53 protein-coding genes and 4 pseudogenes (1 of these 57 cut by a window edge) are annotated in these 56911 nt (G+C 70.2%); 25 read left to right on the top strand and 32 right to left on the bottom strand.

Annotation, left to right across the window (positions count from 1 at the left end; translation table 11 throughout):
- On the bottom strand, positions 1-2444 hold the 5' portion of the coding sequence (locus KUTG_RS13775) for a GcvT family protein (RefSeq protein ID WP_043717203.1). The gene continues 7 nt to the left of window position 1, outside the view; the window shows 2444 of its 2451 coding nt (coding positions 1-2444); it begins with the start codon at positions 2442-2444; its stop codon lies off the left edge, out of view.
- A 91-nt stretch (positions 2445-2535) separates the two neighbouring features.
- Between KUTG_RS13775 and KUTG_RS13770 the strand changes: the two genes are divergently transcribed.
- The 5 genes from KUTG_RS13770 to KUTG_RS13750 all read left to right on the top strand — a co-directional run bounded on the left by KUTG_RS13770 (position 2536) and on the right by KUTG_RS13750 (position 8293).
- Positions 2536-3459, top strand: a complete 924-nt coding sequence (locus KUTG_RS13770; protein ID WP_052394454.1) for a phosphotransferase — start codon at positions 2536-2538, stop codon at positions 3457-3459.
- A 2-nt stretch (positions 3460-3461) separates the two neighbouring features.
- The gene (locus tag KUTG_RS13765) at positions 3462-4976 is read left to right on the top strand and encodes an amino acid permease (RefSeq protein ID WP_043717201.1); all 1515 of its coding nucleotides are present in this window, start codon (positions 3462-3464) and stop codon (positions 4974-4976) included.
- 68 nt (positions 4977-5044) lie between these two features.
- Positions 5045-5491 (top strand): RDD family protein, encoded by a 447-nt coding sequence (locus KUTG_RS13760; RefSeq protein WP_198047152.1) that lies wholly within the window; start codon positions 5045-5047, stop codon positions 5489-5491.
- 336 nt (positions 5492-5827) lie between these two features.
- Positions 5828-6775 (top strand): hypothetical protein, encoded by a 948-nt coding sequence (locus tag KUTG_RS13755; RefSeq protein ID WP_052394452.1) that lies wholly within the window; start codon positions 5828-5830, stop codon positions 6773-6775.
- Positions 6776-6967: 192 nt separating this feature from the next.
- The gene (locus KUTG_RS13750) at positions 6968-8293 is read left to right on the top strand and encodes a glycoside hydrolase family 27 protein (protein WP_232240791.1); all 1326 of its coding nucleotides are present in this window, start codon (positions 6968-6970) and stop codon (positions 8291-8293) included.
- A gap of 62 nt (positions 8294-8355) precedes the next feature.
- On the opposite strand, the gene KUTG_RS13745 is transcribed toward KUTG_RS13750, so the two are convergent.
- Positions 8356-9702, bottom strand: a complete 1347-nt coding sequence (locus KUTG_RS13745) for a ricin-type beta-trefoil lectin domain protein (protein WP_063753519.1) — start codon at positions 9700-9702, stop codon at positions 8356-8358.
- Between the two features lie 269 nt (positions 9703-9971).
- Entirely contained in the window at positions 9972-11807 is a 1836-nt protein-coding gene (locus KUTG_RS13740; RefSeq protein ID WP_232240790.1) for a ricin-type beta-trefoil lectin domain protein, read from the bottom strand.
- Between the two features lie 356 nt (positions 11808-12163).
- Between KUTG_RS13740 and KUTG_RS13735 the strand changes: the two genes are divergently transcribed.
- On the top strand, positions 12164-12367 hold the full coding sequence (locus tag KUTG_RS13735; RefSeq protein WP_043717197.1) for a cold-shock protein: 204 nt from the start codon (positions 12164-12166) through the stop codon (positions 12365-12367).
- Positions 12368-12546: 179 nt separating this feature from the next.
- On the opposite strand, the gene KUTG_RS13730 is transcribed toward KUTG_RS13735, so the two are convergent.
- The 8 genes and pseudogenes from KUTG_RS13730 to KUTG_RS13695 all read right to left on the bottom strand — a co-directional run bounded on the left by KUTG_RS13730 (position 12547) and on the right by KUTG_RS13695 (position 18515).
- Positions 12547-13350: an IclR family transcriptional regulator domain-containing protein gene (locus KUTG_RS13730; RefSeq protein ID WP_043717195.1), complete on the bottom strand. Its 804-nt coding sequence runs from the start codon at positions 13348-13350 to the stop codon at positions 12547-12549.
- A pseudogene (gene pcaC / locus KUTG_RS63505) lies at positions 13347-13729 on the bottom strand (4-carboxymuconolactone decarboxylase). Before pcaC ends, KUTG_RS13730 begins: the two are co-directional and overlap by 4 nt.
- A 9-nt stretch (positions 13730-13738) precedes the next feature.
- Positions 13739-14383 (bottom strand): annotated as a pseudogene (locus KUTG_RS63500) (alpha/beta fold hydrolase); the annotation flags it as partial.
- A 55-nt stretch (positions 14384-14438) separates the two neighbouring features.
- Positions 14439-14993, bottom strand: coding sequence for a protocatechuate 3,4-dioxygenase subunit alpha (gene pcaG / locus KUTG_RS13715; protein ID WP_043717194.1), 555 nt, complete (start codon positions 14991-14993; stop codon positions 14439-14441).
- The gene (gene pcaH, locus KUTG_RS13710; protein ID WP_084581107.1) at positions 14990-15703 is read right to left on the bottom strand and encodes a protocatechuate 3,4-dioxygenase subunit beta; all 714 of its coding nucleotides are present in this window, start codon (positions 15701-15703) and stop codon (positions 14990-14992) included. The genes pcaG and pcaH overlap by 4 nt, the downstream gene beginning before the upstream one ends.
- A 24-nt stretch (positions 15704-15727) precedes the next feature.
- Positions 15728-16909, bottom strand: coding sequence for an acetyl-CoA C-acyltransferase (locus KUTG_RS13705; RefSeq protein WP_043717192.1), 1182 nt, complete (start codon positions 16907-16909; stop codon positions 15728-15730).
- Complete coding sequence (locus tag KUTG_RS13700; RefSeq protein WP_052396583.1) at positions 16906-17634, bottom strand: CoA-transferase subunit beta; 729 nt, start codon at positions 17632-17634, stop codon at positions 16906-16908. Before KUTG_RS13700 ends, KUTG_RS13705 begins: the two co-directional genes overlap by 4 nt.
- Positions 17635-17717: 83 nt before the next feature.
- Entirely contained in the window at positions 17718-18515 is a 798-nt protein-coding gene (locus tag KUTG_RS13695) for a CoA transferase subunit A (protein ID WP_043717189.1), read from the bottom strand.
- Positions 18516-18669: 154 nt separating this feature from the next.
- On the opposite strand from KUTG_RS13695, the gene KUTG_RS13690 reads away from it, so the two are divergent.
- The 3 genes from KUTG_RS13690 (at position 18670) to KUTG_RS13680 (ending at position 22596) form a co-directional block, all read left to right on the top strand.
- Entirely contained in the window at positions 18670-19455 is a 786-nt protein-coding gene (locus tag KUTG_RS13690; protein WP_084579291.1) for an ESX secretion-associated protein EspG, read from the top strand.
- Positions 19456-19547: 92 nt separating this feature from the next.
- Positions 19548-20171: a TMEM175 family protein gene (locus tag KUTG_RS13685; RefSeq protein ID WP_052394447.1), complete on the top strand. Its 624-nt coding sequence runs from the start codon at positions 19548-19550 to the stop codon at positions 20169-20171.
- Between the two features lie 169 nt (positions 20172-20340).
- Complete coding sequence (locus KUTG_RS13680; RefSeq protein ID WP_043717185.1) at positions 20341-22596, top strand: alpha-galactosidase; 2256 nt, start codon at positions 20341-20343, stop codon at positions 22594-22596.
- A gap of 134 nt (positions 22597-22730) precedes the next feature.
- Here KUTG_RS13680 and KUTG_RS13675 read toward each other — a convergent pair whose 3' ends face one another.
- The 15 genes and pseudogenes from KUTG_RS13675 to KUTG_RS13615 all read right to left on the bottom strand — a co-directional run bounded on the left by KUTG_RS13675 (position 22731) and on the right by KUTG_RS13615 (position 34522).
- Positions 22731-23261 (bottom strand): PadR family transcriptional regulator, encoded by a 531-nt coding sequence (locus tag KUTG_RS13675; protein ID WP_043717184.1) that lies wholly within the window; start codon positions 23259-23261, stop codon positions 22731-22733.
- A 21-nt stretch (positions 23262-23282) separates the two neighbouring features.
- Entirely contained in the window at positions 23283-24215 is a 933-nt protein-coding gene (locus KUTG_RS13670) for an acetoacetate decarboxylase family protein (RefSeq protein ID WP_198047151.1), read from the bottom strand.
- Between the two features lie 388 nt (positions 24216-24603).
- On the bottom strand, positions 24604-25425 hold the full coding sequence (locus KUTG_RS13665; RefSeq protein WP_043717183.1) for a MerR family transcriptional regulator: 822 nt from the start codon (positions 25423-25425) through the stop codon (positions 24604-24606).
- Positions 25426-25446: 21 nt separating this feature from the next.
- A complete protein-coding gene (locus KUTG_RS13660; RefSeq protein WP_043717182.1) occupies positions 25447-26244 on the bottom strand; it encodes an enoyl-CoA hydratase in 798 nt (265 codons plus the stop codon).
- Positions 26245-26285: 41 nt separating this feature from the next.
- Complete coding sequence (locus tag KUTG_RS13655; RefSeq protein WP_198047150.1) at positions 26286-26681, bottom strand: DUF5684 domain-containing protein; 396 nt, start codon at positions 26679-26681, stop codon at positions 26286-26288.
- 115 nt (positions 26682-26796) lie between these two features.
- Positions 26797-27258: a MaoC family dehydratase gene (locus KUTG_RS13650; RefSeq protein ID WP_043717181.1), complete on the bottom strand. Its 462-nt coding sequence runs from the start codon at positions 27256-27258 to the stop codon at positions 26797-26799.
- Between the two features lie 14 nt (positions 27259-27272).
- Positions 27273-28364: an acyl-CoA dehydrogenase family protein gene (locus tag KUTG_RS13645; RefSeq protein WP_043717180.1), complete on the bottom strand. Its 1092-nt coding sequence runs from the start codon at positions 28362-28364 to the stop codon at positions 27273-27275.
- 73 nt (positions 28365-28437) lie between these two features.
- Positions 28438-29229: an acyl-CoA dehydrogenase family protein gene (locus KUTG_RS13640; RefSeq protein ID WP_369794461.1), complete on the bottom strand. Its 792-nt coding sequence runs from the start codon at positions 29227-29229 to the stop codon at positions 28438-28440.
- Entirely contained in the window at positions 29222-29611 is a 390-nt protein-coding gene (locus tag KUTG_RS66145; RefSeq protein WP_369794460.1) for an acyl-CoA dehydrogenase family protein, read from the bottom strand. Before KUTG_RS66145 ends, KUTG_RS13640 begins: the two co-directional genes overlap by 8 nt.
- Positions 29604-30407 carry a 3-oxoacyl-ACP reductase FabG gene (fabG, locus tag KUTG_RS13635; RefSeq protein WP_369794639.1) on the bottom strand — a complete coding sequence of 268 codons (804 nt, stop codon included), beginning with the start codon at positions 30405-30407 and terminating at the stop codon, positions 29604-29606. The genes KUTG_RS66145 and fabG overlap by 8 nt, the downstream gene beginning before the upstream one ends.
- Before the next feature lie 128 nt (positions 30408-30535).
- Entirely contained in the window at positions 30536-32218 is a 1683-nt protein-coding gene (locus KUTG_RS13630) for an FAD/NAD(P)-binding protein (protein ID WP_369794459.1), read from the bottom strand.
- Between the two features lie 70 nt (positions 32219-32288).
- Positions 32289-32399, bottom strand: a pseudogene (locus KUTG_RS66140) (hypothetical protein); the annotation flags it as partial.
- A gap of 26 nt (positions 32400-32425) precedes the next feature.
- A complete protein-coding gene (locus tag KUTG_RS13625) occupies positions 32426-32773 on the bottom strand; it encodes a hypothetical protein (protein WP_157494526.1) in 348 nt (115 codons plus the stop codon).
- 24 nt (positions 32774-32797) lie between these two features.
- The gene (locus KUTG_RS13620; protein WP_369794458.1) at positions 32798-33580 is read right to left on the bottom strand and encodes a slipin family protein; all 783 of its coding nucleotides are present in this window, start codon (positions 33578-33580) and stop codon (positions 32798-32800) included.
- 30 nt (positions 33581-33610) lie between these two features.
- Complete coding sequence (locus KUTG_RS13615; protein WP_232240789.1) at positions 33611-34522, bottom strand: alpha/beta fold hydrolase; 912 nt, start codon at positions 34520-34522, stop codon at positions 33611-33613.
- A 165-nt stretch (positions 34523-34687) separates the two neighbouring features.
- Here KUTG_RS13615 and KUTG_RS13610 point away from each other — a divergent pair, with 165 nt between their 5' ends.
- Positions 34688-35461, top strand: a complete 774-nt coding sequence (locus tag KUTG_RS13610; RefSeq protein WP_043729247.1) for a crotonase/enoyl-CoA hydratase family protein — start codon at positions 34688-34690, stop codon at positions 35459-35461.
- Here the strand turns inward: KUTG_RS13610 and KUTG_RS13605 are convergent.
- Positions 35448-36092, bottom strand: a complete 645-nt coding sequence (locus KUTG_RS13605; RefSeq protein WP_363896782.1) for a rhomboid family intramembrane serine protease — start codon at positions 36090-36092, stop codon at positions 35448-35450. The two genes, KUTG_RS13610 and KUTG_RS13605, sit on opposite strands and share 14 nt — an antisense overlap.
- Positions 36093-36233: 141 nt before the next feature.
- Positions 36234-37712, bottom strand: coding sequence for a glycoside hydrolase family 3 protein (locus KUTG_RS13600; RefSeq protein ID WP_043717176.1), 1479 nt, complete (start codon positions 37710-37712; stop codon positions 36234-36236).
- Between the two features lie 107 nt (positions 37713-37819).
- Between KUTG_RS13600 and KUTG_RS13595 the strand changes: the two genes are divergently transcribed.
- Entirely contained in the window at positions 37820-38761 is a 942-nt protein-coding gene (locus tag KUTG_RS13595; RefSeq protein WP_232240788.1) for a class A beta-lactamase-related serine hydrolase, read from the top strand.
- Here the strand turns inward: KUTG_RS13595 and KUTG_RS13590 are convergent.
- Genes KUTG_RS13590 through KUTG_RS13580 form a run of 3 tightly spaced genes read right to left on the bottom strand, consistent with a single transcriptional unit; the run spans position 38751 to position 41709 of the window.
- Positions 38751-39704, bottom strand: a complete 954-nt coding sequence (locus tag KUTG_RS13590; RefSeq protein ID WP_043717174.1) for a LysR family transcriptional regulator — start codon at positions 39702-39704, stop codon at positions 38751-38753. The two genes, KUTG_RS13595 and KUTG_RS13590, sit on opposite strands and share 11 nt — an antisense overlap.
- An 11-nt stretch (positions 39705-39715) precedes the next feature.
- On the bottom strand, positions 39716-41233 hold the full coding sequence (locus tag KUTG_RS13585; protein ID WP_052394445.1) for an MFS transporter: 1518 nt from the start codon (positions 41231-41233) through the stop codon (positions 39716-39718).
- A complete protein-coding gene (locus KUTG_RS13580; RefSeq protein WP_232240787.1) occupies positions 41230-41709 on the bottom strand; it encodes a flavodoxin family protein in 480 nt (159 codons plus the stop codon). The genes KUTG_RS13585 and KUTG_RS13580 overlap by 4 nt, the downstream gene beginning before the upstream one ends.
- 444 nt (positions 41710-42153) lie before the next feature.
- Here KUTG_RS13580 and KUTG_RS13575 point away from each other — a divergent pair, with 444 nt between their 5' ends.
- Complete coding sequence (locus tag KUTG_RS13575) at positions 42154-42960, top strand: 2-amino-3,7-dideoxy-D-threo-hept-6-ulosonate synthase (protein WP_052396580.1); 807 nt, start codon at positions 42154-42156, stop codon at positions 42958-42960.
- Between the two features lie 143 nt (positions 42961-43103).
- Here the strand turns inward: KUTG_RS13575 and KUTG_RS63495 are convergent.
- A pseudogene (locus KUTG_RS63495) lies at positions 43104-44213 on the bottom strand (RNA-guided endonuclease InsQ/TnpB family protein); the annotation flags it as partial.
- A gap of 74 nt (positions 44214-44287) precedes the next feature.
- Here KUTG_RS63495 and KUTG_RS13565 point away from each other — a divergent pair.
- From KUTG_RS13565 to KUTG_RS13510, 13 genes are all read left to right on the top strand, one after another.
- Positions 44288-45367, top strand: coding sequence for a 3-dehydroquinate synthase II family protein (locus KUTG_RS13565; protein WP_043717171.1), 1080 nt, complete (start codon positions 44288-44290; stop codon positions 45365-45367).
- A gap of 3 nt (positions 45368-45370) precedes the next feature.
- The gene (locus KUTG_RS61185; RefSeq protein WP_198047149.1) at positions 45371-45700 is read left to right on the top strand and encodes an AMP-binding protein; all 330 of its coding nucleotides are present in this window, start codon (positions 45371-45373) and stop codon (positions 45698-45700) included.
- Between the two features lie 169 nt (positions 45701-45869).
- Entirely contained in the window at positions 45870-46748 is an 879-nt protein-coding gene (locus KUTG_RS61180; protein WP_198047148.1) for a class I adenylate-forming enzyme family protein, read from the top strand.
- 14 nt (positions 46749-46762) lie between these two features.
- Entirely contained in the window at positions 46763-47056 is a 294-nt protein-coding gene (locus KUTG_RS13555; RefSeq protein ID WP_043717169.1) for an acyl carrier protein, read from the top strand.
- A gap of 73 nt (positions 47057-47129) precedes the next feature.
- On the top strand, positions 47130-47360 hold the full coding sequence (locus KUTG_RS13550; protein ID WP_052394443.1) for a phosphopantetheine-binding protein: 231 nt from the start codon (positions 47130-47132) through the stop codon (positions 47358-47360).
- Positions 47357-48475, top strand: a complete 1119-nt coding sequence (locus KUTG_RS13545) for a beta-ketoacyl-[acyl-carrier-protein] synthase family protein (protein ID WP_043717166.1) — start codon at positions 47357-47359, stop codon at positions 48473-48475. Before KUTG_RS13550 ends, KUTG_RS13545 begins: the two co-directional genes overlap by 4 nt.
- Positions 48472-48972 carry a hypothetical protein gene (locus KUTG_RS13540; RefSeq protein ID WP_052394437.1) on the top strand — a complete coding sequence of 167 codons (501 nt, stop codon included), beginning with the start codon at positions 48472-48474 and terminating at the stop codon, positions 48970-48972. Before KUTG_RS13545 ends, KUTG_RS13540 begins: the two co-directional genes overlap by 4 nt.
- Positions 48969-50636, top strand: a complete 1668-nt coding sequence (locus KUTG_RS13535; protein ID WP_043717165.1) for a class I adenylate-forming enzyme family protein — start codon at positions 48969-48971, stop codon at positions 50634-50636. Before KUTG_RS13540 ends, KUTG_RS13535 begins: the two co-directional genes overlap by 4 nt.
- A 1-nt stretch (position 50637) precedes the next feature.
- Positions 50638-51126, top strand: coding sequence for a hypothetical protein (locus KUTG_RS13530; protein WP_043717164.1), 489 nt, complete (start codon positions 50638-50640; stop codon positions 51124-51126).
- Between the two features lie 2 nt (positions 51127-51128).
- A complete protein-coding gene (locus KUTG_RS13525) occupies positions 51129-52067 on the top strand; it encodes an NAD-dependent epimerase/dehydratase family protein (protein WP_043717162.1) in 939 nt (312 codons plus the stop codon).
- Positions 52064-53956 (top strand): FAD/NAD(P)-binding protein, encoded by a 1893-nt coding sequence (locus tag KUTG_RS13520; RefSeq protein ID WP_063753518.1) that lies wholly within the window; start codon positions 52064-52066, stop codon positions 53954-53956. Before KUTG_RS13525 ends, KUTG_RS13520 begins: the two co-directional genes overlap by 4 nt.
- Complete coding sequence (gene pcaB, locus KUTG_RS13515; protein ID WP_043717161.1) at positions 53953-55293, top strand: 3-carboxy-cis,cis-muconate cycloisomerase; 1341 nt, start codon at positions 53953-53955, stop codon at positions 55291-55293. Before KUTG_RS13520 ends, pcaB begins: the two co-directional genes overlap by 4 nt.
- 205 nt (positions 55294-55498) lie before the next feature.
- Positions 55499-56911 (top strand): carboxypeptidase regulatory-like domain-containing protein (locus tag KUTG_RS13510; protein ID WP_157495553.1); only part of this gene is annotated, 1413 nt, incomplete at its 3' end.

The raw sequence follows: 56911 nt of genomic DNA, 5'->3' as shown, positions 1-56911 counted from the left end.
TTGATACGCGCGCCCTTGGGGTCGAACAGCGGATCCCTTGCCACCACGCCATTGACCCATTCGCCGAACAACTCCACCGAAAGGTCCGCGCCGATCGGGGTGTCCGCCGGCAGATAGGCGAACGCGATGGGCTTGTCCACGGTGTAACCGAATCCGCCGGTCGTCACACGGCCGACCACCTCGCCGCCGATGCGCACCGGCTCGCCGCCCAACGGAACCATGTGCTGCTCGTCGAGCGTCAGGCAGCGCAGACGGCGGGTGATGCCCTGCTCCTTGGCCCGCAGCAGGGCGTCCCGGCCAAGGAACGGCCTGTCCTTCTTGACGCAGAAGCCCAGCCCGGCCTCGTAAGGATTGTGGTCGGGGGTGAGGTCGGAACCCCAGAGCCGGTAACCCTTCTCCAGCCGCATGCTGTCGATCGCCTTGTAACCGCCGGCGATCAGCCCGAAGTCCTGCCCGTACTCCCACAGCGCCGCCCACAGCGCGGCGCCGTACTCGGCCGAGGCGTAGAGCTCCCAGCCCAGCTCGCCCACGAAGGTCACGCGCTGCGCGGTCAGCGGCACGTCGCCGACGGTGATCTGCTGGGCCGTCATGTACGGGAACGACTCGTTGTCGAGGCCGGCCGGTGTCAGCTGGGCCAGGATCTTGCGCGCATTCGGCCCCCACAGGGCGAAACACGTGTACTGCCCGGTGACGTCGGTGATCCGCACCGAGCCGTCGTCCGGGGCGTGCTGGCGCAGCCAGGCCAGGTCCCGCGAGCCGTAGGCGGTGCCGGTGACGATCCGGAAGAGGTCTTCCTCCAGCCGGGCCACCGTGAAGTCGCACTCGATGCCGCCGCGCGTGTTCAGCGCCTGGGTGTAGGTGACGCTGCCGACCTCGCGGTCGACATCGTTGGCGCACAACCAACTCAGCAGCTTCGCCGCGCCCGGCCCGGACACCTCGATCTTGGCGAACGAGGACTCGTCGAACAGGCCCGCGGCGGCGCGGGTGCCCCGGTGCTCGGCGACGACGGCCGGCGACCAGCCCATGCCGGCCCAGCCCCGCGGCTGCATGAAGTCGTCGCCGCCGTACATGTTGTTCTGGTAGTAGTCGACCCGCTCCCAGCCGGACTTCTCGCTGAAATGGGCCTGCTGCTGGGAATGCCAGGCGTACACCGGCGACACCCGCAGCGGCCGGCCGGCGCTGCGCTGCCGGTGCGGGAAGGGGATGTCGTAGTACGTCTCGTAGTTCTCGGTGACCCGGGCCAGCGTGTACGAGGGCGACCGGTACTGCCGGCCGAACCGTCGAACGTCCATGTGGGACACGTCGAGCTGGGCCTCGCCGGCCACGATCCACTCGGCCATCACCTTGCCGATGCCGCCGGCGCCGGCGATGCCGTGCGCGCAGAACCCGGCGGCCACGAAGAAGCCGGCCACCTCGGTCTCGCCGAGGCAGAACTCGTTGTCCGGGGTGAAGGCCTCCGGCCCGTTGATCAGCTTGCGGATGCCCAGGTCGGCCATCACCGGCACGCGCATCGCGGCGTTCTCGCTGATCTCGGCGAACCGCTCCCAGTCGGCGGCGAGCAGCTTTCCGTTGAAGTCCTGGGGGATTCGGTCCAGGCCGGTGTCATCGAGCGACCACGCCCGTGAGTCACGCTCGTAGCCGCCCATCAGCAGGCCGTCGACCTCCTCGCGCCAGTACACGAGGTTGTCCGGGTCGCGCAGCGTCGGCAGGTGCGTACCGTCCCGCTCGCGCACCGGCTCCGTGACCACGTACTGGTGGGACATCGGGATGATCGGGATCCGCACGCCGACCAGCCGGCCGATTTCCGCCGCGTACATGCCGCCGCAGTTGACGACGATCTCCGCCTCGACGTCGCCCTTGTCGGTGCGGACCCTGGTCACCCGGCCGCGCTCGACGTCGATGCCGGTCACTCGGGTGTGCTGGTGGATGCGCACGCCGCCGGCGCGGGCCCCGGCGGCCAGCGAGTACGCCAGCTGTGAGGGGTCCACGTAGCCGTCGGTCGGCAGGTACGAGCCGCCCAGCACGCCCTTGGTGTCCATGAGCGGGAACAGCTCGCGGGCCTGCTCGGCGCTGATCTCCTCCAGCGGCACGCCGAACGCCCGGGCCCAGCCGATCTGCCGGCGCACCTCGGCCATCCGGTCCGGCGTGCAGGCCAGCCGGATGCCGCCGCACTGCACCCAGCCGGGCGGATGTTCACCCGTCTGCAACTGCGCGTACAGCTGCGCGGAGTGCTGGTTCATCCTGGTCAGCGTCGGATCGGACCGCAGCTGGCCGACCAGCCCGGCCGAGTGGAAGGTCGAGCCGCTGGTCAGCTCGTCGCGGTCGAGCACGATCACGTCGCGTTCGCCCAGCTGGGCGAGGTGGTACGCGACGCTGGCGCCGCCCACCCCGCCACCGATGATCACGATCCGGGCCCGGTCGGGGAGTGCCCTGTCAGCTGCCACGACGCCCTTGTTACCGCATCGGGTTGACGCTGGCCAGCCGCGGGCCGACACTTGCTGATCACGTTCGTCCGATGGCGGGAGGCGCGGTCAGGTGGTGCTGGACGAGCCCGTGGTGGAATCGATCGTCTCCCAGGTGCCCGAGTTCGCCGGGCCGGTCGAGCTGACCGTGATCAAGGGCGGGCTCAGCCACCGGGTCGTGCGGGTGGACGCCGGCGGGAGACGGTTCGTGCTGCGGGTGCTCGACCCGGCCGTCGCCGAGGCCGGCCTGGGCGTGCCCATGGCCCAGGAGATCGCCAACACCGTGCAGGCGGCCGAGACCGGGGCCGGGCCGAAGGTGCTGCGCGTCCTGCCCGACGAGCACGCCCTGGTGCTGGAGTACGTGGACGGCGTGACGCTGTCGACCGCCGACGTGCCGGCCCATCTGGAGGGGATCGCCGCCGCGTGCCGCCGGCTGCACTCGGGGCGGCCGTTCGGCAACGATTTCGACATCTTCGACAAGCTGGCCGAGTTCCTCGCGCTGTGCGACCGGAACGGGCTGGGGCTGCCCGAGGGCTACGCCGACCAGCTGCCGCTGGTGGCCCGCATCCGGGAGGCGCTGGCCGCCCGGCCGGTGCCGCGCGTGCCGTGCCACAACGACCTGTTGGCCGAGAACTTCATCGCCGACGGCGGCCGCGTGCGCATCGTCGACTACCAGCTGTCCGGCCAGAACGACCCCTGTTTCGAGCTGGGGGACATCGCCGCCGAGGCGCTGCTCGACGTGGACGGCGTGACGCGGCTGGCCGACGCCTACTTCGGTCGGGACCGTTCCCCGGAACTGCTGGCCAGGGTGCGGCTGTACCGGACGATGTCCAACGTGACCTGGACGCTCTGGTTCACGGTCCACAGTGGACTACTTGGCGGCCGGGCCGCCGCCGACTTCGACTACGCGGCCGAGGCGGCCGCGAAGTGGGGGCGGGCGCTGAGCGATCTCGGCGACCCCGGGCTGGGAGCGTTGCTGGACACAGTGCGGAGGTAGCCGTGAGCGAGCAGGTCGAGCACATCGACGACGACGCGACAACACTGGCCCGACTGGGCTACCGGCAGGAGTTGCGCCGGACGTGGAGCGGCTTCTCCAACTTCGCCATCTCCTTCTCCATCATCTCCATCCTGTCCGGCTGCTTCACCACCTTCGGCCAGGCCTGGAACAACGGCGGCCCGGTGGCGATCAGCTGGGGCTGGCCGGTGATCTCGGCCTTCATCCTGATCATCGGGCTGTGCATGTCCGAGCTGGTGTCGGCGTTCCCCACCGCCGGCGGCATCTACTGGTGGGCCTCGAAACTGGGCAAGCCGGTGCACGGCTGGTTCACCGGGTGGCTCAACCTGGTCGGGCTGGTCGCCGTGACCGCATCCGTCGACTACGGCTGCGCCACCTTCATCTCCTTCTTCCTGTCCCTTGTGGACTCCGGGTGGGAGGGCACGCTCAACGAGATCTTCGTCATCTTCGTGATCGTGCTGGTGCTGCACGCGCTGATCAACATCTTCGGCAGCCACCTGGTCGCCATGCTCAACAACGTCTCCGTGTACTGGCACGTGGTCGGCGTCGTGGCCGTGGTGGCGATCCTGGCCTTCGCACCCACCTCGCACCAGAGCTTCGCGTTCGTGTTCACCCAGCGGATCAACAACTCCGGCTTCGCCGACGGCACCTACTGGTTCTACGTGCTGCCGCTGGGTTTTCTGCTCACCCAGTACACGATCACCGGCTTCGACGCCTGCGCGCACATCTCCGAGGAGACCAAGGGCGCCGCGCGCACCGCCGCCCGCGGCATCTGGCAGTCCATTCTGTACTCGGCGATCGGCGGCTGGGTCCTGCTGCTGGCCTTCCTGTTCGCCGCCACCAACGTCGACGAGATCAACAAGCAGGCCGGCTTCGTCGGCTCGATCATCACCACGGCGCTCAACTCCAACCTGGCCATCGTGGTCATCGGCATCTCGGCCATCGGCCAGTTCTTCTGCGGCATGAGCTGCGTGACCAGCACGTCCCGGATGAGCTACGCCTTCAGCCGGGACGGCGCGGTCCCCGGCCACCGGCTGTGGTCCAAGCTGAACGCCAACCGGGTGCCGGTGAACGCCGTGATCGGCTCCTGCGTCGCCGGTCTCGTGCTCACGCTTCCCGCCCTGTACAAGAGCTCCGCCGGCGTGCCCACCGCGTTCTACGCCGTCGTGTCGGTGGCGGTGATCGGGCTGTACCTGGCGTTCCTGATCCCCATCGCCCTGCGGCTGCGGGCCGGCTCCTCGTTCGTGCCCGGGCCGTGGTCGTTGGGCCGCAACTACAAGTGGATGTGCTGGACGGCCATCATCGAGATCGTCATCATCTCGGTGTACTTCATCCTGCCCACTGTTCCGGCCGGCGTGCCCGGCGCCGCCGACTTCAGCTGGACCGCCGTGAACTACGCCCCGCTGGCCGTCGGCGGGCTGGTGCTGCTGATCGCCATCTGGTGGTTCGCCTCGGCCCGCAAGTGGTTCACCGGCCCCAAGCACACCATCGAGATCTGACACCCGTTCGGCCGAGAAGTCCCGGGCAACCGTTCGGGGCTTTTCGGCGTTATCGGTACATGCGACCCATGGCACCCGTGGACACCACCAAGGCCGAGACGGAGCCCGTCGAGGAGATCAGCGAACTGGTCTGCGTTCGCCGTCGGGACGTGCACGAGCAGCAGCGGCACCCGGTCCGGCGGACCGTGGCGTTCCTCGTGGACGCCGGGCTGCACCTGGCCGTCGCCCTGTCCGCCTGGCGCTTGTTCGCCACGGCCGTGCCCGACGCCCACTTCTGGTGGCAGGTCGAGGTGGCCGTCACCGCCTACGCGCTGGTGTCGTGCGCGCACCGGGTGTTCCTGCAGCGGCTGATCGGGGCCACCATCGGCAAGGCGCTGGTGGGGCTGTGCCTGGTCATGCGGGACACCCGGGATCGGCCGGAGTTGATGGACCTGGTCCGGGACTGGTTCATCGGCTGCGCGATGATCATTCTGCTCATGCCGACCTCGCTGGTGATGGGCCTGATGTCGCTCTAGCCGGCGATCGAGGTCAAGGCGTCGAGCGCCTCGACATCGTGCGCAGGGACGCCCGTCGGCGGGCATTGCTGTGGGACCTGGTGAAGGTCTGGCTGTGCTCCTTGGTCGTCACCTTCGGCGCCGTAGTGGACTAGCTGTGAGCCGCGGCTCGAAATTCCGTTGGTGTGCCTGAGGTTCGAGCCCTTCGTCTCCGAGGTCGTGCTGCTTGCCGGGGCGGAGCTGAGCATGTTCACGGTCGGACCTCGCGAGCTACGGCGTGGTGCGGGTCGTCGAGGGCGGGTGGGAACCCAAAGCCGCCTTCGCGGCGTCGGCGCGGCGATACCTATAGTTCGGGGCGTGGACGTTGCCGAGCTGTTGAGCCGGATCGCCGCCGACGGCGACTACAACCCGTTCTCCCTGAAGGACTTCGGGCCCGCGGAGATCGCCGAGGTGCGGGCGGCGTTGTCGTCGTCGGCGCTGCGGGAAGCGGCGTTGGCGGTGCTGGCCACCCTGCGTGAGCCGTTCGACCCCGCCCTGCTGCCGGCCGAGAAGCCGTTGCCGTTCAGCGAATGCGAGTTCTGGTACGCCTTGCCGACCGGCGACCGGGCCGCGGCGCTCGACGCGTTCGGCTTCTCGTCGCCCGTGCCGGTGACCATGCGCATGGGGCGGCTGGCTTGGCGGTTCGAGGGCACCCGGTGGTGGTCGGACCACGGCCGGTGCTCCGTCGTCTACGTGAGCCCCGTGTTGGACGGCTGGACCCTCGTGTTCGGTGAGCCGTCCGTCGACCGCCACGCCGTCGGCACGCTCCCGCCCGGCGAGGACGATCCCTATGGGGTCAAACAAATGGCTGCCGACGAGGCCGCGCGCCGCGCCGTGCGCCGTGAGCGGTGCGCGTCGTTGAGCCGCCGCCTCGGCGCCGCGCACCTGTACCTGAAGAGCTACGGGGACTCCACCACCTCGTGGTTCATCGCCGAGCACGGCGAACTGATCCGTTGGTACGACCTCATGGTGCCCGAGCAGCAGATCGGCCCGCCCCACCCCGGTGAGGCCGGCTTCCGCCTCCCGCACGAACCCGACCCGTGGCCCGAGGACTCCTTCAACGACATCCTGTCGAACCACGTCGGCCGGGAGGCCGCCGTCCGCTTCCATGACCGCTACCGCCGGCTCCAGGCCGAGTACAACGTCCCCGATTCGGGCAACGCCAACGACGTCGCCTCCGCCCTGTCCGTCCTACCGCGCGACCTCGGCCCCGGCACTGAGGTCCAGGGCCTCGGCGTGCTCGCGCGGACCGGTTGCCCGGGCTAGCGGCGCGTCGGCCACACCTGCCCGGAACCGTATTTCGGTGTGCCGCTGAGCGGGACTCGCCGGGGTTCGGAAGCTGCTTCATGGCTGTCCGCGAGCGGGACTCGCGCTGCAAGAGATAGTTGACGGCGGAAATTTAGCGGGGCTACGGTGAGTTTTCCCTGATCAGCGTGGACCGGGAGAAAAGAGACTGCCATGCCCAGTCGTCTCATGGCGGGTGCGGCGGCGTTGGCCGCCGTCGCTCTGCTGCTACCGGGCGCGAGCCCGGCGGATGCCCGGACCGGCTTCGCGATGCCGGGGATGGGGTGGAGCAGCTGGAGCGTGGAGGCCTCGGCCCGGGCCACGTACGGCACGAGCTGGCTGACCGAGTCGCACGTCGAGGGTGCGGCGGACGCGGTGGCGTCGAAGCTGAAGTCGGCGGGGTACCGGTACATCGACATCGACTCCGGCTGGAACGCTGACCTGGCCTTCCACGGCCACACCGACGGCAACGGAATTCCGGACCCCGACCCGACCAGATTCCCCAACGGCATCGCCGGTGTGGCCGGCCACGTCCACGGCGAGGGTCTGCTGCTCGGGCTGTACACCACCGTGGGACTGGACAAGGGCGTCTACGACAAGAACGCGCCCATCCTCGGCACCAGCTGCCACACCCAGGACATCGCCCAGCAGCCCCTGACCGCCACCAATGGCTGGGGCAGCTCGTGGAAGATCAACTACGCCAACTCCTGCGCCCAGGCCTACATCAACTCCATCGCCAGCCGCTTCGCCTCCTGGGGCGTCGACCTGATCAAGGTCGACGGCACGACGACTGACAACGTGGCCGACATCCAGGCCTGGTCCCGGGCCATCGACCAGGCGGGCCGCAGCATCTGGCTCAGCACCAGCGCCTGGCCCGTGCCCCAGTCCATCGAGTCGCAACTTTCCAGCTACACCAACGATGTTCGCATCGACACGGACGTCGAGTGCTACTGCGGAACCTTGTCGACCTGGTCCAGTTCCGTCAGCGTTCGGTGGAACGACCTGCCGAACTGGCTGTCCGGCCTGCAGGCGGGCTACTTCCCGAACCTGGACTCGATGCCCATCTCCAACAACTCGGGCCAGGCCATCCAGGACGGCATCACCAGCACCGAACGCCAGAGCGTGATGACCTTCTGGTCGATGGCCTCGGCGCCCCTGTGGGTCGGCGGCGACGTCTACTTCCTTGACAGCGGGGCGGTTTCCATCCTGACCAACCCGGAAGTGGTTGCGGTGGACCAGGCCTCGCGGTTCCCGACCCGCGTGACCGGAGGCACCCTGCAGAAGTGGCGTAAGCAGATGCCCGACGGGAGCTGGGCGGTGGCCGTGTACAACATGGGCTCCTCGACGGCGAACGTCACCGTGAACTGGAGCGATCTCGGGGTCAGCGGCAGCCATCCGGTGCGGGACCTGGTGTCACGCACGGATCTGGGCTCGTTCAACGGAAGTTGGACCGCGACGGCCGTCCCGTCCCACGGCTCCCGGCTGATCAAGGTGGGGTGACCCCGGCGCAAAGGGGCCTGCCCTGGCGTTGGCAGGCCCCTTCGCTGTGGCGGGGGGTTACCTCAGTTGAGGGTCCACTGCTGGTTGGCGCCGCCGGCGCAGGTCCAGATCTGGAGCGGGGTGCCGTCGGCGGAGCTCTGGTTGGTGGCGTCGAGGCACTTGCCGGAGCCGGTGTTCACGAGCTCCTTCTGCGCGTTGACGGTCCACTGCTGGGCGCCGGAGCCGTTGCAGTCGTACAGCTGGACCTTGGCGCCGTTGGCGGTGCTGGCGCCGGAGACGTCGAGGCACTTGCCGAGGGCCTGCAACGAGTTGCCGGAGTGCGACCACGTCTGTGCGGCGGTGCCGTTGCAGGTGTAGATCTGCACCTGGGTGCCGTTGGCGGAGTTGGCCCCGGCGACGTCGACGCACTTGCCGCCGATGCCGGTGATGGTGCCGCCGCCGGGCGGCGGCGGGGGCGGAGTGGTGCCGCCGGTGAGCTTCTGGAAGATCCGGGAGTAGGCGTAGCCGGTGGCCCGGTCGTAGTCCTGAAGCTCCCAGAAGGACAGCTCGGCCACGCCGTTCTGGGCCGCGAAGGTCTCCAGCGTCTGGGCGTCGGTCTGGCTGAACTGGGCGCCGTCGTCGTTGCGGCCGGCGATGGGGGTCAGGCCCATCATGCCGTAGGCGGCGGAGGTGGAGATCCCGTACAGGCCGGCGATCTGGTTGGCGGCGTTGCGAGCGGCCGACAGCGCGTCGTTGATGACGGGCTGTCCGTCGTAGAAGTCCATCACCATCAGGTTGATGACGCTGACCTTGACGCCCTTGGCCTTGGCGTCGTTGAGGACGGTCATCTGGTCGCCCTCGAGGCCGTCGGAGCCGACGCCGAGGGTGTAGTCGACCTGCACGTTCGGGTTCTGGGCCTGGAGCGCGGCCAGGGCCTGGTCGCGCCGGGCGATCGACGCGGTGTCCTTGATGACGCCACCCTCGATGTCGAAGTCCAGGCGGTTGGTGCCGTACTGGTTGACGACGTTGGCGTACGCGGCGGTCAGGCTGGACACGTTCGTGCAGGTCTGGGCCAGCTCGCCGCCCTCGGCGCCGCCGAAGGAGGGGATCACGTTGCCGCCGGCGTTCTGCAGCGCGGTGATCTGCGACTTGAACGAGCCGACGCCGGTGCCGTTGGCCTCCCAGACCGGCGTGCAGCCGGACTGCGGCGTCAGGAACGCCAGCGTGTAGAACTTGGTGCCGGTCGCGTTCATGTCCGAGGCCATCTGGCCCGCGTCGGCGTCGCTGACCTGGAGGTAGGGCGCGGAGTAGTGGGCCGGGAAGGCCCCGCCCGCGGCCGGGGCCGCCGTCGCGGCCGGTGCGGCCACCATGGCCGCGGTCGCCGCCAACGGTAGCGCGGCGGCCAACACCGCTCTTGTCGTGATGCGCATGGTCGATCTCCTACGGGTATCGCACGGCCGGAATCGTGCAGGCAGGGGTGAAGATCCGGCATTTCACGAAATGGGCGCGAGCCTGACGGCGGGGAGACCACGCGCTGATTCCGTGCGGTATTCATACCGCCCGATCGGGCAGCGATCAATAGTGCGTTCGGACGTAAAACCGCAGCTCAGGGCCGGTTTTAGGAATGCTGGAGCCGTCCCGACCCATCGCGGGCGGAACGCGCGACGGGCCGGGACGGAGAATTCGGACGATCAGGACGTCAGTTGAGCGTCCACTGTTGGTTCGCGCCGCCGGCGCAGGTCCAGATCTGGAGCGGAGTTCCATCGGCCGAACTCTGGTTCGTGGCGTCGAGGCATTTACCCGAACCGGTGTTGACGAGTTCGTGCTGTCCGTTCTGGGTCCATTGCTGGGCGCCGGAGCCGTTGCAGTCGTACAGCTGGACCTTGGCCCCGTTGGCGGTGCTGGCGCCGGAGACGTCGAGGCACTTGCCCAGCGACTGCAGCGCACTGCCGGACTGGGTCCAGGTCTGCGCGGCGGTGCCGTTGCAGGTGTAGATCTGCACCTGGGTGCCGTTGGCCGAGTTGGCGCCGGCCACGTCGACGCACTTGCCGCCGATGCCGGTGATGGTGCGGCCACCGGGCGGCGGGGTGGTGGTGCCGCCCTGCGTGCCGTTCCAGGTGAACGTGGCGCTGGTGGCGGCGGGCACCGAGTAGGTGAAGGACTCGTTGCCCCAGTTGACCCGCACGCTCTGCGCGCTGCCGCTGGGGTTGTAGGCCACGAGGGCCTTGGAGCCGTCCGGGTTGATCCACGCGACGTTGCGCACCGCGCTGTCGTTGGAGGCGATGCGGGTGGCGCCCGGCTTCACGAACTTGGTCAGCTGGCCCATGTCGTAGTACTCGATGTTGTAGTCGACCTGGCCGCGATTGTCGTTCTGGTGCACGGTGATCAGGCCGGTGCAGGTGCTGCAGCCGCCGTTGTTGGGGCCCTGGTGCTCATCGACGGCGAGGCTCCACTTCACCACGCTACGGTCCCAGTTGCGGGTGTAGTCGATGATGTTGTTCATGTCCTCGTTCTGCTGATTGCCGATCCAGTTGCCGCCCGAGTGCTCGGTCTCGTACATGTTCATCGACGGGTACTGGTTGTGGATCGTGGTCTGCTCCGAGACGTCGCCCTCGTAGCCGTGCCACGCCACGCCGCCGAAGTTCGGGTCGTTGCGGATCGACGCGTCGTTGACGGTCGGGGCGGCGAAGCTGTCGTAGCTGTCCCAGTTCCAGTCCAGGGCCAGCACCTTGGTCGACAGGCCCGCGTTGTGCAGCGCCGGCAGCAGGTTGTTCTTGGCGAACACGGCCAGGCCCGAGCCGTTCCAGTTCATGCCGGGGTAGTTGCCGCCGACCGTCGGCTCGTTCTGCTCGGACACGTAGTCGACCGGCACGCCCTGAGCCTGGAAGCCCTGGATGTACTTGACGAAGTAGTTGGCGTAGGCCTGGTAGTACTGCGACTGCAGCCAGCCCTGGATGTAGGAGTTGTTGTCCTTCATCCACGGCGGCGCGGTCCACGGCGAGGCCATGACCTTCAGCTGCGGGTTGAGCTGCTTGGCCTGCTTGGTCAGCGGGATGACGTCGACCAGGTCGTGCGACAGGCTGAAGCGGGTCAGGTTGGGGTCGGCCGCGCCGTCGTCGTAGGTGTAGCTGTAGCGGGCCAGGTCCGACGCGCCCATGGGGTTGCGCAGGAAGCTCAGCCCGATGCCGTTGACCGGGTCGAACAGCTTCTGCATGGTGGCGTTGCGGGTGGCGGCGGACAGGGCGCCGCTGGAGTTCATCAGGTACGCGGTTGTGTCGGTGAACGACGCGCCCGCGCCCTCGAACTGCTGGTACCGGGTGTTCTCGTCGACCGTTATGGTCTGCTGGCCGGTCCCGGTGCCGGCGGTGAAGCTGATCGGGCTCTGCTGTTGCAGCCCGCGGGTGACGTTGCGGCCACCGGAGTCATTGGTTGAGGTCAGCCAGATGTTGACGGACTCGTTGGCGGCGTTGGCGGCCGGGGCCGCCACCATTCCGGCCACGAGCACCAGGGGCACGACGAGCAGCGTTGGTCGCACGGCAGGGCACCTCGGTTCGACAGGTTCGCAGGGGTCCGTCGGTGTGTGAGGCTCGGTGGCGGTGCGCGCGTCACACCTTATTTCGAGTCATGATTTAAGAGGTGAACTCTTGTCGCGTCAAGAGGGAGAAGTGCCAGCGGTCACACCTGGACGGGTGGCGGACTTCCACCTTGAGCACTCGGTGTGGTTCACTGTGTGTGGTCGCATTCTGTGTTCGTGTCGTATCCACGCTCGCGGAAGAAGTCGCGGGCGGTGGTCCTCCTCGCAGGGAACCGGGTGAAGTCCCCCGTCCGCGATCAGACCCGTAGCGCCGCGGTTGCGGCGAGACGTAGTACCTGTTTGAGGAGATAGATCAAGTGGCTCAGGGCACCGTCAAGTGGTTCAACTCGGAAAAGGGCTTCGGCTTCATCGCCCCGTCCGATGGTGGCGCTGACGTTTTCGTGCACTACTCGGAGATCCAGGGCAACGGCTTCAAGTCCCTGGAGGAGAACCAGCAGGTCGAGTTCGAGGTCGGTCAGGGCCAGAAGGGCCCGCAGGCCATGGGCGTGCGGGCGATCTGAGATCGTCTGATTATCGGCTGACCTGGTTCGGCTGAGCGAAGCCCGTCACCAACGGTGGCGGGCCTTTCGTTTGTTTCACTTGTTTCAGATTTTCGAATTTACGTCAAATGGACGCGCCCGTTCGCCCGAATCCCCCCTGTGCCGAATCCCGCTGTGCCGACACCCCCTGTGGCGAATCCTCAGCGACGGCTGCCGCGCAGATCGTGTTCGATCGCCTCGGCGGCGCCGAGCAGATGCGGAAGCAGTTCGTTGCGGATGTCCTCGCCGCTGCCCCGGCTGGCGTGCGCGGACACGTTCACCGCGGCGATCACCTCACCGGCCGGGTCGTGGATGGGCGCCGCGATCGAGCGCAGCCCCACCTCCAATTCCTGGTCCACCAGGGCCCAGCCGGTGGTGCGGATGTGCTCCAGCATCGTGCGCAGCAGCTGCCGCTCCACCGTGGTGTACCGGGTCAGCGCGTGCAGTTCCGCCCGCTCGAAGTAGGCGTCCAGCCACTCGTCGGACTGCGCGGCCAGCAGCACTCGGCCCATCGAGGTGGCGTAGGCCGGGAACCGGGTGCCGACCGCGATGGACACCGTCATGATCCGCTTCGTCGGCACGCGGGCCACATAGACGACGTCCTCGCCGTCCAGCACGGACACCGAGCTCGATTCGTGCACCTTGGACACCAGGTTCTCCAGGTGCGGCTGCGCCACCTCGGGCAGCCCCATGCTGGACAGGTAGGCGTAGCCCAGCTCCAGGATCCGGGGCCGCAGCGCGAACAGCCGGCCGTCGGTCCGCATGTAGCCCAGCTCGACCAGGGTGTGCAGGAACCGTCGGGCGGCGGCCCGGGTGAGCCCGGTGCTGCGGGCGACGTCGCTGAGCGTCAGCTCGCTGTGCTCGGCGTCGAACGCGCGGATCACCGCCAGCCCCCGCTCCAGGGACTGGACGAACGCGTTGCCGCGGGCTGATGTCTCGGTGTCGGTTCCGGATGGCTCGCTCATGGTGTGTCCAGGGTAGACAGCACCCGGTCGGCGACACGGAACGCCCGGTTGGCCGTGGGCACGCCGGCGTACACCGCGACCTGAAGCAGCACCTCCTTGATCTCCTCGGCGGTCATCCCGTTGCGCAGCGCGGCCCGCACGTGCATGGCCAGCTCGTCCTCGTGCTGCAGGGTGGCCAGCATGGCCAGCGTGATGGCGCTGCGGGTGCGGCGGTCCAGGCCGGGCCGGGTCCAGATGTTCGTTCCCACGCGTAGCGGCCGATGAAGTCCTGGAAGTCGGCGGTGAACGGGGTCGTCGCCGCCTGGGCCCGGTCCACGTGGGCGTCGCCGAGGACCTGCCGACGCACCGAGGTGAAGTGCTCCACCAGCAACGGCGTCACCACATCGGGTGACTCCAGCGGGGCGAGGTGCGCCCCCGGCACGACCTTGAGCCGCGCGCCGGGAACGGCGTCGGCGATGGCCTGCCCGTGCTCCACCGGGGTGGCCCGGTCCGCGTCGCCGGCGATCACCAGCGTCGGGGCCGCGACGGACGGCAGCGCGGCCCGCAGATCCAGCGTGGCCAGGGCCTCGCAGCACGCCGCGTAGCCCTCGTCGTCGACGGCGGACATCATCTCCACCAGCCAGGCCCGGTCGGTGTGGTCCGCGGTCACCCAGCGGTCCACGACCTGTGGGGCGATCGAGGCGGTGCCGTTGGCCCGCACCGCCTGCACTCGGTCCCGCCAGGCCTGGGGCGTGCCGAAGTACGCCGTGGTGCAGCACACCGCCAGCCGGTCGATGCGCTCGGAGGAGTTGGCCGCCAGCCACAGGCCGACCATGCCGCCCAGCGACAGCCCGAGGTAGTGGGCACGCTCCACGCCGGCCTCGTCGAGCAGGTGCAGGGTCCGCTCGCCGAGGCCGTCGATGGTGTCGAGTCCGGGCACCGCCGCCGCCCCGCCGTGCCCCGGGTGGTCGATCAGCAGCAGCCGCAACCGTTCGCCGAGCGCGGGCAGCTGCTCCCGCCACATTCGCGCGTCGGCGCCGAGCGAGTTGCCCACGACCAGCACCGGGCCCTCGTCAGCGCCGGCCCACCGGTAGTCCGTCACGCGTCCCTCACAGCTCGAAGAAGACGGTTTCCCTATCACCCTGGAGGCGGATGTCGAACCGGAGCTCGTCGCCCTCCCGCCGGGCGATGAGAGTGTGCCGCAGCTCGGCCGGCACGGCCCCCAGCACCGGGTCGGCGGCGTTGGCCTGTTCCTCGTCGGGCCAGTAGATGCGGGTCACGAGCCGCTGCAGCAGGCCGCGGGCCAGCACGGTGACGTCGATGTGCGGGGCCTCGGCGCCGCCGTCGGGCGTGGGCAGCGGGCCCGGTTTGACCGTGCGGAGCCAGAAATTGCCCTCGGGATCGGTGGCCGAGCGGCCGAAACCGCGGAAGCCCTCGTCCACGGCCCCGCGCGGGTCGTCAGGGTGGTCGAAGCGGCCGGCGGCGCTGGCCTGCCAGGTCTCGATCATGGCGTCGGGCACGGGATCGCCGGCGCCGTCGTACACGGTGCCGCGGATGACCACCGCGCCGGGCGTGCCCTCGGCGACCACCTCCGGGCCGTCGGGCCACGGCAGGCCGTCCGGCAGCGCGAAGAAGGGCCCGACCGTCTGGGACGGAGTAGTCATTCGTCGTCCTCCTCGTCCTCGAACACCGACGCGTCGCTGCCCCGCAGCACGATGTCGAACTGGTACGACAGGGCCCACTCGGGCTGGGTGGTCGGCAGGTCGAACCGGGCGATCAGGCGCTGCCGGGCCTGCTCGTCGCGGACCGAGTTGTAGATCGGGTCGAACGGGAACAGCGGGTCGTTCGGGAAGTACATCTGGGTGATCAGCCGCTGCGTGAAGGCCCGGCCGAACAGGGAGAAGTGGATGTGCGCGGGCCGCCAGGCGTTGTCATGGTTGCGCCACGGGTAGGCACCGGGCTTGATGCTGACGAACCGGTAGTTCCCCTGCGCGTCGGTGACCGTGCGGCCGACTCCGCTGAAGTTGGGGTCCAGCGGCGCGTCGTGCCGGTCCCGGTCGTGGGCGTACCGGCCGGCCGAATTGGCCTGCCACACCTCGACCAGCGTGTTGGGCACCGGCCGGCTGTTGGCGTCGAGCACCCGGCCGCTGACGATGATCCGCTCGCCCAGCGGCGCCCCGACGTGCTGCCGGGTCAGGTCGTGGTCGAGCTCCCCGACCCGGTCCGCACCCAGCAGCGGCCCGGTGATCTCGGTGAGGTGCTGGGGGATCAGCTGTAACGGTCGGTGCGGGGCGCGCAGGACGCTGGACCGGTAGTGCTCGCTGGAGTTCGGCGGGTGCGACTCACCGTCCGAGGCGTAGTGCGGAAGTTTCACCGGCTTCTCCTTCACGCTTCCAGGTCACGCTTCCAGTACGACGGCCAGGCCCTGACCGACGCCGATGCAGATGGCGGCCAGCCCCCACCCGCCGCCGCGGCGGTGCAGCTCCCAGGCCAGCGAACCCAGGATGCGTGCCCCGGAACAGCCCAGTGGGTGCCCGATGGCGATGGCGCCGCCGTGCGGGTTGACGATGGTCGGATCCAGTTCGGGCCACAGCGACAGGCAGGCCAGGGACTGGGCGGCGAAGGCCTCGTTGAGCTCGACCACGCTCAGATCGGACCAGCCGACACCGGCCTTGGCCAGCGCCCGGTTGGCCGCCTCGACCGGGCCGATGCCGAAGAACTGGGGCTCGACGGCGTGCGCGGCGCGGGCGGCGATGCGGGCCAGCGGGCGGCCGCCGAAGGAGTCGATGCCGGCCTGGTCGGCGATGACCAGCGCGGCGGCGCCGTCGTTGAGCGGGGAGGCGTTGCCGCCGGTGATGGTGCCGTCGGGGCGGAACGCCGGCCTGAGCCGGGCCAGCTTCTCGACCGAGGTGTCGGGACGGATGTTCTCGTCCCGCTCCAGTTCCGCCCCCGGCACCTGCACGATCTCGTCCGCGAACACGCCCTTCTCCCAGGCGGCCGCGGCCTTGTGGTGGCTGGCCGCGGCGAACACGTCCTGGGCCTCACGCCCGATGCCGTGTTTCTCGGCCAGGATCTCGGTGGCCTCGCCCAGGCTGACGGTCCACTGGTCGGGCAGGGCGGGATTGACCATGCGCCAGCCCAGCGTCGTGGAGTGCAGCGTCTCGTGGGCCCGGTCGAAGGCGTGGTCGGGCTTGGGCAGCACCCACGGCGCGCGGGTCATCGACTCCACGCCGCCGGCCACGATGATCGAGGCGTCGCCGACCGCGACCGCGCGGGAAGCGCCGATCACGGCCTCCATGCCGGAGCCGCACAGGCGGTTCACGGTGCTGCCGGGCACCGATACCGGCAGGCCGGCCAGCAGCGTGGCCATGCGGGCCACGTTCCGGTTGTCCTCGCCGGCCCCGTTGGCGTCGCCGAGCACCACGTCCTCGATGCGGGCCGGGTCGAGCTCGGGACTGCGGGCCAGCAACGACTTCAGCGTGCTGGCGGCCAGGTCGTCCGGGCGCACCTTGGCCAGGCCGCCGGCGTACTTGCCGATGGGGGTGCGGACGGCGTCCGCGATGAACACGTCGGTGGTCATGACGCCGCCTTCAGGGCACGCAGCACGGACAGTTCCCGCTCGGTCGGCGCGTCCGACCGGCTCAGGTCGGGGGAGACGCCGAGGTCCCACCCGGTGGCGGCCTTCACGTCGGCCAGCTCCACGCCCGGGTGCAGATGCGTGAGCACGAACTCGCAGCTGTCCGGATCCGGTTGCAGCACACCGAGATCGGTGATGATCCGCCGCGGGCCGCCGCCCCGCAGGCCGAGCGCCTCCCGCTCGCCGGGCCCGCGGCCGAAGCCGAAGGAGGTGACGAAGTCGACCCGGTCCACGAAGGCCCGCTGGTTCTGCCGCACCACCACGATGACCTCCCGGCAGGAGGCCGCGATCTCCGGCGCGCCGCCCGCGCCGGGCAGCCGCACCTTGGGGTTGCGGTAGTCGCCGCCGATGACGGTGGTGTTGATGTTGCCGAACTTGTCGATCTGGGCCGCGCCGAGGAAGCCCACGTCGATGCGGCCGGGCTGGAGCCAGTAGTTGAACACCTCGGGCACACCGATCACGGCGTCGGCGGTCTCGGCCAGGATGCCGTCGCCGATGGACAGCGGCAGCCGGTCCGGCTTGGCCCCGAGCGTGCCCGACTCGTACACCAGCACCAGGTTCGGGGCGTGGGTGCGGCGGGCCAGGTTGGCGGCGGTGCTCGGCAGGCCGATGCCCACGAAGCACACCACGCCGTCGCCCAGCGCCCGCGCCGCGGCCACGGTCATCATCTCGTCGGCCGTGTAGTTCACGCCGCCTCCTTCGTCGGCAGCGAGAGCACTCCCTGTGTTGAATGGCTCGCTCGCAAGCTCGCTCACTTCAGGTCCTCCAGCCAGCGCGTGAACTCGTCCCGGTCCCGGCTGATCGCGTCCCATTCCTGGTAGAAGTCGTTGTCCCGCACGGAGTACCCGGCGGCGTAGGAGGGATGCGCGCCGCCCGGCACAGCCGCGACGTGGCCGACCGCCCAGGACGGCAGCACGACCGCGCCCGGCACCGGCGCCAGCTCGTCCACGATCTCCTCGACCGTGACCAGCGAGCGCTTGGCCGCCAGCACCGCCTCCTTCTGCACGCCGGTGATGCCCCACAGCTGCACGTTGCCCTGCCGGTCGGCCCGCTGCGCGTGGATGACGGCGGAGTCCAGCCGCAGCGCCGCCACCGCGGTCAGCACCTCGCCGGTGAACGGGCAGGTGATCGGCTTGATGTTGTCGGTCTGGGCCGGCAGGTCGGTGCCGCGGTAGCCGCGCAGCACCGCGAACGGCAGCCCGGAGGCGGCGGCGACGTAGCGGTTGGCCATGCCGGCGTGGCTGTGCTCCTCCAGCTCCAGCGGGGCCGGCCAGTCGTGCTGCACGGCGTCGCGGAACCGGTGCAGCGAGCCGACGCCGGGGTTGCCGCCCCAGGAGAACACCAGCTTGCGGGCGCAGCCGGCGCCGATCAACTGGTCGTAGAGCACGTCCGGGGTCATTCTGACCAGCGTGAGGTCGCGGATCCGCTGCCGGATCACCTCGTGCCCGGCGGCGAACGGGATGAGGTGCGTGAAGCCCTCGAACGCCACCGTGTCGCCGTCGTGGACGACCGCCGCCACCCCCTCCGCGAGGGTCCCGATCCGTGCCATCTGCCCGTCCTCCGGTGATCCGGTCGACCGTGTTGGTGTTCGTAATGCGCACGCTCGTTCTCTGTCCGAACATACTGCGGCTCGGGTGGTGGAGTCAATGTGACTCCGCCGTTCCACCCGTCCGCTCGCGGCAAGTGCGGTAACTTCGGTGCCGATGTCACCGATCATCACTGTGTCCCTGGCCGCGTTCGACGTGCTCTGGGAAGAGCTGCGGCTGGGCTCGCCGCCCTACCCGTTCCAGATCCCCAGCTATGGGGAGACCCATGAGGAACGGTCACGTATCCGTGCCGCGGTCCATGCCGACCTCGAAGAGCGGGGCGTGACCGAGCGGGGGCGGGTGGCGCAACCGATTGCGGCGGCGATGGCCCTGGTGGCCCGGCCGCACATCCAGCTGGACACCATCTCCACCGTCGACGTGCAGGCCGCGCAGTCGTCGATGCTGCGCGCGGCCGCGGCGGCGCGGGGGCGGGACGCCGTGCTGATGGTCCAAGAAGGACAGATGGTCCGGCTGGAGTGGACCCGGGACACGGCGTTGGCGGCGAGCATCGTGAGCCTGCTGCCGCCGACGAAAGCCGGGCCCGGGCAGGAGGTCTCGCTGCCGGCCGGCCTGGTCGGCGCCTCCGGCGACGGGCGGCCGGCGATGCCGCAGATGGCCGTCACACGGCGGACCGCGGCGTCGGTGTCCAAGGACCAGCAGAAGGTCCTCGCGACCATGCTGGAGCCGGCGGTGTTGCGGCTCGGGCAGATCGGCGTCGGCCTGTACGACGAGCGCGGCCGGGTGCGGCGGCTGCCGGGCATGAGCTGGTTCGACAACGCCGCCGGCCGCTACTACAGCGTGGTCGCGCGCGGCCGTGACGGGCAGGACTGGGCCACGGTGTGCCCGGGCGACGGCTCGCGCATGGTCTACCGCCTCGGTGAGATGATCCGCACCGCCCGCTGACCGTCCGACATTGGACCGTTCTCTCTCTTGACGCGCGCCCGCGTGATGGTCAAGCTTTGGACCGTCCATTTCAGGACCGTGAGAGGAAAGAAATGTCCGAGACTGCTGCGCGCCCCGAGGTCGGCACCCCGGACCGGCTGATCTACTTCTCGGACGCGGTGATCGCCATCGCCATCACGCTGCTGGCGCTGGAACTGCCCACGCCGACCGGGGGCGTGCACGGCAATGACGGCCTGCTCCAGTTCCTGGGCGGGCACTCCACCGAGTACGTCGCGTTCCTGATCAGCTTCGCGGCCGTGGCCATGCACTGGCTGATCCACCAACGCCTGTTCCGCTACGTCGCGGGGCTGGAAGGCCGGGTGATCCGGTGGAACCTGTTGTGGCTGCTCATGATCGTGCTGATGCCGTTCACCACCAAGCTGTTGACCAGCGAGGTCGACGCGTTCCCGGTGCAGTTCACTGTGTACGCCGGGAATCAGGCACTGGCCGGTCTGTTCCTGCTGTTGGCCTTCTCGGATCTGCGCCGGGGCGGGCTGCTGCGGCCAAACACCCCGGACGAGGTGATCGCCAACACCACCGAGTTCATGAGCGCGGTGGTGCTGATGTTCGTGGTGTCGATCCCGGTCGCGTTCGTGACGACGCTGGCGCCGCTGTGCTGGCTGCTGTTGCCGGTGCTGCGTATGGGTGTGCATCTGGTCCGGCGACGCACCGCCTGACCTGCGGCGTCGGCGGGCGTCCCGGTGTGCGCCCGCCGCTGCCCACATCCTCACCCGCTCTTGACACCCGTCAGCGCGTTTGGTGAGCTCTGGCGAGTCGTGTTCGATTCCGTTCGTTCATGAGTGGAGTCGTGCCGCTTTCACACCGGGGTGGAAGGAACGCCGACGCATGAGGAAACGCGCCCTGACCACGGCATTAGCCGTTCTGCTGGCGATCGGCGGCGTGGCCGCCGTCGGTTCGCCGGCCACGGCCGCCGCCGACAACACGCCGACGGCCAAGCCGCTGCTGGGCTGGAGCAGCTGGAGCTTCATCCGCAAGAACCCGACCGCCGCCATCATCGAGGCGCAGGCCAAGGCCATGAAGGACAGTGGCCTGACCAAACTCGGCTACCAGTACGTCAACATCGACGACTTCTGGTACCAGTGCCCCGGTGCGCAGGGGCCGAACGTGGACCAGAACGGCCGCTGGGTGATCGACTCGACCAAGTTTCCAGCGCAGGGATCGAAGAGCGGCATCCAGGTCACCGCCGACTACGTGCACTCGCTGGGCCTGAAATTCGGCCTGTACATGACACCCGGCATCTCCAAGCAGGCCGTGGAGCAGAACAGCGCCATCGAGGGCACGCCCTACCACGCCCGTGACATCGCGACCTCCTACAACGAGGCCAACTACAACTGCGGCGGCATGGTCGGCATCGACTACACCAAGCCCGGAGCCCAGGCCTTCATCGACGGCTGGGCCAAGCAGTTCGCGTCGTGGGGCGTCGACTACCTCAAGCTGGACGGCGTTGGCACGCAGGACATCCAGGACGTGCAGGCCTGGTCCACGGCGCTGGTCAACACCGGTCGCAAGATCCACCTGGAGCTGTCCAACAGCCTGGACATCAACAACGCCAAGGCGTGGCAGGACCTGGCCGACGGCTGGCGCACCGGCGGCGACGTGGAATGTTACTGCGGCGCCAACGATTCCAGCTTTCCGCTGACGTCGTGGGCGTCGGTCGCCTCGCGCTTCGACCAGGTCGCGGCGTGGGCCGGCAACGGCGGTCCCAAGGGCTTCAACGACTACGACTCGTTGGAGATCGGCAACGGCGACAACGACGGCCTGACCCCGGACGAGCGCAGGACGCAGGCGAGCCTGTGGTCGCTGGCCGCGTCGCCGCTGATCCTCGGCACCGACCTGACGCACCTCGACGCCGGCGACCTTTCGTTGCTGCGCAACGCCGACGTGCTGGCAGTGGACCAGGACGGGATCGACGCCAAGCGGATCTCCGGCGACGCGGACACGCAGGTGTTCGCCAAGAAGGAGACCAACGGCGACGTGATCGTCGGCCTGTTCAACACCGCCGGCGCCCCGCGCGCCGTCTCCACGACCGCGGCCGCGCTGGGGCTTGCCCGTGCCGTCGACTACTCGCTCCAGGACCTGTGGACCGGCGCGAAGTCGGAGTCGACGGGGACCATCTCCACCGACATGCCGGCGCATGGCGTTGCCCTGTACCGGGTTCGTGCGCTGCACCACGCGGATCTGCTGGCCAAGCCCAACACCTCGGTCTCGCTGACGTGGGACGCGGTCGGGGCCGATCCCCTGAAGCGGACCGGCGTGCTGGAGTTCGTGGACAACGGCTCGACCCCGGTCCGGGGTGTTTCCCTTGCCCTGACGGCATCTTCCGGCGCCACGGTGACGCCGGCGTCAGTGCCGTCGCGGTCGGTGGTGTGGCCGGGGGAGAAGATCCGGATCCCGTTCACGGTGACGATCGCCGCGTCGGACGCCCTGTTCACCACGGCTTCGGTCAACGCCAGCGCCGACTTCCGTTACCTCATCGGCGGTTCGGGCAAGCTCGCGGCGGCGGACTCGACGACCGTCAGCCACCCGGTCACCGGGCCGTACAAGACGTTCGCCTCCACGACCGCGCAGTTCAGCCAGCTCGGTGACCGGCTCGGCATCCAGGCCCAGGGCGCGGACCTGTGGGGCAGCACCAACGAGTACGGCGCGATGTACCTGCCGGGCAAGGAACACGACGGCTCCACCACCGTCGTGCGGATCGACTCCCAGGCCAACAGCAACGTCTGGGCCAAGGCCGGCATCATGGTGCGCAACGACATCAGCAACGCCAACGCCGGCGCGGGCCACGTGATCCTGGCCGAGACGCCCGGCAACGGGTTCCTGCTCGACTGGGACAGCGACGGCGACGGGCTGCTCGACCAGCAGGCCTCCGTGGCGGCCGCGGTGTACCCGGCGTGGCTGAAGCTGGCCCGCAGCGGCAACACGTTCAGCGGCTACTATTCGACCGACGGCGTCACCTGGAACCTCGTGGGCACCGGCGCCGTGCCGTCGGCCGCCGCGACCCAGGACGTCGGCGTGTACGCCATCTCGCACGCGCCCCGCACCACCGCCGAGGTCGACTTCAGCGGCTTCAGCACCAACTAGCCGACGTGCCACATGCGCTTCCCATTTGCCACCTGAGCGCAAATGGGAAGCGCATGTGTGCCGGAAACCGTGTTTCGGTGTGCCGGAGAGCGTGACTCGCGGGGGTGAAAAGGCCTCGGCGAGTCGTGGAGGGTTCAGTCGGGGATGCGGGCGGCGGCCCACTCGGACCAGTCGCGGGTCATCTCCATCATGCGGCGGCCCCACTCCAGCGCCATGAGGCCGTAGCGCACCAGGTCATCGTCGTCGTCCCGGTGCCGGTCCCAGTCGATGCTGGCCGTCAGCGCGTCCAGCCGGGCCAGGTCGGCCAGCGTGCGCTCCCGGACGGCCAGCAGGAACTCCTTGGCCTGCGGTCGATCCACCGCCCCGAGCAGGAACACCCGCAGCAGCGTCTCGCTGCGCTGGTTCTCCTCGGGCGTGATCTCCACCAGCCAGTGCCGCAGCTGGGCCAGGCCGGCCTCGGTCGGGGCGTACTCCCGCCGCCCGCGCGGGCCCTCGTCGGTGACCTCGATCAGCCCGGCGTCGGCCAGTTTGGCCAGCTCGGCGTAGACCTGGCTCTTGGTGGCCGGCCACACCTGGTGCAGGGACTTCTCGAAGACCTGCATCAGGTCGTAGCCGCTGGCCGGCCGTTCGCGCAGGAGACCGATCAGGGCAAACCGCAGGCTCATCACCGCAGTTTATGGCACGCCCTAGGCGTCCGGGCCGGAGAGCATCTTCAGCGTGGTCACGGTGTACGACAGCGAGCCGCGGAAGCCGGACCCGGTCCGCACGGGCTGGAGGTCGGCCAGTTCCTCGCCGGGCGCGGTGAAGAAGTTCAGGGTGCTGGTGCCGGTCCAGTTGTTGCCGACGACCGGAGTGTCCAAAACGGACTGCGTCAGCTCGTGCACGGACGGGTTGTCGTACTGGCCGGCGATCAGGCGCGGGAAGTGCCGCAGGTTCACGATCGGCCGGCCCAGCGCCGGCAGCGTGGCCGACGGGGCCTGGAGGGTGATCTGCGCTTCGGCCAGCCGGCGTCCGGCGGCCGACAGGCTGGCGCCGAACTGGCCGCCCGGGCCGACGACCGGGGATGCCTGTCCCGGCACGGAGAACGCCCGCGTCTGCCGGATGGCGCCCAGCTTCTTGGGGAAGCCCTGGAACCAGCCCCGGGCCAGCGCGGCGTCGTTGTCGACCCAGATGTACGGGCACCAGGCCACCGCCCTGCCCTGGAACTGGGCGTCCATGAGGATCAGGAACTCGGAGTACTGGCTGCGCACCGGATCCAGGTACTCCTGGTGGGAACCGGCCCACTGCCAGTCGACGAACAGCGCGTAGGCGTGGCCGGAGGTGGTCGGGTCCGGTGTCAGTCCGGACGGGAGCGTGGCCGCCGCGGCGGCGGGCGTGGTCCAGAACTCGACGCCGACCACGTCGCCGGCGTAGTGCCACGGCGGCGCGGGCACGACGTTCGCCGTCCCATTGGCGCTCAACGGAAGGCTGTAGCCCAGCAGCTTCTCCTCCGACTGGCTCGTGGTCGCCGGATCGGCCACCGCGGGCGCCGCGACGGCGGCCGTCGCGGCCGCGGCGATGCCGCCCGCGATCAGGCTCCGTCTGGCGAACTCGCCCCGGCCCGTGTTCTCGTCGGACACGCGCTTCTCCTTGTGTGGGTGGGATTTTCGCGACGTGGCCGACGCTACCGGCGATCACCGCCCGCCCCGGCGGCCGACGATCAAGCCTGCGGCGACGGTTGCCCGAAAGGCCGAGCGACCCGTGGAACCGGTCAGTGCCAACAGGAAACCCGGGCTGCCCGAAACCGTGTTTCGGTGTGCCGGAGAGCGTGACTCGCCGGGGGAGTCGGACGGCTCTGAGCTGGGCTTAATGCATTACGTGAAAGATGTCGTCGGCCGTTCGGCGTAAACCCGGCGATGAGAGCGCTTCCAACTGGAGCATTGCCGGACAGTGCCAGGGCGGACACACTCTGTGGAGTGGCTGGTCGTGGTCACGTGGCGGCGGGCCACGACCAGCCACCCCTTCGGATCAGTCCCGGACCACGGGGATCTGGAGCTCCGTGACCCACCCCTGCTGCTCCACACCGGGCGGGCAGTGCAGGTACACCTCGCGGGCGTACTGCCCTCCCCGACAACCGTTCTCCGACAGCCAGCGGGCCAGCTCGTCGAATGCCGGCCCGCACTCGGACATCGGACCGTGGTGCACGACGGTGGCGGCCTCCTGGAGCTCGGGCAGCGTCGTCACCCGCAACTCGGTGTCCGCGGCAGGCTCTCCCGACACCTCCAGGGCGGCATGCACGAGAACGCCGTCCGGAACCTCCTCGTAGTACGCGATTCCCGGCCCCGACACGGTCAGACCCGACCGGGCCAGTTCGGCCTCCACGCGGCCGTACAGGGGCTGGATCACCGGCCCGATGTCCTCCGGCGCGTAGCTGGCGGCGAGCGCGGTCAGCTCGGCCACCCGAACCGGCGGCACCTTCTTGAGCACAACGTCGACCGACGGCATCTTGCCCTCCCTCTCGATGCTTCGGAGACGGGCCTCGACCTGGGCCAGCCGGGCGCTGTCGGCGGCCACCTGGGCCGCCAGCTCGGCGCGGCGCAATCGCAGCATGCCGTACAGCTGCTCGGCGCTCACGGTGTCGTCGAGCAGCCCGGCCACCTGGTGCAGGGTGAAACCGAGCTTGCGCAGCGCGACGATCCGGTTGAGCCGCGGCAGCTGGTCCGCGGCGTACCACCGGTAACCGGTGGTGTCGTCGACACGGGCGGGCGGCAGCAGCCCGATGCCGTCGTAGTGCCGCAACATGCGGACCGACACGAGCCCCAGCCGGGCGAAGTCTCCGATGCTGAACATGATGCCGTCAGGTCTAGGGGCTCACACGGTGTCAGGGTCAAGCGCCGCGAACCGCGGCGGCCGCTTCTCCAGGTGGCTCAGCACACCTTCGCGGAAGTCGTCGTCGGTGAACGAGGCCAGCATCAGCCGCACGGCCTCCTGCCGCGAGGTGTCCAAATCGGACTCCAGGGCCTGGAGCACCTGCCGCTTGATGATCGCCATCGACCGCGGGGAGCAGTTCTCGGCCAGATCGCGGGCGTAGGCCAGCGCGGCCGGCAGCACCTCGTCGACGGGCAGCACGTGGTCGACCAGGCCGATCCGGCCGGCCTCCTCGCCGAGCAGGATTCGGCTGGACAGCAACAGGTCCATGGCCCGGCTGGCCCCGACGAGCCGGGGCAGCTGCCACGCGATGCCGTGCTCGGCGATCAGCCCGCGCCGGGAGAACGCGGTGGTGAGCTTGGCGTCCGCGGCGGCGAACCGCACGTCGCAGTAGAGGGCGATGACCAGCCCGATGCCGGCCGCCGGGCCGTTCACGGCGGCGATCACCGGCTTACGCAGGGACAGGGCGTAGCTGATGGGCTTGCCGCTGGGGTGGATGTCCGCCTCGCTGATGGCGGACGGATCGACCGCGCCCAGGGCGCTCAGGTCGGCCCCGGCGCAGAAGCCGCGGCCGGCGCCGGTGACCACGATCACCCGCACCGACGGGTCCTCGTCGGCGGCGGCCAGCGCGCCGAAGAACTGCTCTTCCATCGCCGGGGTCCACGCGTTGAGCTTTTCCGGCCGGTTCAGGGTGAGCAGCAGCACCCCGTCGGTGTTCTCCGCCAGCACGACATCGGTCATCGCCCGATCCTACAAAGGAATCGGGCGATGACCGAGGATCGTCAGAACTGCTGCAGCGGGCTCGGGCCCTGGTACTGCGCGCTGCCGAAGCCCAGGATCGGGAAGCCGATGGGGCCCAGCAGGAACACCATGAAGAAGCCGAACGCGCCGCCCTTGCCGAAGTTGCGGGCGACATCCAGCGAGACGATCAGGTGGATGATGATGTTGACCAGCGGGATGAAGTAGAGGATCACCCACCAGCCGGGCCGGCCGGCCACCTTCACCAGCAGATAGGTGTTGTAGATCGGGATGATCGCGCCCCAGCCGGGGCGGCCGGCCTTGACGAGCACCTTCCACAGGGCCGCGATCTCGAACACGATCACGGCGGCGTAGATGAGACCGAAAACGATGGCGAAGGCCGGGCTCATGCCGGTGGACGCCGTCTGGTCGTAGTTCACTGATTGCTCCGGGAATGGAAGGCTCCGACGGCGGGCGATCGCCCGCCGCCGGAGCACTGTCGCAGTCGGAGCCGACCGGTGTCGCCGGAGTTTCCGAACCGTGACTATTCCGGGATTACCCGGACTGTGGCACCAGGAGAGCCAGCGACTCGGCCACGCAGCCGGGCTTGTCCTCGCCCTCGATCTCGACGGTGATCAGCACCGTCACCTGCAGGCCCATCTTGTTCTCGGCCACGTCGGCCAGCTGCCCGCGGGCCCTGATCCGCTTGCCGACCAGAACTGGTTGCGGGAAGCGAACTTTGTTGAGCCCGTAGTTGACGGCCATCGACAGCCCGCCGACCGTCCACAGTTGGCCGGAGAACTTGGCCAGCATGCTCAGCGTCAGGTAGCCGTGGGCCACCGGACCGCCGAACGGACCCTTGGCCGCCCTGTCCAGATCCACGTGGATCCACTGGTGGTCCTCGGTGGCGTCGGCGAACAGGTTGACCTGTTCCTGCGTCACCAGGTGCCAGTCGGTGACGCCCAGCTCCTCGCCCTTGGCCGCCTTGACCTCGTCGAGGCTCGCGAACGTGCGCATCGCTTGGGTTCCCCTCAGGCCGGCAGGTCGACGAAGGTGGCCAGCGCGTCGCGGTGCCGCTCCGGCGTGCCCAGGGCCAGCTCGGAACTCTTGGCGCGCCCCAGGTACAGGTGCACCGGGTGCTCCCAGGTCATGCCGATGCCGCCGTGCAGCTGGAGCGCCTCCTCGGCCGCGAGCACGGCCAGCTCCGAACAGAACGAGGCCGCGACCGCGACCGCGATGTCCACATCGGACTCGGTGGCCAGGGCGTCGGCTGCCGCACGGGAAACGGCGACCGCGGAGGACACCGAGGCCCACAGGTCGGCCAGCCGGTGCCGCAGCGCCTGGAACGAGCCGATCGGCCGGCCGAACTGGTGCCGCGTGCTGACGTACTCGGCGGTCGTGTCCAGGCACCACTGGGCCACGCCCAGCTGCTCGGCCGCCAGCAGGCCCGCGCCGGTGGTCAATGCCTTGCGCAGCGCCGACTCGGCATCGCCGGAGAGCTTGCGCGATTCCACACCGGACAGCTCCAGCGTGGCGATGCGCCGCGTCAGGTCCAGCGGCGTGATCGGCGTGATCGTGACGCCCGCGGACGCCGTCTGCACGACGTGCAGCTCCGGCCCGTCGGCGCCGATCGCCGGCACCACAATGACATCGGCTACCTCAAGGTCCACGACGCTGCCGACCCGACCGGTCAGCTTGCCGTCCACAACCTTGACGGCACCGGGGAAAGCGGCGTTGGGCGCAGTGGTCAGCGACACCGCGAGCGTGCCGATCCGTTGCCCCGCAGCGAGTTTCGCCACCGTCTCGGTGTCGCCGGCGGCCAGCAGCGCGCTCGTGGCCAGCACCGCGCTGCCCAGGAACGGGGTCGGCGTCACCGCGCGGCCCAGCTCCTCCAGCACCACGGCGACCTCGCGGGCCGACGCCCCGGCGCCGCCCAGGTCCTCCGGCACCAGCAGGCCGGCCAGGCCCATCTCGGTGGCCAGGGCCCGCCACAGCTCCAGGTCGTACGGCTTGTCGGTCTCCACCCGGGCCAGCACCGACGTCCACGGCGACCGGTCGGTCAGCAGATCCCGCACGGAAGCCCGCAGGTCGTTCTCGACCTCTCCGTAAAGAAGATCGCTCACTGCTGCGCCTCGCTAAAGCTCGGCGTCCGCGTTCGCGGACGCTCTGTGCTGAATGATTCGCTCGCAAGCTCGCTCATCGGGGCAGGTCCTTCCACGGGATGTCGACGTCGCCGCGCGGCTCCTTGGGCAGCTGCATGATGCGGTCGGCGATGATGTTGCGCAGGATCTCCGAGGTGCCGCCCTCGATGGAGTTGCCCTTCATGCGCAGGTAGCGGAAGCCCGCGTCGCGGCTGGCCCAGTCGGCGTCCTTGGGACGGCGCATGGTCCAGTCCTTGTACGACAGGCCCTCCTCGCCGTGCAGCTCCACGTCGAGGCCGGTGATGGCCTGGTTGAGCGTGGCGAAGGTCAGCTTGGCGGCCGAGCCCTCCGGGCCGGGCTGGCCGGCGGCCAGGCCCTGACGCAGGCGCTCCGCGGTCAGACGCAGCGCCTCGGCGTCCACCCACAGCCGCAGCAGCCGGTCGTGCAGGCCCGGCGTGCGCAGCTCCGGCCGCTCCCGCCAGGTCTTCGTGACGGCGCCGATCAGGCCGTCCTCACGCTCGGCGGCGTGCGCGCCGATGGTGACGCGCTCGTTCATCAGCGTGGTGGTGGCGACCTTCCAGCCCTCGCCTACCGCGCCCAGGCGGTCCGTGTCCGGGATGCGCACCCCGGACAGGAACACCTCGTTGAACTCGGCCTCGCCGGTGATCTGGCGCAGCGGGCGCACATCCACGCCCGGGTCCGTCATATCGCAGACGAAGTAGCTCAGGCCCTGGTGCTTGGGCAGCGACGGGTCGGTGCGGGCGACCAGGATGGCCCAGCGGGCCACGTGCGCCATGGTCGTCCAGACCTTCTGGCCGTCGACGATCCACTCGTCGCCGTCACGCACCGCGCGGGTGGCCAGCGTGGCGAGGTCGGAGCCGGCGCCCGGCTCGCTGAACAGCTGGCACCCACTCCTTCGCCTCGTCCAGCGGCGGCAGGTAGCGCTGCTTCTGCTCGTCGGTGCGAACCTGAGGATGGTCGGCGCGGCCCATGCCGTTGCCGTAGCCGATCACCGGAGCGGCCGGGTTGGGCTGCCCCTTGGCGGCAGGAAGGCCTCGTCCACCGCCTGCTGCCCCGGACCGGGACGCGCCGAGGCCGCCCAGGCCCACGGGGAAGTGCACCCAGGCCAGGCCCGCGTCGAAGCGCGCGCCCAGCCACTCGACGGCGTCCGCGCCCTCGGTGGGGTGCTCGGCCAGGAACTGCTCGACCTTGGCCACAAGGTCAGTCACGGGGCCCTCCGGCGACGTAGATGACCTGGCCCGACACGAAGCCCGCGCCGTCGCTGACCAGGAAGGACACGGTGTGCGCGATGTCGTCGGGCACACCGACGCGGTTCACCGGGATCTGCTGCGCGGCCATCGTCTTGAAGTCCTCGAAGCCCACGCCGATCCGCTCCGCGGTGGCCGCGGTCATGTCGGTGGCGATGAAGCCCGGGGCGATGGCGTTCGCCGTGACGTTGAACTTGCCCAGCTCGATGGCCAGGGTCTTGGTGAAGCCCTGCAGGCCCGCCTTGGCCGCCGAGTAGTTGACCTGGCCGCGGTTGCCCAGCGCCGAGGTGCTGGACAGGTTCACGATCCGGCCCCACTTGGCCTCGGTCATGTGCTTCTGCACCGCCCGGGTCATCAGGAACGAGCCGCGCAGGTGCACGTTCATGACGAGGTCCCAGTCGTTCTCGGACATCTTGAAGATCAGGTTGTCCTTGGTCACGCCCGCGTTGTTGACCAGGACCGTCGGCCCGCCCAGCTCCGAGGCCACCCGGTCCACCGCCGCCTGCACCTGCTCGGCGTCGCTGACGTCCGCGCCCACCCCGATCGCCCGGCCGCCCGCCTCGACGATGGCGTCCACCGTCTGCTTGGTGGCCGCCTCGTCCAGGTCGAGCACCGCCACCGCGAACCCGTCCGCGGCCAGCCGCACCGCCGTGGCGGCGCCGATTCCCCGGGCTGCTCCGGTCACGATCGCGACCCGTTGGCTCGTCTCCGGCACGTGCTCCTCCTTGAGCTGGACGGCGCTGTTTCCGGCGAGCATACCGACCAGGCGGTATGTCGACCAGTAGAGCCACGTCACGCAGGGGGGATGCAGGGAAGGACGCCTTACCCTCGTTGAACGAGGGTAAGGCGTCCTTCCCTGCATAACCGGGGGGAGGAGAGCGGGGGTCAGAACAGGCGGAGGGTGGCGAGGAGGGCGCGGGCGGTGGCGTCGTTCTGGCGGAAGCCGGGGGCGTTGGTGCGGGGGCGGGCGAAGGCGGGGACGGCGCGTTCGTTGGAGTAGGCGCCGAGGCCGAAGCGGCGGGGGTGGGGCCGGCCGGAGGGGGTGAGCAGGCGGCCGTCGGGGGCGATGCGGAGCAGGCCGGTGTGCACGGAGTAGGAGTCGTCGACGAGGAGCTCCTCCAGGCCGTCCAAGGCGCGCAGCAGGGCGGAGCCGCTCGTACGCACGGAGGGGCCGGGCTGGTGGGCCTCGACGAGGGCGGTGGCGGCGACCGTGCCGGGGGAGGAGTGGCCGCCGGCGAGGAAGACGCCGTCGGCGGGGCGGACCCACATGTCGGCGCCGAGGAAGCGGACGATGCCGGCGTCGGACAGGGCCAGCAGCTGGCGGAGGCGAAAGTCGGGCGGCCCGCTGGCCATGAAGCTGAAGAATCCGTGCCACCAGCGGTCGAGGTCCCGCACCTGGGACTCGGGGCGCAGCGACTTGAGCCGCTGGAGCTGGCCGTAGCAGCTGAGCAGGCCGAGGAAGGCGCCGAGATCGGCGCTGAACCGATCGTCGGTACGGCGCGAGATGTCGGCGGCGATGTGGTCGCGCAGGCGGTCCTGGAGCTCGTTCTCGGCGAAGGAGAGGCCGCGAAGGGGGCGGTCGAGGGCCTCGAAGTGGATGCGGTCGTCGGGCGAGGGCACGGCCCGCTGGATCAGGGAGTCCAGGATCGGGCTGCCCCACGGCAACTGGGCGTACCAGCGGTCGAAGTCGACCCAGTCCATCCGCACGCGCGAAGGGTGGCCGGTGAACAGCTCGTGGTAGTAGGCCCAGGCGATCTCCTTGGCCACCAATGGCCAGACGTCCCGACGGAAGTCGCTGCCGGCCGGCAGGGCGTCGATGACCTCGGGCGTGAGGAAGCGGGGGAGCGCGGGCCGCTCGCCGAGCAGGCGGTAGTTGGTCTTCGAGTGGTACGGCACGCCACGCCGCGACCCGACGTGCAGCACGGGTTCCCGGCCCGAGGGCTCGTAGCGCAGGACGCCGGGGGAGGCCTCGACGTAGCGGCCGCCGCGGCCCTCGGTCAGCAGCACCATCAGGTCGATGAACGACAGCCCGAATCCCCGCATGACAACGTGTTCGCCCGGCCGGAGCCCGGAAAGGTCGGTGTCGGAGGCGTATTCCGGCGGGATGTAGCGCAGGTCGTTGTCGGCGGCGTACTTCGCCAGCTCCCGATGCTCCGGCAGGGGATCCGAGTCCAGGTGTCCCAGCGTCAGCACGGCCAGGTCGGCGACCAGCGTCTCCCCGTCGGCCAGCGCGACGACCTGGCGGCCGTCGGAATCGTCGGTGACGCTCAGGGCGGTCGTCGGATGCACGGTGACCGTGACGGTGTCGGGCAACTGCTTGACGACGGTGTCGAAAACCCACTCCAGGTAACGACTCTGGAGCTGACGGGTGGGAAAACTGGTACCGCGCAAGGCGCGAACCTGTGCGGTGAGCACGGGATCGCCCAGCCCGCCGGCCCGCACCTGCTCGGCCCATTCGTACAGCGAGGGACCCGGCCGGATCGGCCCCTCGCAGACCACGCTGTCGTCGGTGAACATCGTGACGTCCTCGGCCATGGAGTTCATGCGCAGCATCTGCGTACTGCGCATGACGCCACACCCGGCCGGCCCCCGGCGGATGCGGGTCGACCAGGTGGATGTCCAGCGCCTGCGGGAACTCCGGCAGGTTGGCGGCGATCCGTTCGAGCAGACCAGTGGCCCGCGGCCCGGCCCCGACGAACACCAGCGTGGTCACGGATCCAGGGTAGCCAGCGCGCGGAGCACGTCTCATTGCTGGGACGCAGGTGTGAGAAACCCTCAGCCGGCGGGGACGCCGACCTCCGCCGGCACGGGGTCGCGGCGCGAGGGGATGAGCAGCGCGCGGCGCGTGGCCGTGGCCCGCAGCACGTGCTGCGCGGCGACGAGCAGCATGCGCGCCTCGGCGAACTCCTCGTGCCGGGCGTGGTCGACCGCGGCCCGCAGCAGGTCGGGGGCGTCGCCGATGTCGTCGACCTCGCCGAAGGCGCAGGCCGTGAGCGCCGCAGACAGGCCGGGACAGACCCGGTCCGGCTCCGGCCGGGCGGTGAGCAGTTCGGTCAGGGTGGCGTCCACCGCGCTACGCAGGCCCGCGACCGTATCGAGGGATCGAGCTGGGAATGCCGTCACGGCTACCAAGGGTAGTCCCGCCTTTCACATGCTGCCGTTGGTCGAGCGGTACTCCGTTGCCCGGTCGAGAAAACGCAACAGCTCAACCGGGAACGGCAGCACCAGGGTCGAGTTCTTCTCGGCGGCCACCTCGACCACCGTCTCCAACAGCCGCAGCTGCAGCGCGGCCGGCGTGTCCGCCATGGTGGCCGCCGCCTGCGCGAGCTTGTGCGAGGCCTGGAGCTCGCCGTCCGCGGAGATGACGCGGGCCCGCCGCTCCCGCTCCGCCTCGGCCTGCCGGGACATCGACCGCTTCATGGCCTCCGGCAGCGCGACATCCTTGATCTCCACCCGGTCGATGTGCACGCCCCAGCCCAGCGCGGGGCTGTCGATCATCAGCTCCAGCCCCTGGTTGAGCTGCTCGCGGTTGGACAGCAGGTCGTCCAGCTCGCTCTTGCCGATGATCGAGCGCAGCGAGGTCTGCGCCACCTGCGACACCGCGAACTGGTAGTCCTGCACGGCCACGATCGCCTTGACCGGGTCCACGACGGAGAAGTAGACGACGGCGTCCACCCGGACGGTGACGTTGTCCCGGGTGATGCCGTCCTGGGCCGGCACCGGCAGGCAGATGATCTGCACGCTGACCTTGGTCATCCGGTCCACCGCCGGCGTCAGCAGGGTGAGGCCGGGGCCGCGCGGGGCGTCGCGCACCCGGCCCAGCCGGAACACCACGCCCCGCTCGTACTGCTTCACGACCCGCGCGCTGCTGACCAGCCCGACGATGCCGACGCCGAGCAGGTCGAGCAGCAGATCCAGGACGATGCCCATCAGAATTTCAGGCTACGCCCGGACATCGATTCAGAGTCCCTTGACGAATTCCACCAGCGCCGCGTTGACCTCATCCGGACGCTCCTGCTGCGTCCAGTGGCCGCAGCCCTCCAGGTCCAGCACGCCGCGCAGGTTGGGCGCGACCTCCGGCAGCTTCTCGATGAAGCCGGGGCCGCCGCCGAAGGTGCGGACCACGTCCTTGGTGCCGGTGATGTAGAAGGACGGCGGCGTGATCTTCGCGTCCGACCAGGCCGCCATCAGCTCCCAGTTGCGGTCGATGTTGCGGTACCAGTTCAGGCCGCCGGTGAAGCCGTTGCGCTCGTACTGCTGGGCGAACGCGTCGATGTCGGCCTCGGTCAGCCAGGACGGCAGCGTCTCCGGGTACGGCATCGTGTCGAGGAAGCCCTTGGCCCCCTCCGGCACCACCGGGGCCGAGCCCGTGCCGTCGCCGGAGGCGGCGACGAGGAAGCGGCGGAAGGTGTCCTTGCGGTCGGCGCCCAGCTCGGCGTCGGCGACGCCCGGCTCCTGGAAGTAGATCTGGTAGAAGCCCTTGCCGAAGCGCTGTTCCAGCAGGCTCAGCGGCCGGGCCGGGGCCCGGCGCGGCGGCGGCACGCTCAGGCCGGCGACGCCGCGGACGATGTCCGGCCGCAGCTGCGCGGTGGCCCAGGCGACGGGGGCGCCCCAGTCGTGCCCGATGACCACGGCCTCCCGCTCGCCGAGGGCGTGGATCAGGCCGACCACGTCGCCGACCAGGTGCAGCATCGTGTAGTCGTCGACGGAGTCGGGCCGGTCGGTGCCGGCGAAGCCGCGCTGGTCCGGGGCCACGACGTGGAAGCCGGCGTCGGCCAGCGGCTGGAACTGGTGCCGCCAGGAGTACCAGCTCTCCGGGAAGCCGTGCAGCAGCAGGACCAGCGGGCCCTCCCCCTGCTCTGCGATGTGCATCTGGAGACCGTTGACCGTTACTTCGCGATGGTTGACCACCTGGCCAGTATGCCGAGGCCTGCTCGCCTGTGGACCGGACCGTGTCGTAGGCCCCACTTGCGGTCCGTCTCCTTCTCGGGTTGAGTGTTGAGTCTCAAAGTGAAACTCAGCTGGCGGAGGTTGGGCATGTCGGTCACCGTTGAGCGTCGCGGGCACCTGCTGCTGATCGGGCTGGACCGGGTGGACAAGCGCAACTCGTTCACCACGGACATGCTGGCCGAGCTGGCCGCCGCGTACGGCGAGCTGGAGCGGGACTCCGACGCGTGGGTGGGTGTGCTGTTCGCCCACGGCGACCACTTCACCGCCGGCCTCGACCTGGCCCAGGTCGCGCCAACGCTAACCGGCGGCTCCGGCCTGCCGCTGGCCGAAGGGTCCGTCGACCCTTGGGGCGTGTCCGGCGCTGTGCGCACCAAGCCGCTGGTCGCCGCCGCTCAGGGCTGGTGCCTGACCCTGGGCATCGAGCTGCTGCTGGCCTCCGACGTGCGCTTGGCCGCCGAGGGCACCCGGTTCGCGCAGATCGAGATCCAGCGCGGCATCTACCCGTTCGGCGGCGCGACCGTGCGGATGCCGCAGGCCGCCGGCTGGGTCAACGCCATGCGGTGGCTGCTCACCGGCGACGAGTTCGACGCCGCCGAGGCGTACCGGATCGGTCTGGTGCAGGAGGTCGTGCCCCTCGGACAGCAGGTCGACCGGGCCATCGAGCTGGCCGAGCGGATCGCCGCCCAGGCCCCGCTCGGCGTGCGGGCCACGCTCGCGTCCGCCCGTGCCGCCTTGGACGACCCTTCCGGCGCTCTCGCCCGTCTCGGCGCCGGCCTTCAGCCCCTGCTGGCCAGCGAGGACGCCGCCGAGGGTGTGCGGTCGTTCGTGGAGCGGCGTCAGGCCGTCTTCACAGGGAAGTAGTCGGCAGGTCCGGCAGCGTCACGCTCGATGTGGCCGGCGCTGCCGGCTTCGCCCGGCGCTCGCGGAAGACCCAGCCGCCCGCGATGCCCGCGATGAAGCCGAACAGGTGGCCCTGCCAGCTGACGCCCGGTGTGCCCGGCACGATCACCGAGAACTGGTAGGCGAACGACAGGGCCATCACCAGGCCGATGACGATGTCGATGCCGTGCCGGTCGAACACGCCGCGCACCATGATGTAGCCGAAGTAGCCGAACACCACGCCGCTCGCGCCCGCCGTCACCGAGCCCGGCTGCGACGTCAGCCAGGCCCCCAGGCCGCTGACGACGATGATCAGGACCGTCACGCTGACGAACTTCCGCACCCCGCGGAACGCCGCCAGGAAGCCGAAGATGAACAGCGGTCCCGAGTTGCCCTCGATGTGGTCCCACCCGTAGTGCAGGAACGGCGCCGTGAACACCTCCGGCAGCGACAGCGGGTTCCACGCCTGCACCCCGAACTGGTAGCTCAGGCTGTACCCCAGCAGCGCGTTGACCACCTGGATCCCCCAGATCAGGCCCAGCGCCGTCACCATCACCCAGAACGCCCGCCGCGCCTCGGCCAGTACCGCCTCGGCGCTCATCTGCTCGACCACGGCCGGAGAATAGCCCGGTTTGCGCCGGTCAGCCCCCTCTTTCGCCACATGCGCTTCCCACTTGCGCCCTGGCGCCAAGTGGGAAGCGCATGTCGCGTTAAAGGTGGCGGGAGTGGGGCGCGGGTGGGGAGTGGGGGCGGGTCAGCCGGCGAGGACTTCGGCGGCGGCCTGGCCGGTGACGCGGGTGGCGCCGTGGGTGGCGAGTGGAAGGCGCCGCGGGTGGGGCCGTCGGGCAGGCCCATCTCGACAGATGCCGGCGTCGGGGCGGGCGGCGAGGATGCGGTCGAGGGCGGCGGTCATCCACGGGTGGCGGTGAGCGTCCCGGACGACCAGCACCAAGGGCCGCCCGGCCGCGGGGTCGAGGGCGATCTCGTCCAGGCAGGAGGCGTCGGCGGGGGTGAAGGTGGCGACGGAGGTCGCGGGCATCAGGGCCGACAGGGGAGCGCCGAGGCCCCAGGGGGTGGAGCGGTCGACGGCCTGGTTCATCTCGGGCCGGAACTCGACGACGTGGGGCGCGGACTGCAACGGCAGGGAGCGCTCGCCGGGGGCGACGGTGACGCGAATGGCCCGGCGGGCGGCCTCCAGACCGAGACCGGGGTCGGCGGCGGAGGAGTCGGAGACGGTGCCGACCCAAGAGGCCAAAGAGGAGACACGGCCGGCGGCCTCCCGCAGGCGGTCCTCGGACAGATCACCGGAGACGACGGCGTCGACCAAGGCGTCCCGCAGCGTGATGGCGGTGTCCTCGTCGCACAACCCGCCGCCCACGCACAGGGCGTCGGCCCCGGCGGCGATGGCCAGCACGGCGGCGCCGGTGAGGCCCCAACGGTCGGAGACGGCCTTCATCTCCAGGGCGTCGGTGACGAGCAGGCCGTCGAAACCGAGCTCGGTCCGCAGCAGGTCGACCAGGATGCGACGGGACAGCGTGGCCGGGAACTCGGTGTCGTAGGCGGGAACCATCAGATGCCCGCACATCACGGACTTCACGCCGACGTCGAAGGCGGCACGGAAGGGCGGCAGGGCGACGGCGGCCATCTCGTCGGCCGAGGCGGCGATCTCGGGCAGGGCGAGGTGCGAGTCGACGCCGGTGTCGCCGTGACCGGGGAAGTGCTTGACGCAGGCGGCAACGCCGGCCGCCTGGAGGCCCTGGATCCACGCGGCGGTCTGACGGGCGACCAGCGCGGGGTCGGAGCCGAAGGAGCGTACGCCGATGACCGGGTTGTCGGGGTTGGAGTTGACGTCGCCGCTGGGCGCGTAGTTGAGGTTCACGCCGACGGCCGCGAGGTCCCGGCCGAGGCCACGGGCCAGCTCGGCGGTGAGCTTGGCGTCGTCGACGACACCGAGGGCGAGGTTGCCGGGCCGGGTGCTGCCGGTGGCGGCCTCCAGCCGGGTCACGTCGCCGGCCTCCTCGTCGATGGCGACGAGCACCTCGGGCCGGTGTTCACGCAGGGCGGCGGTCAACGAGGCGACCTGGCCGGCGGAGGCGATGTTCCGGGAGAACAGGACGACACCGCCGAGACCCTCCTCCAGCCTGCGGCGCAGCCACTCCGGCGGCGTGGTGCCCTCGAAGCCGGGCTGCAGCACGGCATCGGCCAGACGGAGCAGTTCCGGGCTGCGTGTCACCGGTCTTCCCTCCACACATCATTGGACTAGACCAATCTCGGCCAGGCTTCCATAGTGTGCACGGCCCGTCAACATCGGCCGGGCCCGCCGCCCTATAGCCTGCGGTGGTGATCCGAACGGCTCTGCGCGGGTGCGCGCTCCTGTTGGCTGCCCTCGTCCTCGCCGGATGCGGCGGGGCCGGCGTGCCGGAGTCCGCGCTGCCGCCGATCACCGCCAGCATGCAGGACGTCAAGGACTCGACCAAGGCGACGACCGCGACCACCACCACGACGACCAGCGCCACGCCGACCTGCCCGGCGCCCGGCACGGACTTCGACTGCGACCTGCGCCAACGCATCCAGAAGGCCCAGGAGTACGTGGGCACGCGCCCGGGCGCGACCGGCATCGTGCTGCGGGACCGGCAGACCGGCCAGGTGTGGCGCAACGACAAGGCTGGCGCCCTGGTCTGGACCGCGTCGACGATCAAGCTGGCGATGACGGTCAACCTGTTCCTGCGGGACCGGGCCGGCCAGATCTCGCTGACCGCCGACGACCGCAACCTGATCCAGCGCATGCTCAACAGCTCGGACGACAAGGCCGCGGACTCGCTGTGGTTCAAGTACGCCGGCGCCGACCACATGGCCTTCAACAACGCCTTTCCCGGCTACGGCATGGCGTCGATCCAGCCGCAGAAGGGCTTCAGCAACTTCTACCCCTACTGGGGCTTCCAGAAGTGCACGCCGGACGACCTCGACGCGCTGATCAACTACGTGCTGACCAAGCTGCCGGCCGACCTGCGCGACTACATCGTGGGCCAGCTGCGCGCGGTCGCGCCCGACCAGCAGTGGGGCGTGTGGGCGGCCGGGCCGGCGGGGCAGCCCGGCAACAAGGACGGCTGGTCGTTGGAGCAGGGCGGTTGGGTGATGAACACCGTCGGCTTCATCGGCCCCGACGCCCGCTACACGTTGGCGGTCATGAACAGCCTGCAGGGCCAGGGCGGCTACGACGAGGGCCAGGCCACCGACAACCAGGTCGCCAAGATCCTCTTCGACGGCCGCTTCACGGGCTGACCGTCGACTCCCACCACGCGGCGTACACGGGATGGTCGTGCACCAGGGTCTGGTAGCGCTTGACCACCTTGGCGTGCACCAGATCGGCCAGCCCGGCCAGCGGCGAGTTCGGTCGCCACACCAGCTGCATGGTGCGCTGCAACGGGTTTCCCACCAGCGGCCGCAGCACCATGCCCGGCACGGTCACGGCCGACGGGTAGAACGCGGCGATGGCGTGTCCACATCGGACCATCATGGCCGCGGTGGCCATGTCCGCCCCGCGGTGCCGGCAGCGCGGCGTGAAACCGGCTTCCTCGCAGGCCAGCCGCAGCGAGGTGGTCAGCCCGGACAGCTTCTCGTTGGGCAGCACCCAGTCCTCGTCGGCCAGGTCGGCCAGCCGGATCGCCATCCGGTCGGCCAGCCGGTGTGACGCCGACAGCCCGATGTAGGCGGTCTCGTTGACCAGGTTGCGGGTGTGCAGGCCGTCCGGCAGCTGGACCGGCACGGACGGCTGCTGCCCGTAGACCGCGATGTCGAAGTCGGACGAGTGCAGCACCTCGTTCAGCGTCTCCGTGGTGTGCGTGAGCTGGGTGACCTGCTCACGGTCGGGCAGCAGCTCCTGGATGGCGCCGGCCAGCATCGGGGTGATCGGACCCAGCGGCCCGCAGACCCGGATCGCCGCCGGCGGCTCGTCCCGAACGGCCAGCACGCGGGTGCTCTCCACCAGATCGTCGAACTGCGCCAGCACGTCACGGGCCCGGGCCACCACGTGCTGGCCGAGTTCGGTGAGCGCGACGCCGCTGGGCGTGCGCCGGAACAGGGCCCCGCCGAGCTCCTGTTCGATCCGCTGCACCTGCGCGGTCAGGCCGGACTGGGCGATCCTCAGCTGGGCGGCGGCCCGGCTGATGCTGCCGGCGTCCGCGACCGACTGGATCACCTGGAGATGTCGCAACTCGACCTGCATCGAAGTTCCCCTCAGTCGGACTTGCCACCCAGGCACGCGGCGATCAGGACCAGCCCGCTCAGGCACAGCACGGCGCTCACGCCGGCGGTGATCCGCATCGCGTGCAGATACGCGGAGGTGGCGGCCTCCACCAGTTCGGGCCGGCCGGCCGTGCGGGCGACGGACAGCGCCGCCTGCACCGAGCCGACGGCCTGTCGTGCGAGATCGTCCGGCAGCCCGGACAACGCCGGGCGCAGGCCCGACCGGTACCACGCGCTCAGAATCGTGCTGCCCACGGCGATGCCGAGCGTGCCGCCGAGCTGCCGCAGCCCGGACGTCACGGCCGAGCCGGCGCCGCTGCGGTCGGACGGCAGATCGTCCATGGCCGCGGTGGTGGCCGGCACCACCACCGTGCCCATCGAAAAGCCCTGCACCAGCATCATCAGCCCGAACACGGCAACCGGTGTGGACGCGTCGAACACCAGATAGGACGCCAGCGTCGCGGTGGTGACGACCATGCCGACCGACGCGACCTTCCGCACGGAGAAGCGCCGCACCAGCGCCGGCGCCCACAGGTTGCCGGCGAGGATGCCGATTGCGGTGGGCGCAATGGCCAGCCCCGCGCCGAGCGGGCTCAGCCCCAGCACGTCCTGGAGATAGAACGAGGCGTAGAACAGCTGCCCGGTGATGCCGAAGAAGGCCACGGTCAGCACCAGCCCGCCGCCGGCGAACCGCCGCCGCAGGAACAGTCGAACGTCGAAACTCGGTGCACGGGAACGACTCTGCTGCACGGCGAACACCGCTAGCAGCGCTAGCCCGACGACCAGCGGCACCAGCACGGACGGCGAGTTCCAGCCGATGTCGCCGCCGATCTGGATCACGCCGTAGACCACGCCCAGCAGGCCGCCGAAGGACAGCACGAGCCCCGGCCAGTCCAACGGCCGCCGCTGCTCCACGTGCAGCCGCGGCACCCACAACCCGATGCCCACCAGGCAGATCAGGGACACGGGCAGGTTGAGCAGGAACACCGAGCCCCACCACAGCCTGCTCAGCAGCAGCCCGCCGACGACCGGCCCGATGGCGATGCCGACCGCGGCGGCCGAGGCCCAGATCGCCACCGCCTTCGGCCGCTGCGCCGGCTCCGAGGCCCGCAAGGCGATCGACAGCGTGGCCGGTGTGATCAGGGCCGCACCGACGCCCATGCCGCCTCGGCAGAGCACAAGTTCCAGCGGTGTCACCGAAAACGCCGCCAGCGTGGACGTGACCATGAACACGGCGAGACCGGTGCACAGCGCCCATCGCGGCCCGAACCGGTCGGCCAGCGCGCCGCCGGCGAACATCGCCGCCGCGTAGACGACGGTGTAGGCGCTGATCGTCCAGGCCAGCTCGCCGGTGCTGGCGTCAAGCCCGGCCACCGGGTCGGCCAGCGTCTTCGCGGCCAGGTTGAGCACCGAGTTGTCCATCGCCGCCACCGTCTGCGCGAGCACGGCGACGCCCAGCACGGCCGCCCAGATCCGGGGCCGCGCAACGGGATCGTTGGTGACAGTCACGACACGGGGGCCAGCGCCGCGCGACCGGCGGCGAAGATCAGGGCGTGCTCGGCGACCCGCCGGCCGAGGTGCTCGGCGGTGGCCAGGTCGGCCGCGTTCACGTCGTCGGGGCGGCTGCCCAGCAGCGACTGCGCCGCCGCCCCCTCGTGGAAGCCCAGCCGGTTGAGGTCGTTCTCGGTGCCGCGGGCGGTGTTCCACCCCGACTTCAGCGCCAGGTTGACCCAGGTCATGCTGTGTTGGGCGGCCAACGTCTGGAAGTAGCCCAGCGTCGAGGCCTTGTCGCCGGCCTTGTCGCCGGAGTTGGTGAAGCCCGCGGCCAGCTTGTCCCGCCACGTCTGCCGCATGAAGCGCATCGAGGTGCTCTCGGCGAAGCGGTGGAACGCGGTCGAGGCGGAGCCCATGTAGGTGGGTGCGCCGAACACGATGGCCTGGGCGCCGTCCAGCGCGGCCCAGCCGGCCTCGTCGATCGGGTCCACGCTGACCAGCGTCGATTCACAGCCGCTCACCGATGACGCTCCGGCGTGCACGGCGCCCGCAAATCTCGCCGTGTGTCCTGCACCGCCGTGGTATGCCACCGCAACGTGCACGGAAATTGCCACGATCGACTCCGATCATGTGAAGAATATTCGTCGACACGGCCGTCACCGCCCCGCGGACAGTCATGCTAGCGAGGTGCCGCACGGTCAACCATAGGCCGTCTGCCTGCGTGGACGTTCGTCTCATTGACACTTGACCAAACTTGGCGCCGCACATAGCAGACCCGCTTCAAAGTCTCATCAGAGTTTGCATGCGCGGTCATCGGAACAATCTCTGCAAGGACATAACTGCGAAGTTATCGCGATGTGTTAGTTGTCCCGCCTTTGATTGAGCCCCAATCATTCAATGGATCGCCGAAGCAGTTTGAACAGGAGGTGCGCACCGTGGCCGATCCCGGGAAGGCGTTTCGCACCCGGCGCCTGTCGCGCGCCGGGGACGGCCGGCATCTGTTCGTGCCGCTGGACCACAGCGTGTCGGACGGACCGGTGGTGCCCATGCAGGACTGGGACGAGCTGATCCACTCCGTCGTGCTCGGCGGGGCCGATGCCATCATCGTCCACAAGGGACGGATGCGGGCCATCGACGTGTCGCTGCTGGAGGACTGCGCCCTGGTCGTGCACCTGTCGGCCGGCACCTCGCACGCCGCCGACCAGCACGCCAAAGTGCTCGTCGGGGACGTGGAGGACGCGCTGCGGCTGGGCGCCGACGCGGTCAGCGTGCACGTCAACGTCGGCTCCGACACCGAGGCCAGGCAGCTGGCCGACCTGGGCGCGGTGGCCAGCCAGTGCCAGGAGTGGAACGTGCCGCTGATCGCGATGGCCTACGCCCGAGGCGCCCGCATGGCCAACTCATTCGACCCCACCGTGCTCTCCCACGTGGTCAACATCGCCGCCGACCTCGGCGCGGACCTCGTCAAGACCTCGATGGCCCTGCCGTGCGACCGGATGGCCGAGGTGACCGCGAGCTGCCCGATCCCGGTGCTCGTGGCCGGCGGCCCGGCCGCCGACGCCGACCCGGACGGCTCCGCCCTCGTCGGCTACGCCCGCGCCGCGCTGGACGCCGGCTGCGCCGGACTCGCCGTCGGGCGGCGGATCTTCACCTCGCCGACGCCCCGCTCGCTGATGAACAAGCTCGCCGCCGTGCTGCACCCCGCCCAGGCCGCCGCCCGACTCTTGGAGACCGCGTCATGAGCTCGTCCCTGGGGGGACGAGTTTGCCGGCCGCCGCTGGCGGCGGTTCGTAGGCTTGCTGCTGCCGTCCTGGCTGGCTGCCAGGATGGGCGCTGCGTGTGGACGCTTGACTTCGCCCCAGCGCTGCACACCGCGTGTCGCGATGTTGAGCGCCGCGTTGTGGTCGGCGTGCCCAACGAAGTCACACCGGCCGCAATGGAACACCGCCTGACTGCGGCGGTTGCGTTTGTCGACGTGCCCGCAGACGTGACAGGTCTGCGAGGTGTAGGCCGGATCGACCTGCACCACAACCACACCGGCCCGCTGGGCTTTGTAGCTCAGGAACTGTCCGAGCTGGGCGAATGCCCAGCTGTGCAGCGTGGCCCGTTGGGGCTTGCGAAGCCGTACCCGCGCGCGGATTCCCGTCAACTCCTCGACGGCGATCCCGCGTCCGGTGCGTTCAGCCTCGGCCACGATGTTCTTGCTGACCTGGTGGTTGACGTCGGTGGCGAACCGGGCCTCCTTGCGTCGGCGTTTCTTCAGCAGCCGCCGCGCGGAGGAGGTCTTCTTGGCCTGCAAGCGCTTCCGCTGCTGCAGTTGACGCTTGCGGTAGCGGTTCAGACGCGACCCGCTCATCCGATCACCGTCAGAGGTGGTGGCGACGTTGACGATGCCCAGGTCAACTCCGAGGAACCCATTCACCGGCTCGCGCAGAGGCATCTCGGCGATGTCGACGACGGCGTGCAACAACCACACCCCGTCGCGGTGAACCAGGTCGCTCTCGCCGATCGGCCGCGTCCGCAGCAACGCCACCTGCGCGTCACCACCCACCAGCGGCAGTCCTTTGAGCCTGCCGGTTGTGGTCCAGATCGACACGGTGCCCCCACGGCCCCGCTCATCCAGTTGCCAGGACAGGCAGCGAGCGTCGAACGGCTGCGCCGCCTCGGCGCGGAACACGATCGGGGCTGCCTCGACCGCGCGGCGACGCTCCGATCCCGGCGGCCCATAGTTGCCGGCCCGCAGGTTCGCCCGCAGCGTGGCGTAGGCATCGGCGGTCTTGCCGATGACCCTGATCGCGGGTTGCGCCGACAGCCCGAACCGAGCCTTGATCTCGCTGTACCAGCGTTTCTGCGCCTCGTGCTTGCCGAACACGTGGTTGGCGTGCATCTGCCGCGACAGCCACGACCCGGCGACGTTGCAGGCGTGCAGTGTCGACCGCAGCGCCACCGCCTGCTCGGGCGTCGGCAGCAACCGAACCGGCGCCGTGCGCTTCACGATGATCACCCTAGCAAGTCGGTTTCAGCTCCTCCCGGCCGTGAACTGCCGGGCTCCCATCGATTGGAGTTCAAGTGAAATTCGCTTGGATCGACCTGCGCACCGTGCCCCAGCCGCAGCTGGAGGCCGTGGTCGCGGCCGCCGTGCACACCCGCATCGTGGGCGTCGTCTCGGACGACCCGGCGCTGCTGGCCACGCTGCCGCCGACGCTGCAGAAGGTGGTGCTGGGACCGGACTCCGGCGGCGACCTGGTCACGACGATCGTCAACGACGGCGACCAGCTGGATCGGCTGATCTCCGCCGGGCACGCCGGGGTGGTCTTCGTCGAGGTGAGCGACGACCGCACGCTCCAGCTGGCCTGCACGGCCGCGGCCCGGCTGCCGTGGACGATCGTCAGCTTCACCGACCCGACGAAGATCCCGCTGGAGATCGTCATCGCGGCGGCCGACCGCCACGACGGCAAGCTGGTCTGCGTGGTCGGCGACATCGAGGAAGCCACCATCGTGCTGGACGTCCTGGAGCACGGCTCGGACGGCCTGCTGCTCGCGCCCCGCGACGCCAACGAGGTGTTCCAGCTGTCCCGGCTGCTGGAGGCCGGCAGCAACGACCTCCAGTTGTCCACGCTGACGGTCGAGCGCATCGACCACGTCGGCCTCGGCGACCGGGTCTGCGTGGACACCTGCTCGCACTTCGAGCAGGACGAGGGCATCCTGGTCGGCTCCTACTCGTCCGGCTTCGTCCTGTGTGTCAGCGAGACGCACCCGCTGCCGTACATGCCGACCCGGCCGTTCCGCGTGAACGCCGGCGCGCTGCACTCGTACGTGCTCGGCCCGGACAACCGCACGAACTACCTGTCGGAGCTGCGTTCCGGCAGCACGGTGCTGGCCGTGAACACCGAGGGCAAGACCCGCCGCGTGGTGGTGGGCCGCTCGAAGCTGGAGTCCCGCCCGCTGCTGCAGATCACCGCGCACTCGCAGGACGGCGTGGAGGTGAGCCTGACCGTGCAGGACGACTGGCACGTGCGGGTGCTCGGCCCGGGCCCGAAGGTCCGCAACGTCACGGAGTTGCAGCAGGGCGACGAGCTCCTGGGCTACATCGCCACCGACAAGCGACACGTCGGCATCCCGATCGGCGAGTTCTGCAAGGAGAGCTGACCCATGCGGCTCGTCTCCGACCTGTTGGCCCAACACCACGACGACCTGCCCTACCTGATCGCGGATCACGTTGTGACGCACGGGGAACTGCGTGAGGCGGTGAAGCTGGAGGCGGCGCTGTTCGCCTCGGCCGGCGTCCGCGAGGGCAGCACCGTCGCCCTCCAGGTGCCGCCCAGTTTCACCCAGATCGAGGTGCTCCTGGCGCTGTGGCAGCTCGGCGCGCAGGTGATGGTGGTCGACCACCGCCTCAAGCCGGCCGAGGTCGAGCAGCTGCGGGCGCTGTGCCGGCCGCAGCACGTGGTCCGGGCCGGCGCGGCCGGCTGCCCCGGCTGAGCTTCCGCTCGCGGCACGAGCTCGTCACCGAGAAGCGTTCGACGCCTGCCCGCAGCAGCGATCACCGGTTGATCAGTTCAGTCGGGTTCGACCGGCCGGCCCAAGGTGGTCGGGCGGCCCGAGGCCTCGATCGCCGCCGAGATCCGGCGGTTCAACCAGCTCACCCGGCATGCCGGCGCTGGGGGAGCGGGTGCTGCTGCTCAGCTCCACGGCGCACAGCTTCGGCCTGATCGCCGGGCTGCTGCACTCGCTGTTCGCCGGCGTGGGCGTGGTGTTCGCGGCCAAGGTCGCCGCGAGCGACATCCTGCGGGCCGCCGCCGATCACGAGGTCAGCGCGGTGTTCGGGGTGCCGTTCCACTACGAACTCCTTGCCACCGCTGACAATCCACCGCTGCTGCCGTCGTTGCGGTGCGCGGTGTCCGGCGGCGAGCTGATGCCGCCGGCCGTCGCCGACCGGTTCCACGAGGTGTACGGGGTGCGCGTCGGCGAGTCCTACGGCACCACCGAGACCGGCGTGATCGCGATGGACGTCAGCGGGCGGCTGCGGCCGTCGGTCGGCCCGGCCACCCCGGGCATCCTGCTGCGCATCCAGGACGGCGAGATCGAGGTGCGGCTGCCGGCGACGCCGTACCTCACGGCCGACGGTCAGGACCGCTACGTCGACGGCTGGCTGCGGACCCGGGACCGGGCCGAGCTGACCGTGGACGGCACGGTCCGGCTGCTCGGCCGCGGCGACTCGCTGGTGGTCATCGGCGGTCTCAAGGTCGACCTGACCGAGATCGAGGACGTGCTGACCCGGCACGGCTCGGTGGCCGAGGCGGTGCTGGTGCACGGCGACGTCATCGAGGCCTATGTGTCCACACAGGACACCGACCTGGCGGCCGAGGACCTCGTCCGCTGGTGTGCGTCCCAGCTGGCCGACTACAAGGTGCCGAAACTGGTCCGGGTGCTGCCCACGCTGCCCCGCACCCCCAACGGGAAGCTCATCCGCGACCGCAGCGCGCTGCGCGCGGCCGCGCTGGTCTCCGGATCCGCCCTATCTGCCTGAGAGGAACCACCGACATGACTGCGTCCACAGTGGACGACGAGCGGGTGCGGGAGTTCGTGCTGAGCACGCTCGCCGTCGAGATGAACGTGCCCATCAACCGGGAGACCGTCACCGACGACAGCCCCATCGGCACCAACGGCATCGACCTGGAGTCGCTGAGCCTGGTCGAGCTGACGCTGCGGCTGGAGCGGGAGTTCGAGGTGAAGATCCCGGACACCGACATCGAGGCCATCGGCGCCATGACCCTGGGCCAGCTGGCCGCCGACATCGTGCGACGCAAGGCGACCCAACAGGAGCCGGCGCAGTGACCGAGCTTGCGAGGGCGCCAATGAGCACAGGGACCTGGGTCGCGGACCCGCCGAGCGTTAGCGAGGTGGGCCAGTGACCGAGCAGGAGGTCCGTGAGCTGCTGGCCGACCGGCGGATCTTCCCGGACCTGCCGGCCGACCTGCCGGCCGACGCCGAGCTGGTGATCGACTCGATGGCCCTGGTGTGGCTGCTGCACCAGGTGAAGGCCCGCTTCGGCGTCGACGCCGACCCGGAGGACTCCGAGCTGGACGAGTTCACGTCGATCAGTCGGATCACGGCGTACCTGAACCGGGTACGGGCATGACCGGCGGGGTCGTCGTCACGGGGTACGGCGTGTTCACGGCGTTCGGCTGGGGCGAGAAGGCGTTGCGGGACGGGGTGTTCACCGGCACCCAGGTGTTCGCTCCGGCCAACCGCTTCGACCCGACGCCGTTCCGGACGCCGATGACCGCCGCCGCGGCCGGCGACCCCGATCTGGTCGACGTGCTCGGCGGCTGCGCCGACGACGCCGTGGACATGGCCGGCCTGCCGCCGGGCACGGCCGGGGCGACGCTGCTCGGCTCGGCCGGCGACTGGAAGTCGGTGACCCGGTACTCCCGCGGGCTGGATTTTTCGCCCGGTGCCGGCGTTCCCGGCGTGCTGGCCGGCGCGGTGGCCGACCGGGTGGGCTTTCGCGGGCCACGGCTGGCGTTCACCAACGCCTGCGTGGCCTCGGCCTCGGCGCTGATCCACGGCTGGCGGTTGATCACCGCCGGCCGGCAGGACGTGGCGCTGTGCGCGGGGGCGTACCTGGTCGAGGAGGAGAACATGGCCAAGTTCGACTCCGGCCGCACCCTGTCCAAGGACGGCGTCATCCGGCCGTTCTCCTTGGACCGCACCGGTTTGCTGCTGGGCGACGGCGTGGCGGCGATCGTGTTGGAGTCCGAGGAGCACGCGCTTGCCCGTGGCGCTCAGGTGCTGGCCCGGATGACCGGCTTCGGCGTCGCCTCCGACGCCTTCCACATCGCCAAGCCGCACCCTGAGGGCCGGGGCATCGCTTCCGCCGTCTCGCAGGCCTTTCGCCGGGCCGGAGTGTCCGGTGTGGACTACGTCAACGCGCACGGCACGGGGACCCCGGCCAACGACGGCGCGGAGACCAACGGCCTGCGGGCGGCGCTGGGGACCAACACCCCGATCAGCTCGACGAAGAGCACCACCGGGCACATGCTGGAGGCCTCCGGCGCGGTGGAGTTCGTGGTGTCGCTGCTGGCCCTGCTCGACGGCGCGGTGCCGCCCACGGCCGGATACACCACCCCGGATCCGGCCTGCGACCTCGACTACGTGACTGAGGGACCGCGACGGCTTGCGCTGCACCGGGTCCTGTCCCTGAACGCCGCGTTCGGCGGCATGAACACCGCGATCCTGTTGGAGCAGCCGTGATCACCGTAGCCGGCGCGGAGCTGACCGGGGCGCTGGAGCCGGTGCCCGGTTTCATCGAGTCCAACTTCAACCCGCTCGTGTACCGCGCGGCGGTGGAAGTGCTGACCGGCCGGGAGTTCGACGGCTCCCGGTTGGCCGTGGTGGTGTGCAGCCTGATCGGCGACGCCACCACCACCGGCCTGGCCAGCCGGCTGCTGGTCGACGGGCAGGTGCACAACGCCATCCTGTTCATGCAGGCCACCGCCAACGCCGTGCTGGGCTACCTCAGCCGCGAGTTCGACCTCACCGGGCCACTGCTCAGCATGTCCACAGTGGACGATGATCCGCGGGACACCGCCGAGCTGCTGCTGGCCGACCCCGAGCTGGACGCCGTGCTGCTGCTCACCGTGGAGCTGGCCGCCGACGAGCGCACCGCCGCCGCGTACCGGCTGCTCGGGCGCACCCCACCGACCACCGACGGCGCGACAGCGCTCCTGTTGGAGAGGGACCCGCAGTGATTTCCAAAGAAGAGCGCGCCCGGATCAACGCGGACACCGAGCTCGGCGCCGGCAATGTGCTGCACCGCATCAAGGAGTACGGGCGGTCGCCCGACGAGCCGGTGCTGTGGACCGACGGCACCTGGCTGGCCCCCGACGGCAGCCGGCCCGAGGTGCTGACCTTCGGCCAGCTGTACGAGGCCGTGGAGACCTACGCCGGTTTCTACGCCGGCCTCGGTATCAAGCCGCGGGACGTGGTCGGCGTGCTGACGGCGTCCAGCACCGAGTTCGCCATCAACTTCATGGCGATCAACTCGCTGGGCGCGATCCCGTCCTTCGCCAATGCCAAGCTGCGCCCGGAGATCGCCCGCGAGTACATCCGCCGGCAGGGCGCGTCCGGGGCCGTCACCGACGCCGAGCGGTACGAAACCCTGGCCCAGAGCGGGGAACTGGGCTTCGTCATCACGGCCTCCGACGTGCGGCCGGAGCACCGCGACCAGCTGCCGGCGACGGGCTGGCCGTACCGGCACGACAAGACCGACCCGATCATCATCTCGCACTCCTCCGGCACCACCGGCATGCCCAAGGCCGTGCCGCACACCCACGAGACCCTGCTCTACGCCCAGCTGCACCGGCTCAAGCTCTCGGTCGGCGGCTCCATGGGCCGGCTGCTGGTGGCCCTGCCGGGCAACCACAACGCCGCCATGTCGGTGATGATGTTCGGCCTGCTGCTGGGCTCGCCGGTGATGATGCTGTCCAGCCAGCGCGGCGAGGACGTGCTCGACGCCGTGCAGAAGTTCAAGCCCACCACGGTGTTCGGCTTCTCCGGCACCTACGCGCAGATGGCGACGGCCGATCTGTCCCAATGGGACACCTCCAGCATCGAGGCGTACTACAACACCGGCGACGCCGCCCACGAGGCGCACATCCGGGTGCTGGTCGGCCTGGGCAGCCACGAGGAGATCGGCGACGACTTCAAGCCGCACCGGGTGCCGGGCTCGGTGTTCACCGACGGCCTCGGCTCGTCCGAGACGGGATACTCCATCTTCCACAACGGGCACAAGCCCGGCAGCGCCTCCTTCGGCCGCTGCATCGGCAAGCCGATGAGCTTCGCCCAGGCCGCCGTGCTGTCCGAGGACGGCCGCCCGCTGCCGGCCGGCGAGGTCGGGCGGCTCGGCGTGAAGTCCCCGACGCTGACTCCCGGATACTGGAACGACTCCATCACCTGGCACCGGCTGCGGCTGGGCGGCTACTGGCTCACCGGCGACCTGTCGTACCAGGACAAGGAGGGCAACTTCTACCACCTGGACCGGGTTCCCGACGCCATCCGCACCCGCGACGGCATCGTGTTCAGCACCCGCACCGAGGAGTTGTTGCTGGCCAACCGCCCGGAGCTGGTGGACTGCACCGTCACCGCGATCGTCGAGGACGGCGTGCAGGCCGACTGGGACGGCGACGGCATCGGCGACGCGTACGTGTTGTTGCAGTTCGCGGGGGCGCAGGACCCGGCCGAGGATCTGACCGTGTGGGTCAACGAGGTGTTGTCGCAGCACGGATTTCCGCCGGTCACGCGGGCCCTGCGGATGGACTACACCGATGTGACCGTCGGCGTGACCGGTAAGGTGCTCAAGCGGGTGATGCGCGAACGGGCCAAGGAGCTGGTCGCGCGCGCCGAGGGGAAGTGACGTGGGGGCTCCGATGGAGGTGTACCGGCTGTGGTGGCTGCACGACGCCCGCTGGTACCAGGGGGTCGCCAGCCGCTTCGGCCAGGACGTCGCCAACGAGATCAACGCCGAGGCCATGCGTTTTGTGGCCACCCGCGTGGGAAAACAGGTCGCGAGGGCGCACGGTGAGCCCGTGGCCGACGCCGACTCGGCGACGCTGGCCAAGCTGTACGAGCGCTGCGCCGACATCATGTTCCCGAACGAGCTGCGGGACGGCGGCGTGACGGCGCTCGACGACGAGCTGCTGGAGCTGACCATGCGGCAGAACTTCGCCGTGGTCATGGTCCGGATGGCCGGCTCGCTGGACGGATACCGGTGCCCCTGCACCGAGATCCACGCCGGCTGGTCGGACGGGCTCGGGGTGACGCTGACGGAGAACAGGGCGACCGGCTGCCTGCGGCACGGGGATCCCGCGTGCCGCCTGCTGATGCGGGTCGGAGGGAGAGGCTGATCATGCGGGTGTTGCTGGCCGGTGCGACCGGGGTGCTCGGGCGGGAGCTGCTTCCGTTGCTGCGGAAGGCAGGCCACCACGTGACCGCGCTGGTGCGCGGTCCCGTCCAGGACCTGGACGCGGACGCCGTGGTCACCGGCGACCTGTTGGACGGGCCCGGGCTGGTGGCGGCCGTCGCCGCCGCGCGGCCGGAGGTCGTGGTGCACCAGGTGACCGCGTTGCGGCCGGTCAGCGGCGACACCCGCTGGGAGGTCTTCGAACGGACCGCGCACGTGCGCCGCGTCGGCACGGCCAACCTGGTCGACGCGGCCCGTGCCGCCGGCGCGCGGCGGATCGTGGCGCAGAGCATCGCCTTCGCCACGGCTCCGTCTGGTGGTCCGGTGCTGGCCGAGGACGCGCCGCTGTACGTCGAGGCCCCGGACGCCACCTGGGCGTTGACCGTGCAGGCCGTGGCGGCGTTGGAACGAACCGTGCTCGACGCCGCGGACCTCGCGCCGATCGTGTTGCGGTACGGCAGTTTGTACGGCCAGTACACCCTCTACGACGCGTCCGGGGCCATCGGCCAGGCCGTGCACCTGGGCCGGTTGCCGCTGGTCGGCGACGGTGCCGGGCTGACCTCGTTCGTCACCGTCCGGGACGCCGCCCTGGCCACCGTGCTGGCGGTCGGGCACCCCGCCACCGGCGTGTTCAACATCGTCGACGACGCCCCCGCCCCGGCCCGCTCCTGGCTGCCCGGCTACGCCGACCTGCTCGGCGCGCCGGAACCCAAGCGCATCCCCGTGGACCTGGGGGAGCGGCTGCTCGGCTGGTACGGGGCCTACCAGCAGACCCGCCAGCGCGGCGCCTCCAACGCCAAGGCCCGTCGCGAGCTCGGCTGGCGTCCGACCGTGCCGACCTGGGAAGACGGCATCTGCCAGGTCCTGTCGGAGGTCGCGCGGTGAGGATCTGCGTCATCGGCGCCGGTCCGCGCGGCACGTCCGTGCTGGAGCGGATCATCGCCAACCGCGCGCCGGGAATGCCCGTCGAGGTGCACCTGATCGACCCGTTCCCGCCCGGGGCGGGCAGTGTGTGGCGGATCAGCCAGTCCGGCACGTTGCTGATGAACACCGTCGCGTCCCAGGTCAGCCTGTACACGGACGAGAGTGTGGAACTGGATGGCCCGGTCGTGCCGGGGCCGAGCCTGTACGAGTGGGCCCGGTCCGTCGCCGACGCGGACTATCCCGCGCCGGTGCGGGAGGAGGCCGCGAGGCTGGGGCCGGACACGTACCCGAGCCGCGCTTTGTACGGCTACTACCTGGAATGGGTGTTCACGCGGCTGCTCGCGCGGGCCGGCGACGTGGCCGTGACCGTGCATCGCGGCACCGCTGTCGCCGTCGACGACCAGCCCGACGGCCGGCAGACCGTGCGGCTCAAGAACGGGTCCACTGTGGACGCCGATGCCGTCGTGCTCGCACTGGGGCACGGCCCCGTCGTGCTCACGGCCGAGGAGACCCGGCTGCGGGACTTCGCCGCCGAGCGGGGGCTCACCTACATTCCGCCCAGCAATCCCGCCGACCTCGACCTGTCCCGGATCGAGCCGGGGGAGAAGGTCGCGCTGCGCGGCCTGGGCCTGAACTTCTTCGACTACCTGGCGCTGTTCACCAGCGGTCGGGGCGGCCGCTACGAGCGCACCTCCGACGGGCTGGTCTACCACCCGTCCGGCCTGGAGCCGGCGATGTACGCCGGCTCGCGTCGTGGCGTGCCGCACCACGCCCGTGGCGAGAACCAGAAGGGCCCGGTCGGCCGGCACACGCCGGTTTTCCTCACCCCGCCGGTGATCGAGCGGTTACGTCGGTCGGGTCGGGTCCGCTTCATGCGCGACGTGTGGCCGCTGATCGACAAGGAGGCCCGCGCCGTCTACTACGCGACGCTGCTGGCCGACCGCCTGCACGCAGACCGGGTCGCCGAGTTCTCCCGGCTCTACAGTGAACTTCTCGCCGCCGACGGGGACGACTCCGCGTTGCTGGCCCGATTCGGCGTGGCCGAAGGGGAACGGTGGAACTGGGAGCGGATCGCCAAGCCCTACGGGGAGAAGGCGTTCGGCGACCAGGCCGACTACCAGCGGTGGCTGCTCGGCTATCTGCGCTCCGACGCGCGGGAAGCCATGCGCGGCAACGTGTCCAGCCCGCTGAAGGCCGCACTGGACACGCTTCGGGACCTGCGCAACGAGATCCGCATGGTCGTGGACCACGGCGGCATCACCGGCGGCTCCTATCGTGACGAGCTGGCCCGCTGGTACACGCCGTTCAACGCCTTCCTGTCCATCGGGCCGCCACTGCGCCGGATCGAGGAGATGACCGCGCTGCTGGAGGCCGGCGTGCTGCGCGTGCTCGGGCCCGGCGTTCGGGTCTCCCTCGACGAGATGTTCATGGTGGACGCCACTTCCGTGCCCGCGCCGCCGATCGCCGTCACGACTCTGATCGAGGCCCGCATTCCCGACGTGGACCTCAACCGCAGCGCCAATCCACTGCTGCGCTACCTGAAGGCCACCGGCCAGTGCCGGCCGTTCCACATCCCCGACGAGGGTTCCGAGTCGTTCGAGAGCGGCGGTGTCGCCGTCACCGCCCGGCCGTACCACGTGATCGACGCCACCGACCGGCCGCATCCCGCTCGGTTCGCCTACGGCGTGCCCACCGAGTACGTTCACTGGGTGACTGCCGCCGGTATCCGCCCCGGCGTCGGCTCGGTGACGCTGGAGGACTCCGACGCCATCGCGCGGGCCGCGCTGTCCGTGCGAACCAGGCTGTCAGTAGGCAGCCTGTCGGCGGCGGACGTGGGGAGGCTGGCGTGACCGGTACCGACTCCGGTTTGCTGGCCCCGACCTGGGCCGGCACGCCCGTGGCCGGGGAGACCGACGACGAGGCGTGGCTGCGGGCCATGGTCGACGTCGAGGCCGCCCTGGCCCGGGCCCAGGCCCGGCTCGGGATCGTGCCCGACAGCGCCGCCAAGGCCATCTCCGCCGTCTCCGCTGATCAGCTCGACGTCGTCGCGTTGGCGGTCGCCTCTCGCGGCGCGGCCAACCCCGTTGTCGCCTTCGTGCCGGCGTTGATGAAGCTCGTGCCCGCCGACGTGGCCGAGTACGTGCATCGGGGCTCCACCAGCCAGGACATCCTCGACAGTGCCACGATGCTTGTCGTGCAGCGGGTTCGGTCCCTGGTTCTGGCCGACCTCCGCCGCTGCGCCGAGGCCCTGGCCCGGCTCGCCTCGCAGCACCGCGAGACCTTGATGGCCGGCCGGACCCTCACCCAGCACGCCGTGCCCACCACGTTCGGGCTCAAGGCCGCCGGCTGGCTCTCGCTCGTGCTGGACGCCATCGAACGCCTCGAAGCCCTGGTGCTGCCGGCCGAGCTCGCCGGCGCCGCCGGAACCCTTGCCGCATATGTGGAGTACGGCCGGCTGGCCGGTGTTTCGGGTGGTGTCGCGCTGATCGCCCCCTTCGCCGAGGAGCTCGGTCTCGCCGAGCCGGTCGCTCCCTGGCACACCGTGCGCACTCCTGTTCTCGATGTGGGCAACGCCCTGCAGTTCGCCGCCGGGGCCCTGGGAAAGATCGGCATCGACGTGCAGGTCCTGTCCCGCACCGAGATCGGCGAGGTGGCCGAGCCCGCCGCCGACGGCCGTGGCGGTTCGTCCGCCATGCCCCAGAAGCGCAATCCCGTGTTGGCCACGCTGATCGTCACCGCCGCCCGTCAGGTTCCCGCTTACGTCTCCGTGCTGGCGGCCAGCATGGTCGCCGAGGACGAGCGGCCCGGCGGGGCGTGGCATGCCGAGTGGCAGACCCTTCGCGAGGCCTTGCGGCTGGTGGGCGGCGCGGCCTGCACCGCCGCCGAGTTGGTGGAGGGGCTGGAGGTCTTTCCGTCGCGGATGGCCGCCAACCTGGCCCTTTCCAACGGCGCCATCGTCAGCGAGCGGCTCAACGTGGCTCTCGCGCCGGTGTTGGGCAAGGCCGCCGCGAAGAAGGTGCTGGCCGAGGCCGCCCGCGAGGCCGCCGCCACCGGCAAGTCCCTGCGGGAAGCCCTGGCCGGTCGCATCGAGATCGAGCTGCCGCTGGACGACCTGTTGGACCCGGCCCACTACATCGGCGACGCCCCGGCGCTGGTCGACCGTGTGCTCCGGCACCACCGCGCCTGAGCCGCCTTCATGCAGGGAAGGACGCCTTACCCTCGTTGACCGCGGGTAAGGCGTCCTTCCCCGCATCGGGCCTAGCCCGTTCGGCGGCTTTTTCTGTCAAGTATCAAAAAATTGCGAGAAGCCGTCCGCATCCTGTCCGGTTTTCCGCAAGGGCAGAGTGCGAAGATCCGATCGTTGGCCGCCACGCCAGCGAAAGGACACACAGTTGCCCGCACTACGAACGCTGCTCGCGGTGGTGGCGACAGCCGTTGCGGCCGCGTTGACGCCGGTCGCCGCGGCGGCCGCGGCGCCGGCCCCGCCGTCGCCGCACGCCGCCGAGCACGTCTGTCCGCAGAAGCCGAGACCGGGTGAGGTCACCTGCTTCGCCCTCCAGCGCACCGATGTCAAGGGCGCGGCGGGAGTGCACGCGAACGCGGCCCCGGCCGGCTACGGCCCGAGCGACCTGGGAAGCGCTTACAACCTGCCATCGGGGACGGCCGGCGACGGCCAGACCGTGGCCATCGTCGACGCCTACGACTACCCGAACGCCGAAGAGGAGCTGGCGATCTACCGCCAGCAGTACGGACTGCCGGCCTGCACCACGGCCAACGGCTGCTTCCGGCGCGTCGACCAGCGCGGCGGCACGGACTACCCGGCCCCGAACTCGTCCTGGCAGCACGAGGAAGCCCTGGACCTGGACATGGTGTCCGCGGTCTGCCCCAAGTGCCACATCATCCTGATCGAGGCCGACGACCCGCAGGTGCCGAACATGGGCGCGGCGGTCAACCAGGCCGTGGCCCTGGGCGCGAAGTTCGTCTCCAACAGCTACGGCGCCGACGAGGACCCGTCGGAGCTGGAGATCGACAGCGCCTACTACGACCACCCGGGCGTCGTGATGACGGTCAGCTCCGGCGACTACGGCTACGGCGTGGAGTTCCCGGCCTCATCGCCGCATGTCACGGCGGTCGGCGGCACCTCGTTGCAGCGTGACGGCAGCACCCGCGGCTGGACCGAGTCGGCGTGGAACCGCGCCGGCAGCGGCTGCTCGGCGTACGAGGCGAAGCCGGCCTTCCAACAGGATTCCGGCTGTGCCAACCGAACCGTCGCCGACGTCTCCGCGGTGGCCGACCTGAACACGCCGGTCGCGGTGTACGTGCAGGGCGGCTGGGTGGTCATGGGCGGCACCAGCGTGTCCTCTCCGATCATCGCCGGCGTGTACGCCCTCGCCGGCGCGCCACGTGAAGGCTCGTACCCGAACACCTTCCCGTACAAGGATTCCCGGGCGTTGAACGACGTCTCGGGCGGTGCCAACGGCCAGTGCACGCCGGCCTACCTGTGCCAGGGCGGCGCCGGCTACGACGGCCCGACCGGCCTCGGCTCACCCAACGGCATCGCCGCCTTCACTGCCGGCGCAACAGGTTCCGTCACGGGAACGGTCACCGACAGCACCGGCAAGGCCCTACCCGGGGCGCAGGTCAAGGTCGGTGACCTGTCGGCCAACAGCGACTCCGCCGGGCACTTCACGTTGGACGTGCCGGCCGGCGTCTACAGCGCCACGGCCAGCAAGTTCGGCTACCAGGCCGCCTCTGTCGACGGGGTCGCGGTCGGCGACGGCCAGACCGTGACGGAGAACTTTTGC

Origin of the sequence: Kutzneria sp. 744 (assembly GCF_000568255.1) — a bacterium.
GTDB lineage: Bacteria > Actinomycetota > Actinomycetes > Mycobacteriales > Pseudonocardiaceae > Kutzneria.
This window is presented reverse-complemented; position numbering and strand designations above follow the sequence as displayed.

Bases quoted from the DNA above. Each gene is read 5' to 3' on its own strand.
- KUTG_RS13525 (WP_043717162.1), top strand. From the start codon at position 51,129: ATGCGGGTGTTGCTGGCCGGTGCGACCGGGGTGCTCGGGCGGGAGCTG.
- KUTG_RS13695 (WP_043717189.1), bottom strand. From the start codon at position 18,515: ATGGCACGGATCGGGACCCTCGCGGAGGGGGTGGCGGCGGTCGTCCAC.
- KUTG_RS13620 (WP_369794458.1), bottom strand. From the start codon at position 33,580: ATGGGCATCGTCCTGGATCTGCTGCTCGACCTGCTCGGCGTCGGCATC.
- KUTG_RS13615 (WP_232240789.1), bottom strand. From the start codon at position 34,522: ATGCACATCGCAGAGCAGGGGGAGGGCCCGCTGGTCCTGCTGCTGCAC.
- KUTG_RS13590 (WP_043717174.1), bottom strand. From the start codon at position 39,704: ATGCAGGTCGAGTTGCGACATCTCCAGGTGATCCAGTCGGTCGCGGAC.
- KUTG_RS13690 (WP_084579291.1), top strand. From the start codon at position 18,670: ATGTCACCGATCATCACTGTGTCCCTGGCCGCGTTCGACGTGCTCTGG.
- KUTG_RS13660 (WP_043717182.1), bottom strand. From the start codon at position 26,244: ATGACCGATGTCGTGCTGGCGGAGAACACCGACGGGGTGCTGCTGCTC.
- KUTG_RS13705 (WP_043717192.1), bottom strand. From the start codon at position 16,909: ATGACCACCGACGTGTTCATCGCGGACGCCGTCCGCACCCCCATCGGC.
- KUTG_RS13665 (WP_043717183.1), bottom strand. From the start codon at position 25,425: ATGTTCAGCATCGGAGACTTCGCCCGGCTGGGGCTCGTGTCGGTCCGC.
- KUTG_RS13630 (WP_369794459.1), bottom strand. From the start codon at position 32,218: ATGCGCAGTACGCAGATGCTGCGCATGAACTCCATGGCCGAGGACGTC.
- KUTG_RS13745 (WP_063753519.1), bottom strand. From the start codon at position 9,702: ATGCGCATCACGACAAGAGCGGTGTTGGCCGCCGCGCTACCGTTGGCG.
- KUTG_RS13730 (WP_043717195.1), bottom strand. From the start codon at position 13,350: ATGAGCGAGCCATCCGGAACCGACACCGAGACATCAGCCCGCGGCAAC.
- KUTG_RS13610 (WP_043729247.1), top strand. From the start codon at position 34,688: ATGTCGGTCACCGTTGAGCGTCGCGGGCACCTGCTGCTGATCGGGCTG.
- KUTG_RS13700 (WP_052396583.1), bottom strand. From the start codon at position 17,634: ATGATGACCGTGGCCGCGGCGCGGGCGCTGGGCGACGGCGTGGTGTGC.
- KUTG_RS61185 (WP_198047149.1), top strand. From the start codon at position 45,371: ATGCGGCTCGTCTCCGACCTGTTGGCCCAACACCACGACGACCTGCCC.
- pcaG (WP_043717194.1), bottom strand. From the start codon at position 14,993: ATGACTACTCCGTCCCAGACGGTCGGGCCCTTCTTCGCGCTGCCGGAC.
- KUTG_RS13545 (WP_043717166.1), top strand. From the start codon at position 47,357: ATGACCGGCGGGGTCGTCGTCACGGGGTACGGCGTGTTCACGGCGTTC.
- KUTG_RS13685 (WP_052394447.1), top strand. From the start codon at position 19,548: ATGTCCGAGACTGCTGCGCGCCCCGAGGTCGGCACCCCGGACCGGCTG.
- fabG (WP_369794639.1), bottom strand. From the start codon at position 30,407: ATGCTCGCCGGAAACAGCGCCGTCCAGCTCAAGGAGGAGCACGTGCCG.
- KUTG_RS13555 (WP_043717169.1), top strand. From the start codon at position 46,763: ATGACTGCGTCCACAGTGGACGACGAGCGGGTGCGGGAGTTCGTGCTG.
- KUTG_RS13760 (WP_198047152.1), top strand. From the start codon at position 5,045: ATGGCACCCGTGGACACCACCAAGGCCGAGACGGAGCCCGTCGAGGAG.
- KUTG_RS13750 (WP_232240791.1), top strand. From the start codon at position 6,968: ATGCCCAGTCGTCTCATGGCGGGTGCGGCGGCGTTGGCCGCCGTCGCT.
- KUTG_RS13680 (WP_043717185.1), top strand. From the start codon at position 20,341: ATGAGGAAACGCGCCCTGACCACGGCATTAGCCGTTCTGCTGGCGATC.
- KUTG_RS61180 (WP_198047148.1), top strand. From the start codon at position 45,870: ATGCCGGCGCTGGGGGAGCGGGTGCTGCTGCTCAGCTCCACGGCGCAC.
- KUTG_RS13650 (WP_043717181.1), bottom strand. From the start codon at position 27,258: ATGCGCACGTTCGCGAGCCTCGACGAGGTCAAGGCGGCCAAGGGCGAG.
- KUTG_RS13675 (WP_043717184.1), bottom strand. From the start codon at position 23,261: ATGAGCCTGCGGTTTGCCCTGATCGGTCTCCTGCGCGAACGGCCGGCC.